The organism is Metasolibacillus meyeri (assembly GCF_003049505.1).
GTDB classification, from domain to species: Bacteria; Bacillota; Bacilli; order Bacillales_A; family Planococcaceae; genus Metasolibacillus; species Metasolibacillus meyeri.
This window is the reverse complement of record NZ_PYWN01000006.1, coordinates 1-57671: the sequence shown is the minus strand read 5'-3', so window position 1 is coordinate 57671 and position 57671 is coordinate 1. Positions and strand designations below refer to the sequence as shown.

Sequence of the window (57671 nt, the reverse complement as noted above, 5' to 3'; positions counted from 1 at the left end):
GCTTGTTTTGTAAATCCTGTAAATGCACTGCTTGAATGATGCCATCTTTTATCGCTTGTTCAATAAAGGCTTCAGCAGCAGTTTGCATCGCGGGACTGCCTGGGTTCCATAGCTGAGACATGGGGATTTCCTCCTTCTTATCAAATTGAATTTGTGATGTGCTGCTTGTCGGAATCGTGACTGTCCCTTCTAACTTGTAGCCAGAAGGTATTTTCCATGTAGATTCGATTTGGAAATGGACGCGGTCTACACTTCCTACCCAATCGCCACCCCATGTAATATTTAGCTTACGCGCAATAACACCAACTTTATTTAATATGGATGCATCATACAAAACATTCGGCGGACCAACAGCAATATCCCATGCTAAGCGCGATTGATGATGGCTACTCAATGTCCAGGTCACAATCGGGCCAGGTCTTGTACGCCCTTGCGCATAAAGATAATTTTGTCGTGCCTGTGAGCGATATGTTTCGGTTACAAAAATATTGCGTATTCCAGATTTATAGCATTCCTGAAATAATAATCGACAAGCAGTTTGTCCGATAGGCAATAGCTCCGTAATATTTCTATTTGCCGTTTCCACACTCATCTGTATCACCTTCTTTCATTCTATTTTTATGCACTTTGGCATGCTGTTTCTGTGTGCAAAATAAAAAAGATTCACATCAAATGGTCGACGTAAATCTTTTCAGCAACAAAGAAAGGAGCTAGCTTAAGCCAGCCCCTTCTTCGTAAAATTTTGCGCGTTCCTCTACAGAATACAAAACAAACCTATACCAAAACTAAACAATAGCTATTTTAGCAAAATTGGCAATAGCTGCTTCCATACTTTTTTTGCCTCTGGAATCGGGAAAACTGGAAAGACATGATTCATTTTTGGATATTCAAAGTAAATCAGATCCACGCCTTCCTTTTTTGCTTTTTCGAGCAATAGATGTGCATCTACGAGCAACATCTCACCTGTTCCAACAAACAATGTAATACGTCCGATATTTTGCAATGGACCATGCAGTGGGCTGACTAAATGATGCGAAATGTCGCGCGTATTTGCCCATAGTTTACCAAGCATTTGCGCACCAGCTAGACCAAGCATCGGATCGATTTTTTCAATTTCTGTGTAGCGCGGATCTTCACCAGAAACGTCGAGCCACGGGGAAAACAGCATGACTTGTTCGGCACAGCGCTTTTGTTGGAGCATCACGTCCTGTGCGAAAGCAAGTGCAATGCTCCCACCTGCTGAGTCACCCATAAAAATAAAAGGCTGCTCATACTTTTCACATAGCATGTCGTAGAAAGTATGTAATTGCTCATACAATGTTTCATGCGTAAAATGTGGTAGCTTTGGATAAATCGGTACAATAATGCGAAACTGCGTGCGCTCTGCTAATTTGACTAAATAACGCCAATGAAAAATAAGTGGATCATTAATATAGGCACCGCCATGAAAATAGACAATCGTCTTGCGAGCATCTATGTTTTCATTTAATACATAATACAACATGCCGTCCCATTCATTTTTAGTGATTTGATGCTTGACACGAAATTTTTCATCAAGCTCATACGTGGGCTCATTTCGTCGCTCCTCAATAAAAAGCGCCATCTCTTGCACATCTATAAATTTCTGCTTCGTCTTACGCCAAATCAAATATCGCTCAAACAAAATACTTTGCCAACTTCTCATACGCTTCCCTCCTTACAATCTATATTCGTGAAGGAGAAAAGCAAATCCTGTTTTTTAATGAATATAAGGGATTAATTGATTTTCAACGACTTCTTGCCCTACTGTACGCCATTTGCTTTTTTGACATATTTCTGCATCCTTTTCAATTGGTGACTGGAATTGGCTTGCCCCTGTGGCATCTAGCCAAGAGCTTTCGTCATAGTCCAATCCTATATTGACGATATGCTTAATAATAAAGGGCTTTTGAAAGCGAATAATGCAGTCATAGCAATCCATTTCCCCCTCCACTACAACGAAAGGGGCTCGCAAATAAATGGTTGTTCCCCCTTCACGCCATAGCGCGATATCAAAGCTGCCATGATCATAATCCCAATTGCCACCAATTGAAAAGCCATATTTGCAAATTTGGCTGCGCAATAAACCGTACTTTGCCTCACGCCCTACAAGCGCTGTTTCTAATAATAACAAAACATCTACCTCCTTATCGTGGAGTGTAGCCGAAAACATCCTCCTTTAAACGACTGCTTAAGGAGGATTATATATTAACCTCTTTCAACATAATAAAATGAACCTTCAATCAGCGGAAGTTTTCTGACGCTCCGCTTTCGGTACAAAAAAGATTTGCTAATGTCGATATTGTCACATGGATGTGACGCTTTTAACCAACCTCATCCTCCACTTAATTATTTCGTTTTCACTAGCTATTTTAAAGTGAGGCCTTACAGCAAAAATGAGAAATATATGACATTTTACGTTTTATATAATCAATAGCTAGGTCATATTGGTTATATAAAAATATCGGAAAAGGAATTGCTAATACAGCATTAAAGTTATTATTAGAGAGGGCAATCAAACAAATTACAGTAAAAACAACAACCAATAAATTAGCTTAATCTTCAACAGAAACGCTCTTCAATAGTCTTTTTAACTTATTTTCGGTATCTGTTTCCTCTATTGGTGTATAGACACTACATCTTAAATCCATATCTCCTTGAACTTGGAAAGACGTTAAATTAAATAACATCTTTCCTACTTTAGCATGTCTGAATTCGATGACCATTTCTGGTGCCTTACTTACTTGACTTGCTTGCCATAAATCTTGAAATTCCGAATGGGATTGGCTCATTTCTTCTATAAATTGACTATACCATTTATCACCTAAATAATAACCATAATAGGTACGAAAAATAGCAAGAAAGCCCTTTGCAAAATGTTCCCAATTAACAGCTAATGCTTTAAATTCTTTTCTAGTAAAAACTAAACGGATTAGGTTTCTTTGTTCATTTGGTATTTTTTCGAAATCCAAAAAAACATGAGCAGCTGCAGCATTCCAGCCTACAATATGGCAATATCGGTCTGTAATGATTGTCGGGCAGTACTTTAATTCAGTTAGTATTTTTTTTAAAGAATGGCTAATTTCAGATTGCCCTTCTTTTGGTGAGGTAATTTCTGATTTTGCCTCTAAGGCTAAGTTATAAAAATAGTCCCTTTCATCCTTATTTAAGTTTAGCGCTGTAGAAATACAATAGAGAACGTCTGAAGAAACCTTTATATCTCTTCCTTGCTCAAGCCATGTATACCAAGTTGTACTTACCCCTGCTAATTGCGCTACTTCTTCCCGGCGTAAACCTGGTGTTCTTCTTCTCGTACCTACAGGTAAACCAACAAACTCTGGATTAATTTGAGCGCGTTTATTTTTCAAAAATGTAGACAAAGCTTCTAGCCTAGTTTTATCATCCAATTTTAAAAGCTCCCTTCTTCGTTGTTATCATATTAGTAATTATACTATGATAAATGGTCACTTGTAATAGGATAAATAGAGGGTAAGATATAAGTATAATATTAATCTGGAGGGATGGAAAATGGAAAGAGTTGTGATTACGGGGGTAGGAGTAGTTTCTCCTATTGGAAATAACATTCAAACATTTTGGCACAATCTAATTAACGGAAAATCTGGCATATCTACTATTAATACATTTGATGTTACTCACTTTAAAACAAAAATTGCAGGTGTTGTCCATGATTTTAATGCTGATGAAGTACTAGGGAGAAAGGAAGCAAGACGGTTAGATCGTTTTTCTCAATTTGCTTTAGCGGCTGCTGAACAAGCCTGGATAGATTCCGATTTAGATGCTAATGGTGTAAATGCAGAAAGGTTGGGTGTTTATGTAGGTTCAGGTATAGGTGGAATTGAAACCTTAATAGCGAATATTGATATGCTTAGGCAACAGGGACCAAGAAGAGTTAGTCCAACTTTAGTTCCTGCTATGATGTCTAATGCTGCTGCTGCACATATTAGCATCAAATGGAATGCAATGGGTCCCTCATTGTCACCTGTTTCTGCTTGTGCAATTGGAAATACAGCGATTGGTGAAGCATTTAGACTGATTCGTTCTGGAGATGTCGATGTAATGTTTGCTGGTGGCACAGAGGCAGCAATAACTGATTTATCATTAGCAAGTTTTAGTAATGCCACAGCACTATCCACAAGAAACGAGGAACCTACTAAAGCTAGTCGCCCATTTGATGAAAGTCGAGATGGATTTGTTATGTCAGAAGGCGCCGGTATTCTAATCCTAGAATCTTTATCTCACGCCTTACACAGAAACGCAAAAATTTATGCAGAAGTCATTGGATATGGTACAAGTTCAGACGCACATCATATCGTAGCTACACATCCTGAAGGCAAGGGCGCTTATCTTGCGATGAAATCAGCTCTAAAAAATGCCAATATATCACCTGAAGAAATTGATGTTATTAGTGCACATGCAACTAGTACAAAAGTCGGGGATATTTCTGAAACGCTAGCTATTAAACAGTTGTTCGGTGAACAGGTTTATCAGATTCCTGTAACAGCCAATAAATCTATGCTTGGTCATATGTTAGGCGCATCTGGTGGCGTGGAAGCCATTGCTTTAGCTATCAGTTTAAAGGAAGGCATAATCCCTCCAACAATTAATTTGGAAAATCCTGATTCATTATGTGATTTGGATTATGTAGCATCAGTTGCACGTCAAGCTAACATAAACATAGGACTAACTAACTCATTTGGCTTCGGAGGCCATAATGCAGCACTTGTTTTAAAAAAATTTAAATGAGTTAATTTCATCATTTTCATCCCTTAAGTATCAAGGGTTTCAAACAAATAAAAATGAGGCACCTCCCCAAATTTGGCATAATGGTAGCGACTAAACAACCTAACCTGATTGGAGTGAATGCCTCATGACTATTATAAAACAAATGAGCCTTTCAACATCCAATATATTGCAATTTAGGAAACGAAGGGTTGCACTTAAATTAACAGAGTAGTATAGTTGAGTAGCGTTTTAAAAAAGATAGGGAGGGCTTGGATATGGAGGAGTACTATTGGGATACCCAACTTGAATACCTGAAAAGAACGAGAGATTTATATTATAACGATGACTATTTAGATTTTTTAGTAAAGTCTGTTTGGAAAATTTCTAAACCTGTACATATGATTGATTTTGGTTGCGGATTTGGGTATTTAGGGCTTAAATTATTACCTCTTTTACCGAAAGGCTCTAAATATACTGGGATAGATAAAGGACAACAACTTATTCATAAGGCAAAAGAGTATTTCTCTAAGCTTCCATATGAAACGGAGTTCTTTGTCGAAGATACTCATGAGATTGAATTAAAGAGTAAGTATGACATTGCTGTTTGTCATGCATTTTTATTACATATTTCTGAACCTAAAAAAATGCTTCAACGAATGGTAAATGCGATTGCTAACGCTGGAAAAATAATTTGTTTTGAGCCGCACTGGATTTCAGGTATGTCGTCCTACGAACTCGAAGGGTATAAACAATCACAAATTGTTCCACTTGGTATTCTTCAGAAGTTATTCGAAGAGAGTACAGGAATTGATGGCAATGTTGGAGCCAAAATACCAAACTATCTAGCTGAATTGGGTGTGAAGAACATTGAGTGCAGAGTCAGTGATAAAGTGAATTTCCTCCATCCAGATCAGCAAAAGCAAGAGAAGCAAAAATTGTTTGATTCGCTTAAAGCAGAAGGCATAGGTGGAGAACCTGTAAAAAAAGATCAGTTTATCGAAAAATTGCTAAAACGTGGGGTTACATTGAAGGAAGCACAGGAACAATTTGAGGCTGAACTTCTGTTTTCACAAGTATTTAACCTGGATTCCTCTTTAATATACGCCCCTAACATGAAAATCACTTTTGGAGAGATTAATAATTAATATTTGAATTAATAGAGGGCTGCCCATTTTTGGACAGCCCTCTTGTCAATTATTCTACGATTTCTTCAATCGGTTGCACATTTTCTATTTTCTTCACTTCAATATAGCGCAAATAAATATCTTCTTTTTCATAAATCGAAAAGGAATAATTTTCATATTCAATGACAACATCATCCAGTAAATCTGTATTTTGCGAGAAGTACCAGCCGCCAATTGTATCGATATCGGGATTTTCTAGCTCAATATGTAGTAGCTTTGACACATCATCTAGTAGCATTTTTGCATATAAAATATAATGTCCCTCGCCTACTTTGCGGATATCTGGAACTTCATCTTCATCAAATTCATCGCGAATTTCACCGACAAGCTCCTCTAAAATATCTTCAACTGTCACTAAGCCCGATGTTCCACCATATTCATCTAATAAAACGGCCATATGCACACGTTCTTTTTGCATTTTCGTCAGTAAATCGTGAATTGGAATTGTTTCAATTGTTTTTAAAATAGGATTAATAAAATCTTCAAATTTAAATGTTTCCTCTGTAATTCGATTATTAATACCTAATGTTAAAATTTCCTTAATATTCAAGAAACCGATGATGTTATCGCGGTCTCCATCATAAACTGGGTAGCGTGTATAGCGCTCCTCTGAAATACGTGTAATGATTTCACGGAAATTAGCACTGATATCAAAGCCCACAATTTCTGTACGTGGCACCATAATTTCACGTGCAATTTTATCATCAAATTCAAAAACATTATTTACGTATTTCAATTCATTTTTATTAATCTCACCGCTTTTAAAGCTTTCTGCAAGCAGTAAGCGTAGCTCTTCCTCCGTATGTGATAACTCATGCTCGCTCGCAGGCTTCATACCAAATAAGCCAACTAAAATACGTGCAGAGCCATTCAAGAACCAAATGAAAGGATATAAAATTTTATAGAACAGCATAATTGGCTTTGCAAACAGCAATGTTACTTTTTCTGCTTTTTGAATCGCCACTGTTTTTGGTGCTAGTTCCCCAACAACAACATGTAAAAATGTTGCAATAACGAAAGCCCCACCAATAGTGAAAATTTTAATATAATCTGTTCCAATACCGAGCATTTCAAAAAATGGATGCAGAATAAACTCAAATGTTTTCTCCCCTACCATCCCGATACCAAGTGCAGTTACGGTAATACCTAATTGGCAGGCAGATAAATATTCATCCAAATGTGTCGTTACTTGCTTTGCTGATTGCGCACTTTTCACACCTTCTGCTAAGAGCTGGTCAATACGTGACTGGCGCACCTTTACGATAGCAAACTCTGTTGCAACGAAAAATGCAGTTAGAGCTAATAAAATAATAAAAATGGTTAAGTTGATACTGGTCGTCAATCAGTTGTCTTACGTTTGAAACGTAAGACTTCACCTCCTATGTGATTAATAGTAATAATGATTGTATTAATGTTTTACTGTCTTGCTTCATTTTTGTTACAATACTTTGTTGAGCAAGCTGGTCTTCTTTTGATAACTTTGTCACGAGCAATGCCACCTCTTTTTCTAGCTGTTGCATTTGCACACGTATATCTTGAATATCGATTTCTTCCATTTTCGGTTCAATCAAATCTTTAATTTGCTCTAATGAAAGCCCTTCTTTTTTCTTTTTTTCAATAAAGTCCAGTTTTTCTATTGCCTCTTGGTTGTAATAGCGGTAGTTGGAACTAGAACGTTGAGCTTTCAGCAAACCTAGATTCGTATAATAATCGATTGTGCGCTTCGTAATTCCTGTCATTTCAGCTAGTTCCCCAATTTTCAGCATCTCGATCCCAAATGAATCCCTCCAAACTATCACGTGATAGTTTTAGTATACTGGAGAGTACATACAATTTGCAATTATATGCACTTGCGTTTATTGTTATAAATTGTGCGAGAATTAAATATTGTTTTATAATATTTAGGGACGTGAATGAGAAATAAATCTATAAAACTTAGTGTCGTATAATATGAATTTATTTTTTCTAAATTTATCTTACTACATGTTGGCATTATCCTTAAATTGGATAACTATGCTATTAGGTTGGATAGATGCAGGCTGGTCGTGATGCTCCATTATTTGTAGCTCTTTTTTATAGCAATCAAAAATCATCATGTTATGCTGTGCTATATTTCTTTGTTTGGTTGAAAAAATCATACGCTCAGATGTTATTTTCATCATATCTGACGTCATTTTAGCCAAGCGGATGGATGGATATTCCCCTTTTGGTAAGTATGCTGGATCATATATACTTTCATTATGCTCTGGTGTAGCAAATATAAGAATATGTAGGGCTGTTAGACTGCTATTATGGTAGCCATGGACATAATTAGTCCACCCAAAAACAATATCATTTTCCACTGCTTTTAATTGTTGTTCAAAGCTAACATCGTATGTGAGCTCTCCTTGCAAAACAATAGCACTATCTTCGCCGGATGGATGAAAATGCGCTGGAATCCCTTCATCGTTTTTATTTAACTGACAATACAAAATACGATGGTTTCGACAATCGCTTTCCCAAATTTTCTTAAACTTTATATCTGAATCAATTAATTTTTGTATGTTAACTTCTGATAGAAAAGATTTAAAGGCATGGGTGCAAGCTGAAAAAGGGCTTTATTCCAATGATGCAGCGGAAGATGATTGATAATAGCCAAGCTCGGTAATTCATGGTAGAATAAAGCTTCAATACAATAAGGGACGTGAATTTTTTGATTAAAATTGAATTACCAAAACCAGATCTTGTCATTCGTCAACGTGAACAAGTAGTAAAACCAGGGGATGTAGAAATTACGCCATTCCACGGCTTTATTGATTTCCATAAAATCACACGTGAAAAAGGCGGCATTTTCTTCTTCTACAATGAAAAAAATGAACTTTTATTTGTTGGGAAAGCGCGTAAAATTCGTCAACGTATTAAAAAGCATTTCGAGGACAATGTGTCACCGATGAAAAAATATCGCGATGAAATTTTTAAAATCGAAGTGTACGAAATCGAAGACGCAATGGAACGTGAAATTTATGAAACGTATGCAATCAATACATTGCGTGCGAAGTATAACCTCGATAAAGTTTTCTTTGAATAAACGACAGCCTACACTGCGATAAAGTGTAGGCTTTTTTACAAATTATATTAATCAAAAAAACTCATGTTTAAGTATACTCATTCGTAAACGATCAACAAACTCACCATTTCTTAAGCGGTCTTGTCGTAATATACCTTCTTCAACATAGCCAATCCGCTTATAGGACTTGATTGCCTTGTCATTATCAACTTCTACTCTAAGCCAAATTTTATTAAGATTTAGCTCGTTAAAGCCCCACAAGAGCATCTCTTTCATTGCTGAAAGCCCATAACCTTTTCCCCAATAAGCTTTATCGCCTATTGCTAGCCCTAATTCGGCGTGTCTGTTAAGTTTATCGATGTTTTTTAAATCGATCCAACCAATATGCTTTCCCTTTTCTGTAACAATGGCTTTTTGTTCATAGCCATTTGTTTTGGCAATACACATTTTAATCCAATGTTCCGTTTCTTCTCGGCTAAAAGGTGGATACTGCTCAGGCATATTTAAATGCTTGATTACCTCTTTATCAAGACACCATTGATAACGGTCTTCTACATCATGAAGCGTTAATTCTCTCAAATAAATTTTAGGTAGTTTAGTCATTTGCATCCTTTCCTTCTAAATTTTTTATTACATCCATCTATACGTTTTTTAATAGATAGTCAATCACTTTTAATATTTCCCTCCCCCACCTCATATAGTAGCAAGGAAAGGTGGGACATGATTGGAACTAGCACTTCTCTATATGATTTGGCTACGGATTTTATCAGGCAGCATCGATATTGCAGCCGCGCTTTTGATGTACAAGCTCGGCAATTTAGAAAAGGCTTTTGTTGTTAATACTTCCCTTGCGCTTGTCGGTCCCATTATTTTTATTATCACAACAGGTATCGGTTTAGCTGGCATGCAAGATAAAATATCGCTATCGAAAATGCTGTGCCTATTTAGTGGGATTTTGCTTATTTTTATTAGCTTGCGGATGAAATAATGGATTATTGCTCATAAAAGGCTTTTAAAATAAACTCTTTGTCAGGAATATTCATTCGCTTAAAATCTGCGAGGAATGGAGCAGCATCGTATTCCACTTCGATAAAATTCCAATGAATTCCTGTATCAACTGTACAAATGGCATATTTCGCTTTATTTTTGCTGTTACAGCCAAGCGCTCCAGGGTTTATATATAGCGTTTCATTGCTTTGAAAGAAGTGCTTTGGATGATGATGTCCAAAGCAAATGCAATCATAAGCAGGATAATCCTGAAATATTTTTTCCATATTTTCGAGTGACGGCTCATGAATTGATGCGAACGGGTCTTCATGAAAAGGGATGCCCTTGCCTCTCAATGCATAATGCGTGAATAAAAAGCGCTGCGTATTTATTGTTTTTTCTATTTCACGGGGTAGCTGCTGTAAGAAAGGAATATATGCCTCGTCAAGCCGCTCCGCAATCCATTCATGATGTGCACGAATCGCTGCATGACTTTTCGGATACGGCTGTTCTCCGATAATCGCTAGCACTGCCTCATCATGATTGCCACTCACTACCTCACAATGTGGCAAAGTCGTTAATAGCTGCAATACTTCATTCGATTGATGACCAATACCAATTAGATCACCTGTACAATAAATTTGCTCTACACCGCGCACCGCTATATCCTGTAACACTGCCTGTAAAGCGACCGCATTGCCATGTATATCTGTTAAAAGGGCAAATTGCATACTGCTACATCTCCTTTGGGCTTGCAATGCCTAATAAACGCAAGCTTTCGCTTAACACCAGCGCCACGCAATGTGCGACAGCTAAACGTGCTTGCTGGTATTCGTCAGCGCTTAGCAACTTCGTTTGTGCATAATATTTATTAAAGCTACGTGCTAGCTGCAAGCTATATTTAGCAATTTGTGATGGATCTGCATCGTTAAATGCTTTTGCTACGCTGTCTGGAAAGTCCTGCAATTGTTTAATTAATGGCCATGCCGTTTCGTCTAGATGAGTGATTGCTTCCTGATTCGCTACATAAGCACCTTTCTTTAATAGCGTTTGAATGCGCGCATAAGCATATTGCACATAAGGGCCTGTTTCTCCTTCAAATGTCACCATTTGCTCAATATCAAAATCGATATCGTGCATGCGGTCGTTTTTCAAATCATTAAAAATAACCGCGCCAATGCCAACCTCTTGCGCCACTTCTTCCTTATGTACAAGCGTCGGGTTTTTCTCTTCGATATTATGGAAAGCCGTAGCGATTGCCTCTTTTAAGACATCTGCTAGCAGCACAATTTTTCCTTTTCTTGTCGACATCTTTTTGCCACCAATCAACATCATACCAAATGGAATATGTGCATAATTCTTTGCCCATTCGTAGCCCATTTGCTGCAATACCGCAAATAATTGCTTGAAATGTAGCGACTGCTCATTTCCCACGACATAAAAGACTTTTACTGGTGCATAAGTTTCCTGACGATAGACTGCCGCTGCTAAATCACGCGTTGCATACAATGTGGCACCATCGTTTTTCTTAATTAAACATGGTGGCATATCCGCTAACGGAACAACCATTGCACCGTCCGATTCTACCAATAGCTGCTTTGCTTCTAGCTCTGCGACAATGCGCGCCATTTTATCGTTATAAAAGGCCTCGCCATTATAGTGATCAAAGGCAACCCCAAGCAATTGGTAAATCGATTGGAATTCCTGCAAAGAGGCATCTCTAAACCATTGCCATAATGCATGTGCCTCCTCATCGCCATCTTCAAGTGCCTTAAATGCTTGGCGCGCCTGCTCGTTCAAGTCTTCATTGTGCTCTGCCTCCTCGTGGAAACGCACATAAATGTTTAAGAGCTCAGCAATCGGAGCTGCCTCAATCGCTTCCTGATTGCCCCATAATTTGTAGGCAACAATCAGCTTGCCAAACTGTGTACCCCAATCCCCTAAATGATTGATACGCTCTGTACGATAACCCATTTTTTCAGCGATATTTGCAAGTGCATTGCCGATAACAGTCGAGCGTAAATGCCCCATGGAGAACGGCTTTGCAATATTGGGTGCTGAAAAATCAAGCGCAATTGTCTCCTTTGTAGCAGGGCGTGTACCGTAGTGCTCGCGCTCAGTGAGAATTTGTGTGACCACTTGCTGTGCAATCGGTAACTGCTGTAAATAAAAATTAATATAAGCTCCCTCTACCTTCACCTCTTTAATAAAATCTGCTTGTATATGTTGTGCTACTTCGCTCGCAATCATTGCTGGTGACTTTTTATATTTTTTCGCTAATGTAAAGCAAGGAAAGGCGAGATCACCTAAATGCTCATATTTTGGCTTTTCAAGTAATGCTGTGACCTCTGTTAATGATAAATCATGTTGCAATGCTGCACTAATTAAAGCGGCTAATTGTTGTTTCATGTTTTTCTCTCCTTTTGATATCCATTTAATACAAAAAGCCCTCGCCTCTAAAAATAGAGACGAGAGCTGTGCGTTCCCGTGGTACCACTCTAGTTGTCACATCACGTGACCACTTACATCTTGTTAACGAGGTAGCTTCCCCGATTGACCCTACTTCATTATTCAGGCAACTTCTCCAAAGTGCGCTTCACTATTTTGATCGTATTAGGCTCACACCGTCCCTAACTCGCTTGCACTCACTCAAATAGCTACTGTCTTTTTCATCGAATTTACATTATTCTAACAATGAACGTTACATGCGTCAAGCGAAAAATTGGTCAATTTTATCCATATCCTGCAATACATATGAACGATTGGCCATGATGCCTTCAAACCAATTCGCCAGTATTTGCTGCAAGTTTTCCTCTACTTCTTCCTTGTTATGAAGCGTATGGACGACCGCATCAATAAATTGGGTGCGTTCCTCATAAAATTTTACACGCATCGTAAAGTCTTTGCCAACCTCTTGTTGAAATAGCTGCCCTAAACGCAAAACACCTGCATTCATTGCTTGCTCACCGTATAAGGAAGAGCCCACAATTACAAGCTTCTGTTCGAATGTTGCGGGTAGTTGTGGAAAATAGCCTTCCATTAAATGCTTCGTGCTCGCTGTTATTTCTTTTACGCGATTTAATTGTGTATTTGTTAATTCCAATGTTTGCTCAAATAAAGGCATCATCATATTGAGTTCGTCTAAATATTTTTTTGCTGTTGATAAACGAGCTGTGCCTGTTTGCTGCCCTGTGCGTTCATTAATTTTTTCCGCTATGTAAATGCGCTGTATGTATGATGCTAATAAAATAAGACCGTTATAATGCTTTTGTGCTGACATATTGCCTCCCCCTTCATCTTGTACAACGATACCATATTTTTTCACATCAGCATAGCGTTGTAGCCATTACGCTCCAGTTATTTTTCATAAAATTTTAGCGTATTTATTTTTCTTCGATTCGCTATTTTGCTATACTATTAAAGGAGTTTTTCGAACAAGTTCGAAAAAAACCTGACACACAATTGATTATAAGAATAACGGAGGAAAGAAATGAAGAAATTAGCAGCAGTATTTTTAGCATTTACACTTGTCTTTTCAAGTGTAGGAACAACAATCTTTTTCGGTGGTGACCACCAAGTAGAAGCAAAGTCTTATAAATCAGGGAAAAAGGGCTTTAATTCACAAGATAGCAATAAGTCTAATATTCAAAAAGATAACAAAGACAATAACAATGCAACAACAAACCAAAACAATACAAATAAATCAAACAATGATACAGCACAAACGAAAAAAGGCGGCTTCACATCTGGTGGCTTAATGAAGGGCTTATTTATCGGTGGTTTAGCTGGTTTATTATTCGGTAGCCTATTTGGCGATTTAGGTATTTTAGGTTCCATTTTAGGCTTTATGGTCAATGCCGCAGCTATTATGGTCATCGTATTCCTATGTGTTAAAATTTATCAAGTGATGACACGTAAAAAGAAAGCTGAGACAACTAAAACATGGAACAACTAAAATTAATGGAGCAAGATTTAATTAATGCGATTTGCATTTTCCATGCACGCTTTAAGCATGTCCAGCCTAGCGATGTAGAAGTCGAGCTTATGTACGATGATTTAGCAGGCTATACGGCTGAAGCCTATGTCAATGGACAAGTTGAGCTGTACAATACAGTTAATTTTATTACCGCTTTACGCCTTTATATCGATGAAGAGCTACAACGCGATTCAATTAGCGCAAGAATCTCGCTTGATATCGATGATGAAGAGGGCATGGTTGCCAATGTTTCTTGGTAACGCTTAAGAGACTGTCTGAAAAGGGATTATCTTTTCAGACAGTTTCTATTTTTTTGCTTTACACTTCTACGAGCTATATAAAACTCGAATTCCCTCTACTTCGCAGCGTAACGCATGAAACTTTTCAACGAGCAGGTGCTGTGGCTTCAATATTGTGAGTTTGCGCTTGCCGAGCCTGCGATCAAGCATTGCCAAAGCTTGTATGATAGGGTGTTCATGACATAAAGCATCCTCGATTGACAGCGTATAAAAAATAGCCAATGCTTGGTAGAACCACCATGCTGGATAAAGCCCTTGCGCCACCGCCTCCTGCTCAATTTGATCACTGATATTCACAAGCGCTTGCCGTTCCTCTGATTGCATCATGATTGCCCAGTTTTCGTTATATGGGATTCTCGCTAAATTTACTGTTTTCTCTTCATATTGTCGGTTCACATACACTTGAAAGGCTAAATCATCCGCGCGTAATATTTCTTGTTGATGATACGTAATCCATAGCTTACTAGGCTGATCATGCGCCTTGCGATGCACCGTTGCATATAACTTTACTTTCCCTTTTAATTTATCAGTTAAAAAGCTTTCAAATTGCTGCTGTTGCTTACTGAATCTCATTTTTTCCTCCTATTGAAAAAATTTCAGCTTACTTATTCTTTTGCCTTGATTCTACTGAGACAAAGTGAACCTTCCATCAGTAAGAACTTTTATAAACCCTACCGATATTCTACATTATATTTGAATAACAACCAAAAAGCAGTACAAACCTTGGTATTGGTTTGTACTGCTTAGGCTTGCCCACTTTATCAATCTGGCTAAATTTTGAATTTTGCAATCGCTTTCGCAAGCTCTTCTGCTTTAATTTCAAGCTCAGCCGATACAGCGTTAATCTCTTGGATTGAGGCTACTTGATCGCCGATTTGTAACGCGATTTGCTCCGTATTCCCCGCAACACCGTTAACATTCGATGCAAGCTCTGATACAGATGCAGAAACTTCCTCTGTCGCAGCAGAAATTTGCTCCGTCACAGCAGACGCATCCGCAATAAGCATTGTCATATTTTCGACAGCGCCTGTAATTTGATTGAATGAATCACCAGCCACTTCAATGACTTTCACACCTGTTTCAACACGTTGCAAGCTTTCGGCAACAGCACCTTCTACATTTCTCGTTTCATGTAAAATTTCAGCTGTTAAATTGACGATTAAATTGGCTGATGACTTTGACTGCTCAGCTAACTTTCTCACTTCGTCCGCTACAACAGCAAAGCCTTTACCATGTTCACCAGCTCTTGCCGCTTCAATAGCCGCATTCAAAGCTAATAAGTTGGTTTGGTCTGTAATATCTGTAATAACATTGGAAATGCTCTGAATTTGCTCTGAATGTGTAATGAGCTTTGAAATAAGCTCTGTCGTTAACTTTGTCGAGCTATAAATATCTTGCATTTGTTCTTTCGCATCTGCAATTGTCACAAGCCCCTTACTCGCAACTACTTGCGTATTTTGCGCTTCATTGTGTACAGTTTGAGTAGATTCGGCAATATTTTGAATACCGAATGCTGTTTCATCCATCGCTACAGATGTGTCTGTTGCAATTTGCGATGATCCATGTGTGCTTGCTGAAATTTGTTCTATGCTACTCGCAACCGTTGTAGATGTCGATGATACTTGTGCTGTACTTGTCGTAAGTTCTCTCGATATGTTGGAAAGCTGCTCAGCATTCTCGTTTGCAACAGAAATCAATTCACGCAATGAAGATTTCATCAAATTAAAGGATGTGGCAATCGTTGCTACTTCATCCTTTGATTTTACTGTAACATCATCAACCGTTAAGTCTCCTGTTGCAATTTGGTCAACCGCACCCGCTAATTGCTTTAGCGGCATAATTACCACTCGACTAATTGCGATAACGCTTAGGATTCCTACGATGATACTAACAATTGAAATAACCGTTAAAATGACTGTTACTTGTTGTACTTGCTCACCCGTTTGCTTTTGCGTATCTGCAAAGCGGTCTTTGTTATAAAGGAGCATCGCATTTGCTGCTTCGCTCAAGTTATTATGAACTTTGCGCACTTCAATATTCAGTATCGGAATTGCACTATCTACTTTGCCTTCGTCAACTAAGCCTATTACACGTGCAGCTGCATCACTATAGTTATTATTTGCTTCAACTAATTGGGCTAATAACTCCTGCATCTCGCCACCTGAAACAACCTCATCTAATCGCTCTAACGAAGTAGCGATTGCAGCTTGCTCTTTTTCTAAGCTTGACAATGCATCTGAGCCTTTCGCCAATACATATTGTCGTAAAAAAGCCCCTTGTCCCCCTATACGTGACTGTACATCTGCAGCTAAATAAACCTGCTCTAAACGACTATCTATTAGTTCATTATACTTATTATTTACATTCGTTATTTGCAAATAGCTAAAAAGCGAAATACCGAATATAATTACGACTAATGTACCTAAAGATATGTATAATTTCTTCCCAATACTCAAACAAAAAGCCCCCTTTTGCACACAATACCATTATATTCATTTCTTTTATACTATGTCAATATTGCTAATCGAATGTTGTAAATTTTCTAGCAATATGGACTTGTTGCATTTTTAAACATTCTATGACTTTGTACTCTTTATAATTATACAAAAAATAGAATTTTGATAATTTAATGGGATGTTTGGCGCAATAACGAGATTATAGCGTAAAAGAAAAGCCCGAACAAGCTCACAAAGTGCTAAATTCCTACACTTCATCACTGTTCGGACCTACCTTATTTAAATTGTTTGATGATCAGTTTAGACCGCTATCATCTATTATTCTTCAGTTGGTAACGCACTATCAACAATGCGTCCTTCTGTAGTTGTTGGTACTTTTTCTAATGAAAGCAGTTGCTCTTGGAAGTTTTCCCAATCTGATAAACCTAAATCTGTTACGCGACCTTCTGCATAGGCTTTCGCAAACATATCAAATCCGTCGCCACCTTTAGCTGTGAACGCATTTGTTGCCACTGTATACGTTTTGCCGTCTTCCAGTGCTACGTATTGACCAGAAGCTTTATCGAAGTACTCGATTGTTACAACACGAGAACCTACTTCTTTCGATGAATCATATGTTAATTTTGCACCCGCAATGTGTAAGAAACCACCATTTTCTTTTGGTGCATTTTTCAACGATGCTTCAAATGCTGCTTTTAATTCTACACCAGTTACATCCATAAGTGCTAAAGTATTACCAAACGGTAGTACGTTAATTACTTGTCCAACCGTAATGTTACCAGCTGGAATTGCTGCGCGAATTCCGCCACCATTTTGTAATGCCATAACTACTGTTTTATCTGTATATTGTTGCGCTTTTGCTAACATACCATCTGTAATGATATTACCAAGTGCCGTTTCGTTGCTACGAACACTTTCTAAGCTGTTATCACTTGCACGTGGATTTGTTAACGCTTCTGTTAATGTTACACCGATTTCTTTGTTATTTACGCCATCAACATGCTCTTTATATGGCGCTAATAATTTTACTAGTGCTGCATCTTCAGCTACTTCACCAAGGTCAATTAGCTTACCATCGTATTCTGTTACAATACCATTCTCATCAAATGTTACATCAAGGGTACCTAAGTAGTTGACATATTCATTTGCTTGAACGATTAATGTGACATCCTTCGCTTCACCAACTGTGTTTGTATCAACAACAAATGGCTCCTCTAGTTTCGTATGATCGTGTCCACCAACGATGATGTCGATGCCTGGTACATTTTTCGCTAGTAAAATATCATTATCAACATTTGGATTATCGTTATAGCCGATATGTGTTAATGCGATAATTTTATTGACACCCATACCTTCAAATGCTGCTACTGCTTTTTTTGCTTCATCAATATAATTTGAGAATGTAATTTTATCAGGTGATGCGATGTCTTTTGTTTCTTCTGTTGTTAAACCGAAGATTCCTACTTTTTCACCATCAATTTCTTTCACAATCCCTGAATAGATTTTACCGTTTTCAGGTTCGCTTGAAACTAAGTCTGTAAATAGACCTGTGAATTTATCATCCGCAGAGAAATCTACATTTGCCGCAACAAATGAGAATTTAGCTGCAGCTACAAAATCAGCTAATGCTTGATGCCCTTCAGACGATGAACCTAAATCGAATTCATGGTTACCAAATACCATTGCATCAAAGCCTACTCCATTTAATAGCTCTAAATCAGCTTTCCCATGGAATTCATTGAAATATAATGTACCGCTGAAAGCATCGCCTGCATGTAATGTTAAAACATTGTCTTTCGCTGCGCGTTGTTCTTTTACAGCTGTCGCTAATTTAGGCATTTTATCTACACGTGCGTGTGTATCATTAACATGTAAAACAGTTAATTTAAATGAATCATCTGTTGTTACTTCCGGCGCTTCAGGTACTTCTACTTCTGGTACCTCTACTTCAGGCACTTCAATAAACGAGTTGGCTGCATTTAAAATAAGTGTTGCTAGCTGACCACGTTTTACATTTTGGTCAACGCCAAATTCTGTAGCCGAAATCCCTTGACCAATACCTGCTTCATATAATGCTGTTACAAAATAGGCGTAGTCATTATCTGCTGGTACGTCTGTGAATGGGCTATCGCCTTGTGCTTCTAAGCCTAATGCTTGCGCAATCATAAACGCTAATTCGCCGCGTGTAATTGCTTCATTTGGTTCTACCGTATTATCATCATAATAATCAATCGCATCCAGTGCTGCTAATGCCGAGATTGGACCATAGTATTGGTGCGATGTCGAGATATCCGCAAAGTTTGGATTTGCAACCGCTTTCGTATCAAGACCTAATACACCTGCAATAATTTTCGCTGCTTGTCCACGCGTTACGTCATTATTTGGTTTGAATGTACCGTCTGGGTAACCACTAATGATACCTGCTGCATGTAATGCTGTAATCGCTTCATAATGTGCATTATCCGCTTTTACATCGGAAAAAGAGCTTGCTGCTAATACAGGTGTTACAGCTACGACAGTAGCTGTAACAGCAACAGCAGCTGTTGCTGCGTAAAATTTGTTTCGTTTGTTTTTCATCTTGAAAATTACCCCCATCATTAATAGAATTGTATCGTCATACAACATACATCTAAATTCTACATGAAATTTGGATAGATTGCTATAATATTCGCAGTATTCGCGAAATAACTTTACATTACGTTAAAATTTGTCATATGAAAAGCCCGAACAATTTTGGAATGCGTCATTGTTCGAGCTTGTGATTTATAAAGTGAAATTTCAATTATGTGAGACAAGCATTTTTTACAAGCTATTTTAGCTGATTTTCTACTCTTCTATTATTTCTTCAGTTGGTTTCGCCAAGTCTATAATGCGCCCCTGCGTCTTTGTTGTAATTTCTTTTAATGTTAATAAGTATTCTTGCAAGTTTTCCCAGTCAGCTAAACCTAAATCTGTTACACGGCCTTCTTCGTAGGCTTTCGCAAACATATCAAAGCCGTCACCGCCTTTAGCTATATAAACATTTGTTGCAACTGTATATGTTTTACCGTCTTCCAATGCTACGTATTCACCTGTTGCTTTGTCTATGTATTCGATTGATACAATGCGAGAGCCTGCCTCTTGCCATGAATCAAATGTTATTTTGGCCCCTGCAACTTGTAAGAAACCACCGCTTTCTTGTGGTGCATCTTTCACAGATACTTCAAAGGCAGCTTTCAATTCAGCCCCTGTCACGTCCATCAGTGCTAATGTATTACCAAATGGCAGTACATGAATGACCTGTCCTACTGTAATATTTCCCGCTGGAATCTCTGCACGAATACTTCCCCCATTGTACAATGCCATAATAACGGGCTTATCAGTATATTGTTGCGTTTTCGCTAACATACCGTCCGTAATAATATTGCCAAGTGCTGTTTCATTGTTGCGTACGCTTTCTAAGCTATTTTCGCTAGTACGTGGGTTGGCTAATGTTTCCGCTAATGTAACACCGATTTCCTTGTTGCTTACCGCATCTACTTGCGCTTTATATGGTGCTAATAATTCAGCTATTACTTTATCCTCTACCACTTCAGCAAGGTTAATTAATTGCCCCTCATATGCTGTAATAATACCATTTGCATCAAATGTTACATCGAGTGTACCTAAATATTTGCCATAGTCACCAGCTTGTACAATTAATGTCGCATCTTGTGCCTCACCAACTGTATTGCTATCAACAAAAAATGGCTCTTCTAATACAACACGGTCATGTCCACCAACAATAATATCAATGCCTGGTACATTTTTCGCTAATAAAATATCATTGTCAACATTCGGATTATCGTTATAGCCGATATGTGTTAAGGCGATAATTTTATTGATACCCATGCCTTCGAATGCAGCTACTGCCTTTTTTGCTGCCTCAATATAATTGGAAAATGTAATTTTATCAGGGAAGGCAATATCTTTTGTTTCTTCCGTTGTTAAACCAAAAATCCCAACCTTTTCTCCGTCAATTTCCTTGATGATGCCAGTATAAATTTTGCCATTTTCAGGTTCGCTTGTAATGATGTCTGAGAATAAGCCTGTAAACTTAGCATCTCCTGAGAAGTCAACATTGGCATCAACGATTGGAAATTTTGCGCCTTTAATGAAATCAACTAATTTTTCATGTCCTTCTTCAAAACTGCCTAAGTCAAATTCATGATTGCCTAATACCATCGCATCAAAGCCAATTGCATTCATCATTTCTAAATCTGCTTTGCCGTAAAATTCAGTGAAGTATAATGTACCGCTAAATATATCCCCTGCATGCAATGTTAAGACATTGTCTCTCACTGCATGTTGCGCTTGAATTGCTGTCGCTAATTTCGGCATTTGCTCCACATGTCCAAACGTGTCATTGACATGTAAAAGGGACAATTTAAATGTATCCTCTGTTGTTACTTTTGGTGTTTCTGGTGTTGTAATAAACGAGTTCGCTGCATTTAAAATAAGTGTTGCGAGCTGACCACGCTTTACATTTTGGTCAACACCAAATTCTGTAGCCGAGATTCCTTGTCCAATACCCGCTTCATATAATGCCGTTACAAAATAGGCGTAGTCATTATCTGCTGGTACATCTGTGAATGGGCTATCGCCTTCCGCTTCTAGACCTAATGCTTGTGCAAGCATAAATGCTAGCTCGCCACGTGTAATCACTTCACTTGGCTCGATTGTCTTATCTTCGTAAATTTCTACAGCATCGAGCGCTGCTAATGCGGCAATCGCCCCATAGTATTGATACGTTGTCGGAATATCTGCAAAGTTGGGGTTTACTACATTTTGTGTATCAAGACCTAATATACCTGCAATCATTTTCGCTGCTTGTCCACGTGTGACATCATTATTTGGTTTAAATGTACCGTCAGGATAACCACTAATGATACCTGCTGTATGTAGCGCTGTAATCGCTTCATAATGTGCCTCACCTGCTTTGACATCAGAAAAGACATCTGCTGCTAAGGCAGGCGTTGCAGCAACAGTAGCTGTAACCGCAATAGCTGACGCTATATAAAATTTATTTCGCTTGATTGTCATTTAGAAAGTCCCCCATCGCTCATCAATTTATAATTAAATTCTACATAAAATTTTGGTAGATTGCTATAATATTCGCAGTATTCATACAATAACTTCACATTTTAAGGAAAATTTTAGGCAAAAAAATCAAATGAATCAAAAAGGCTACAAAGCTCCGCTTAAACTTCTTGGCTTTCAAGCTATGGGAGAATACAGAATAAAAAGCTATAAGAAAAAAATTTTTACTAATTTGTAAGAAAGCAATGACAAAAAAGAAGTGCAGGAAATTCCCTACACTTCTTTCACATATATTATTTTGCTTCTTCGTTCGTAGCTTCTACTTCTTCAATTGCAGATAAATCTAGTTCTTCTGCATTATCCAATACTTCTTGTGGAATTGTAATTGTTGTTACAGCGTTGAAGTCTGAATATTTGATTGTCGATTTATTTGTAACCTTGATTTTAACGCCTTCGCTATCAATACCGATACCTAAATCAATGACCATTTCTTCAATAACAAATGTTTCTTTGTTCACTTTAATTTCATAAGTGAATTGGTCAAACTTCATATTTTGCATTTCTGCTAATTCTTCTTCACCTAAACCTAGGTTCATTGCATTTAATTGCTCTTGAATTAAAGCTGTAAATCCTTTACCATCACCTGTTAATTTTAAAACATAGTAATTGCCTGCTTCTTCTAGTTTAAAATCAGATGCAAATTTTTGTAGCATCGCTAGCTGTTCAGCAGCGTTTACTTGTGCACCTGCTTGCGCTAAAACTTCGTCAAACATAGCTGAAGGATATTTAATCCAAGTGCTTGTGAAGCCTTCATACATGTACATACCATCTTTTTCAGTCATATACATTTTTAATGGCATATCGATTGCTTCACCAGAAGTTGGTTCTAATACTGACATTGTACCTTCGATGAAAAATTGCATTGGCTTATTAACAATTGACATTTTCATGTTTCCGCTAGCATTAACAGTTGTTTGCTCTGTACCTTCTTGGAAAGTCATTGATTGTGTCATTGTCATTGTTGCTTTCATGCTTTCAACAGTTGTTTGCTTTTCAATCGCTTTTGTAAAAACCGTTTCTAACAATGCTGTATCCGTAGTTGTTGGTTCAACTGTTGCTGCATCTTCTGTCGTCGTTTGCTCTTCTTCAACAACCTCATCATCACTTAATGCTTCATAAAGCAATGTTGCTACTTCACCGCGCGTAATTGTGTTATCCGCATCTTCAACTTCAATCTCTTCTTCAATACCTAAACCTTGTACTAACATAAATACAAATTCACCACGTGTAAGTACTTCATTTGGTGCAACCGTATTATCATCTACATAAAATTCAATCGCACCAAGCTCTGCTAATGCTGCAATTGCGCCGTAGTATTGATGAGTAGTTGGAAGATCTGCTAATTTTGGATTTTCAACATTTTTCGTATCAAGACCTAAAGCACCTGCAATCATTTTTGCTGCTTGCCCACGTGTTACATCGTTTGCTGGCTTGAATGTACCGTCTGGATAACCGCTAATAACACCTGCTGTATGTAATGCTGTAATTCCTTCGTAGTGTGCATTATTTTTTGTTACATCTGAAAATGCTTCTGCTGCTGCCGCTGGTGCAACCGCTACTGCTGTTGCCGCTAATGAAGCAACGGCTACTGTATAATACTTCTTTTTCACTGATAAAGCCCCCTAAAAAATCAATATAATCTTATTTTACATAAATATGGTGAGCAAATCCAGTTATTTGGTAGGATTTCTTTGAAAATATGACGATTTTCCAAACTTTAGAGTAAAAAGAGAAGTTTAGTAATGAAGGTTCATTTTAATCAATTACGCCTCGGCGTAATTGCGTCCAGATTTTTTGAGCTCGCTCATAGCAGAAGTTAACCTAAAAGTGTCACCTCCTGTGACAACGGTTAACTGACCTACATCGTGCAGACCTCCCTTCAAAATCTGTGACATCCGCCGGAGGCTTAGGCCAACACGATGTTGGTCACGCAGTCGTTGCCATAGGACATGGCGTTCTTAGACTGAGTTCCTCTTTCTCAGTCGGTGTTTGAACACTCACTGAAGCAGGTCTAATGCTGGCATTCATCTCGCCACCTATAGAGATGGGAGATTTCTGTATCTGCTGCTTCGCTTTCGATACAAAAAATATTGCTGAAAGAAGTTGAATCAAAATAAAAAGCTGTCAGGAAAGACAGATATTCACCTGCTTTCCTGACAGCTATTTTTATGATTACTCAGCTGCTTTCGCGCGTAGTACCATTTGTAGGATACCACCATGACGGTAGTAGTCTACTTCTACTTCTGAATCGAAACGAGCTAACGCATCAAATGTTTTCACAGTGCCATCTGGAGATGTCGCTGTTACTGTTAAAATATCACGTGGCTTTACAGCGTCTGTGATGTTAACAGAAATTGTTTCTTCACCAGTTAAGCCTAATGAATCAGCAGAATCACCATTTAAATATTGTAATGGTAATACGCCCATCATAACTAGGTTAGAACGGTGAATACGCTCATAGCTTTGTGCGATAACTGTTTTCACGCCAAGTAAGAATGTACCTTTGGCTGCCCAGTCACGAGAAGAACCCATACCGTAGTCATTACCAGCAAGTACTACTAAGCCAGTGCCTTGCTCTTGGTATTTCATACATGCATCGTAGATATACTCTACTTCACCTGTTGGCCAGTAAGTAGTGAAACCACCTTCTGTACCTGGAGCAACTTGGTTACGAATACGGATGTTCGCGAATGTACCGCGCATCATTACTTCGTGGTTACCACGACGAGAACCGTAAGAGTTGAAGTCGCGAATTGCCACACCGTTTTCGATTAAATATTTACCTGCTGGTGTATCTTTACCGATTGCACCTGCTGGAGAAATATGGTCAGTTGTAATTGAATCACCGAATTTCGCCATTACACGTAAGTTATCAAGCGATCCGATTGCGTCTGGCTCTTTTGATAAACCTGTGAAGAACGGTGGGTTTTGGATATACGTTGATTTGTCATCAAATGTATATAATGATTCAGTTGAAGTTTCAATTGCATTCCAAGCTTCGTTCGCTGTGAATACTGTTTCATATTCTTTTTGGAATAGTTCACGTGTTACAACTTCACCTAATACTGCATTTACTTCTTCAGTTGATGGCCAGATGTCTGCGAAGAATACATCGTTGCCATCTTTGTCTGTTGCAATGGCATCTTTTTGTAAGTCGATATCCACTGTACCAGCTAACGCATACGCCACTACTAATGGTGGTGAAGCTAAGAAGTTGGCTTTTACTAATGGGTGTACACGACCTTCGAAGTTACGGTTACCAGAAAGTACAGATGTTACGAATAAGTCATTGTCTTTAATTGCATCTTCGATTTCTGGTAATAATGGACCAGAGTTACCGATACATGTTGTACAGCCATAACCAACTGTGTTAAAGCCGATTTCATCGAAGTACTTTTGTAAGCCAGAAGCTTCTAAGTAACCTGTTACAACTTTAGAACCTGGTGCTAAAGATGTTTTTACCCATTTTGCAGGCTTGATGCCACGCTCTACCGCTTTTTTCGCTACTAAACCAGCTGCGATTAAAACGTATGGGTTTGATGTATTTGTACAAGATGTGATTGCAGCGATTGCTACAGCACCTGTTGGAATTTCTACATCACCTTCTGCAAATTTTGCTACAGAAGTTTTTGCAAATTCGTCCTCAGTTAAACCAAAGCCTTGTGTACCTTGTGGTGCTACAACAGAACCACGGTATGTTTCCTTCATTTTTGATAAAGGAATTAAGTCTTGTGGACGTTTTGGACCTGATAAGTTTGGCTCGATATCTGCTAAGTTTAACTCGATTACATCTGTGTAAACTGGCTCTAACTCAGGTTTGAACCACATATCATTCGCTTTTAAGTAGCCTTCAACAACTGCGATATGCTCTTCGTCACGACCTGTTAAACGCATATAGTTTAATGATTCGTCGTCGATTGCGAAGAAACCACATGTTGCACCGTATTCTGGCGCCATGTTTGAAATTGTTGCACGGTCAGCTAATGGTAATTTTGTAATACCAGGACCGAAGAACTCAACAAATTTGCCTACTACGCCGCGTTGACGTAATACTTGTGTTACTTTTAATGCTAAGTCAGTTGCTGTTGCACCGTTTGGTAGTTCACCAACTAATTTCACACCGATAACTTCTGGAATTGGGAAGTATGAAGGTTGACCAAGCATACCTGCTTCTGCCTCGATACCACCTACACCCCATCCAAGAACGCCAAGACCGTTGATCATTGTTGTATGTGAGTCAGTACCTACTACTGAATCTGGGTAAGTTTCAAATGTGCCATCTGCATTTTCTTTTACGTGCACAACTGGTGCTAAGTACTCTAAGTTTACTTGGTGAACAATCCCTGTTGCTGGTGGTACAGCGCGGAAGTTGTCATACGCAGTTTGTGCCCATTTTAGGAAGTTGTAACGCTCAGCGTTACGCTCGAACTCTAAATCCATGTTTGCTTGTAAAGCAGCAGCATTACCGTATTTGTCAACTTGTACTGAGTGGTCAATTACAAGGTCAACTGGAATCGCTGGATTAATTTTTGCTGGGTCGCCGCCCATTTCTTTCATCGCTGAACGTAATGAAGCTAAATCAACTACTACAGGTACACCTGTGAAGTCTTGTAATACTACACGTGATGGCTTGAATGGTACTTCTGCTTCTGTATTTGCATCTTTACCCCATTTAGCTAATTCATTTACGTGATCTTCTTTGATTACATAGTTGTCATATTGACGTAAAACTGATTCTAATAATACTTTAATTGAATAAGGAAGGCGTGAAACGTTTGCAATACCAGCTTCTTCAATTGCAGCTAAACGGTAGTAGTTATATGTCTTACCATTTACCTCAAATGAAGCGCGGCTGTTGTGTAAATTCTCTTGTGCCATTTTTGTTCCCCCTATATTTTCTTATTTTGAAAAGATTATTTATTGTAAAGCTTCTTTTCTCCAGTTCTTATGATAGCTTACTTTTATACATAAGTAAATTACATTAATATTATGTTTTGCGATAAGTTTTTTTTATGACCCTTATCAATTTACAGCTTTTAGCACAGCTTCGTATATTGCATTTCCTTATAACAGGAAAAATCCTTCTTATCATAAAAAAGCTCATAAAGCTTTTTTGCTTTCACCATTGCATCCATCAAGCAGTAGTCGAGCTCTAACGTTAGATTTGAGTTAGCTGTCATCTGTTCCATTAACATAGACGTCATCTTTACTAGCTTACACTCTTGTCCGTTTTGTATACCTTTTACATAATCCGTTAGAATTGTCGAAATAATTTGAAACTCATCCTTCTTTATATGGACGCTCTGCTTGTACCAATTTAGTACTTCCATTGAGATTGTCACTGCAGCAATAAAGGTGTACTGCTCGTTATGCATAACTTCCCACTTAGTTTGTTTCATTAGCGGCCGCTTCAACAATTCCTGAAATAGCACACTCGTTGGGTTATGAACCTTGCTCTTTGTAGGACAAATACGTAGCTCTGTATCTTCCGTAGAGAAAAATAGCCAATTGTTGAACACCATGCGCCATTCTACATTCTCTGCAGGTTGATGTTCTAATAATGGTAATAAATATTGAAAGGTATCATATACTTGAAAGAACTGATTGATTTTCCCCTCTTCAATCGAAAAAATTGTATGATATTTTTGAATAGATTTACGTTCCATTTGGCACATCCTTTCCCTTTCCAAATATGCTTTTTTTCGCATCATAATTTTGTCCACTTTCCAATAAAAATTGAAACGACTCCTTGTAACTGCGGCATTTTATGCGAAAACTTTAATGTAAAGTATAATGTACGCATAAAGCGCAAAACATTCATTCTGGCATTGAAAAACTGCATCGTATAGCCTTCATTTTCACGTTGCAAGGTTAATTTATCGAAAACTTGTTCCACCCATTCAATACATACTTCTTCTGGGAAATCCGTTTTGACTAACTGCTCAAAAATTTGTGCTAAACGTTCTTCCTCTTCCACCCCATAAACCGTTCCTTTCCAAAATGTCGACTTGATACCTTGTAAAAGAACAGGCACGACATGTGGTGGGAGATGTGGATGTGTTAGCAACATCGCAAATAAATCAGCACCATGTGCTACACTATGTGCCCAGCCTTGCCCCTCTACAAAACCACGCACATCTTGTTCCCTTTCCAAATAACGACTCGCTGCGACCATCACAAACTGTGCTTCCTCTTTCGTTAAAAAGGAAAGCTCACGATCCGAATACAATAAATAAACAAGCCAAAGTGCTGAAAATGAACGCGTAAATACGCTATCTGTATCGCTATTTGCGATATTTTTAAACAAATAATCATTCGTCGGCAATGCGAGTGTTGTGCGCACAAGTTGCTCCTTGGAAAACAGTGCCCCCGTCATCAGTTCACCAAAAAGACGATAAACAATTTTATCATGATGTTCATTATTCGCGTAGCCGATATGCTGCAATAATCCAGCTAGTACTTCCTCACTATGCACTTGCATGTATTGCTCCCTTTGCAGGTGATCCATTTGCAGCAATGGTTCATAAATTGTTGTCATAATGCGCCTCCGTGTATATCTACTTCTATTGTAATAGATGCCCTACTATTTTCATAGCTCAAATTGAATAAATTTTTGAATTTTTAGATTTTTATATACTATTTATTTTTTTATTATACCACTGAAAAATATTTACTATTTCTGGTTATACTGACAAGGAAAATAACATGAAATGAGGTTTCCTTGCTATGCTACATAAAGTTTCTGCTTCCAAATTTTCTTTTTGTCAAACATTGCCGAATGCATTAAAAAAGGCACGACATAACGATCGTCTCCTACTAATGTCTGGTTCATATCATATGCCTCTGTTTATCAGCCAATCATTAAAATTGTCAGGCAACAAAGCAACGATTACTGGCTCTATAACGATTCCAAAAGGAGTAACAGTGCATTTTGAACAAATCAAATTTCAACAAAATAAGCAAATCATCATTGAGGGTACTGCTCTATTTCATCAATGCCATTTTAAAGAAAGTGAACATGTAATTGTTCGTGGTGGACAACTTAATATGACTGAATGCATCATCACAAACACACCTATTGCCATAACAAATAATGGCGGTGCAGTTCTGAGCAATTGTCATTTTACAACATGTCACACGTCTTCTATTATTGTAACTCACGCGCAAATAGAGCTTGTCAATTGTCGCTTTGAAGATGCCTTACATGCCGTTGTGTTAAAAGAGCATGCAAAAGCGAACATCACACAATGTCATTTTATGAAGCAGCGTCATATCCAATTGTTAGCTCAAAACAACAGCGAGTTATTGATCCATGATAGTACGATTGAACATGGTTATAACAATGCAATACATGGTGAACAGAACAGTGTCGTAAAGCTACAAAACACCATTATTCAGCATCATCTAATGACACAAATTGTCATGCACAGTTGCACGCTTCAAATGGAAAATTGTAAAGTCCAATATAGCAGAAAATATGGCTTACAGCTTGTCCAATGTGCAGAGGCAACAATTGAGCATTGTCATTTTTGGCAAAATAGCGACGCGCATATTTCTAGCACTGCACAGTCTGCATTATTCATGACAAACAGCACACTACATGGCCCTTCCAAAATCGGGGTTCAGTTACAGGAAAAGTCTGTCGCCCATTTTTCTCGCACGGTATTTAAGCATCAGTTATCCATTCAATTATTGCTATCCGAACATGCCAATGCCTCTATTGAGCAATGTACATTTTGCACAGGGCTACAAGGAATTGTCGCACAACAACATTCACATTGTACATTGCTTGACAGCGTCATTAGCAATCATCAACAATCCGCCATAGCGGTTCATGATAGTGAACTCATTGCACTTAGTAGTCAAATTATAAGAAATAATGGATATGGCTTAACTGCGCAGCATGAGGCGGCGGTTATGTTAGAAAACAACCGCTTTTCAGATAACAAGCTATCACATATTATCGCAACAAAAAAATCAAATATTACGATAAACAAAAGTAAATTCATTCGTGGCAAAGGTATGTATATTGCGGACTCCTCATTATTATATATGACAAAAAGTACAATTTATGACGGAAATGATGCACAAATTACAGGAAATAATTCGACAAAAATTTATATTGTTGAATCAAAACTGTGTAATGGGCGTGCTGAAGCGATTCAAACTACGAATAATTGTCTCCTTCATATTACACGCAGCACCATATCCGCACATCCTTTGCAGCAGATCGTGATGAATCATGGCTCACTTGTGCTGTTGGATAGCCTTATTGAAAAGGGGCTTCAACATGCGATTGCCCTTAGTAATTATTGCGATGCACGCATTGAGAATTGCCAAATAATGCAGCATCAAGATACGCAGTTAATCGCTACTTTGCATTCGACGATTAAGCTACTCAAAACCCAGCTAACAGGAGGAAATATGATGAATATCGATATTTCTCACCATTCAAAAGCAAATCTTGAACATTGCACACTTACAAACAAGAAACAAGCACCAAATGCACAAGCAACGCACTTTTCTGAAATGTCTCTTAAACATTCTACGATGAACAATTATCTTTGTAGCGATGAAAAGAAAGAGCTATAGAGAAGAGGATAATTATAATTGATTGATACTAGCGCAGAAGTCTATTGTGAAAAGCATAGCTGTCTAGAAGTGTAACATTTTCTGGACAGCTGTGCTTATTCCACATGCTTCAATCGATTAATATCGCGCTCATGCTCATTTGTTTTTGGAAGGATTAAATCAAAATCAGCTTCTAGCATACGGAGACCGCAATCTACTTGACCGAAACGCTTTAGCGTAGCTGCTTCCAATTTAGTAAGATTCTCATTTGTTACCACAACGAGCTGAATCAACTGCTGAATATGTTCACCGTGGCGTTGTTGCTTTGTGTCAATATTTGTTACACGTTGGCCAATCGTTGCTATACGTTCATTCACTTTCTGTAACTCACTTAAAATCAAATCTAATTTTTGTTCGCTCAATTGAAAGTTCTCCTTACAGAATTAGTTGATGTTGTCATTATAGCATGTTTTTATTTATTTGTTAACACAAAAAGAACAAATGTTCTACAAATAAAAAGGAGCCGTCCAAAAAATATCATCTTTTTAGACAAGCTCCTATTTTTGAGTTTAATTGAGTGAATGTGGTTGCCTTGCGGGCGAAAATGAGCGTTTTGTGGGCAAATTTCGCTATCTTGCGGGCGAAAACGGTTGCCTTGCGGGCAAATTTCGCTATCTTACGGGCGAAAACGGTTGCCTTGCGGGCGAATCGTTACCTTTGAACTAGAAAATTCGAAAACACACGCTTCATTGCCTTTTCTTTCAATCAATCATCTGGATTTTTCATTATTCAAAAGTGATTCCAACTTTTTGGGCAATTCCGTCCCTTTTTACACTTGCGATCTTGATTTTGTCGCAATAAAAAATGAGAAAATAAATGTACAAACGGCAAAAAGTAGTGCCGCTATGTAAATATAGCTGATGCCGCTCGCAATCGTTTCCTTTAAGAAACTTACTTCATCCGCGCTGAAGCCACCCTTTGCAAATTCGCCATTTAACTGAATTTCCCCTTTGCCTAGTGAAGCCATTTTTTCGCTCGTAATCAAATTGAAAATCATCCCGAAAAACGCAGCGCCAACAGCTTGGCTAAATGTATTCGTAAAGGAATTCAGCCCGATGGATGTGCCAAGTTGCTTCGGATCGGCTACCTTTTGAATGGAAATCATGAGCATTGGCATAATAAAGCCCATACCAAGCCCGATTAACGATGAGCCAATGTAAACGCTGAAATCGCTTGACCCATCCGATAATCTCGAAAGTAAAAACGCACCTGCCATCAACAAGATTGTTCCCATTTGAATAATGCGCTTATTCGTTAAGCGCCCGATTAAATGGCCCGCCATAATCGAATTTACTGTCCAAAAGATTGACATTGGCGTTAATAACAAGCCTGCCTGTGTCGCATTTTTACCAAGCACACTTTGTGCAAAGATTGGGATATACACCGTTACGCCAATTACGATGGACATCGCACATAATGTTAACGCATTGATGACCATTAATCGGCTATTTTTAAACAAGGTTAGCGGAATAATCGGCTCCTCTGCCTTTAGTTCCACACGAACGAAAATCGCTAAAAACACGATTGCTACCGCATATATTAGCAACGACTGGTTAGATAACCACGCCTGCGTTTTACTGTTATCAATAATGACATATAAAAGTGCCACTGTACCGATTGTAAATAGTACAGCGCCTAAATAATCAATTTTGCGCTTCACCGCCTCCAATTGCTCGCTGTAATGCTTCGCAATTAAATAAATAGAGGCTAAACCAAATGGTACGTTAATGAAGAAAATAAAATGCCATGAAACTTGATCGACGATAAAGCCTCCACATAATGGACCAATCACGCCAGATACGCCCCATACCATGCTTAAATAGCTTTGCCCTTTTGCACGTTCCTTCTCTGTTTTAAATAGCTCACCAACCATCGTTAATGTAATTGGTAAAATGGAACCTGCTCCAATCCCTTGAATGGCGCGGAAAACAATTAACTGCTCCATCGTTTGTGCTAAGCCGCATAAAATCGAACCGACTAAGAAAATAATAATACCGATGATAATCATTCGTTTACGTCCGAATAAATCAGCTAGCTTACCAAAGATAATCGCTGCAATCGCCGTAGCTAATAGATAGGCAGAGTAAATCCAGCTGATTAAATCCACGCCTAATAAATCAGCGGTGATGCTTGGAATCGCTGTGCTCACAATTGTTCCTTCAATTGCAGCAAGCGCTGTTACGAGCAGCAATGCAATAAATACTTTATTCATGTTGTCACCTTTACCTTTCCTGCATGTCATACTTTACCAATTTCGAAGAGAAAATAAAAGAGGAAAGTTAAAAATGAATGAAAAAAATCGATTTTTCATGAAAAAATAGGGCTATTGGAAAATATGTCACTTTTCCAATAGCCTCTATCTGATAATCGTCTAATGTTCATTATCCGTCTTCAATAACTAGCCCCGACCGACTGTACTGCTCCGCTTTTAAAGTCTGTCGTTGGATAATACATGTTTTTCACGATAATATTAGGCCCTAAGCATTTCACTGCTGGGCAATGACAATTGATGCTAGATGAAATATTTGTGCTTAACCATTTCTCATAAATCCCCTCTAAGGAAGCGGTTTTGATATTGCCTAATGCCGCACCATCATCGGTAAAATCAGATACCGATACGTCGCCTGTGAAAATGTTGACATTCATGCGTGAGCGACCATCAACATCATTACGAATGGTAATGTTGGATGCGTTACGAATACGTGTTAGTAATGCTTGGTCGCGTGCATCTGTACTGCATGGATAAAATGGCAATGTACCGAATAAAATCCAAATATCTTCATTGCGGGAATCAATGATTTGATTCACCACATCGCGGTATTCATCCAAACCAATCACATCCAGGGCACTCGCAAAATCACTTGCATACATCGGATGAATTTCATGGCGCTTGCACAGCATTTCATTTGCGACTTCATCGTGGATTTTTTGGATAAACGGCACAGTGTTGCGATTTAACATCGTTTCTGCTGATACGAACATCCCACCTTTTGACAATGCACGTGCATTATCAAATATATTGCGATATAGCGCCGCTCTTTTATCGAAAGATGGTTTTTGCTCCATCATCGCAAAGCCTGTTTCAACAAATTCCCTTTCATCACACCAGTTATGCGAAATATGCATGACATCTAAATAAGGGGCAACGAGCTCATAGTGTGACATCGGCAATGTTAAATTTGAATTAATTTGCGTTTTAATACCGCGGCTTTTTGCGTATTTTAAAAGTGGCAGTAAATGCTCACGAATCCCACGTTTCGTTAATAATGGTTCACCGCCTGTAAAGCTCATCACACGCAGCGTGTCCACGCGATCAAGCTGCTTGATAATTTCCTCACTCGGAATTGCAGCCGCTTCCTTTGTTTGTAGCGTGTAACCAACAGCGCAATGTGCACAGCGCATATTACATAAATTTGTCGTTGTAAATTCAATATTTGATAATGTTAATTTGCCATAACGATCAATATCATGATAGCTCTCCCATTGATCGTGCGGTTTATTCATTGTACTCATAAAAAACTCCCTTTCTACCTATACGATTTTCGCACAAAGTGAAACTTCAATCAATGGTAGAGTAATTGTTAAAGTTGGCTTTTTTAAAACAGCATAGGAGCCCCCTAAAAAGTTATTTTGAGGCGGCTCCTACTTGTGACTATGACAGCACATATTTTCTGTTGTGAAAGCTTAATTTTTAGCAAATATTTAATCTAAAGGTTGGAGCTGTCCACAAGAGATTCCCTTTTTAAACGCTCTCCTGCTTTTGCACTTAATTGGGCGAATTTAGTTGTCTTGTAGGCGAATCATTACTTTTAAACTAGATAATTACGCTTTCAATGAATACATCCATTGAATCTTTCGTTCTCCAAAAGTAATCTCCCCTTTATAACAACAAACTATTACAGCATAAGCTTTGCAGGCAGCTCCGGCAGCTCCGCTGATACAACATCCGCCTCTGTTAAATGAAGCGGCTGTAATTTATATTTGGAATCGAAATCACATTTAATAATCGTATGCTCACTTAACAAAGATGGCATTTGCTCATTTAACACTTGATGAGGTAATTTTAACGTAGCAATCGCATCAATTGTTGCTAAGGTTGCTTCAAGCTCCTCTTTGGATAACAATGTATCCTCTGTTTGTAAAAATGGGCGAATCGCATCTCGCACAAAGCTTTGCGCCTCAATAATACAAGTAAACTCATTTAATTTATCTGAATAGGATTGCATATATGTGCGCTCTCTTAGCTGCTGTCTGCTTAAATCATTTACTTGCTGTAAAATGGCCTTTAAACGCTCTGCTGCAAGCGCTGTGATATGATTTTGCACCGCATAAAGCTGCCCGAAAATATCTTTTTCCTTTTCTTTAATCGTCGTAAATAGCTCAGTGCAGTGCTGCTGCAATCCATCAAGCCGCTCAATTTGCTCCTTGAAATAATCAGATAGCTCCACACCGTTATTTAAACCTTCCACGAGATGAATCTCATATGTTTTTTCAAATTGCTTGTCAACCTGTGTAAACAATTGCGTGTATTCAGCATGTTGCTTACGATAATCGCGCACCGTTTCCTGATAGGCAATCGCCTGTGCTTCAAATTGCTCAATGGTTTCATCGCGTAAGTATAGCTCCGTTGCTAAAACTTGCAATAACTGATACAACGTTTGAACGGATTTTAACACTTGACTCGCTTGTTTATATTCCTCTTCAAATGCACCTAAAATCGCCATATCTCGCTGCTGGAGCGAAAACTCCACACTTGCTTCCTCCACGTATTTTTTGACGCTTGCAAATGCAGATAAATACGGATCACGCTGTGGAATCATTTGCAATTCTCTTTGGAATCGCCTTAGCCATCTGCTAAAACGCTGCGCTGTATGTTGCAGCTTTTTTGAAGGGTCGTTGCCTGCTTCCTTCACAATTTGTGTAAGCTGTGTTACGTTGGCATCAATTAATAGCTGTGTATTATTCGTCTTTTTCGCCTCGATTGCTTGCACTGCGGAGACAGTCATCATCCCTCTACAAAGCTCGCCGTACTTCGCTAGCTCCTCCTTCACAAAATCCTGTGTAGTCGCATCTCGTTGCTCGACCGCATTCACAATAAAGTATGGCTTGATATTTCGTTCATTCATTTTAACTAATAAATTGTATTCTTCCATCGTGGCAGCAGAGCCATTACGCAATACCCAAAACACCTCTTGTACACGCTCTAGCACAATGCTTGAAAAATAAGCTGTATTATCCGCGCCTACTTGGAGCGCAACCGTATCGACGATTGTTGCATGACGCAATAATTCGTGCTGAACATACACTTCAATATAATCTAAATGCTCGCGAATAATTTGCGCACTAAACGTGTCACCTGTTGTTAAAAGCTGAATTTTATCAATATCAAATGTCGCAATCATGCCATCTAAAAAGTATGCCTTCACACATTCACGTTCCCCATACTTAATAAAGGTATTGACACTTGTTGGATTTTTTGTGCTGACAGATAGCAACTCGCGTCCTAATAAAGCGTTAATTAAAGTCGTTTTGCCAACACGCTCTTTTCCTAAAAAAAGAAGCGCCTCTTTTTCTTGTGCATCTTCAATAATTAGCTTTAGACGCCTTGTCGTATTTGTTATATATGTATTTTGCTCTAACATGACATGCAGTGGCTTCATGCGCTCAATCAGTTGATGTAATGAATTTTGTTCCATCTCTTCATCCCTCTCTATCATGGTGACGCAGCCCCCATAGTGAATATTGTTTATTACTACTTTTAATGATAAATCTAATCTGCTTAAAGTTAAAAAAGCAAAAAGACCTAAATATTGACGCTAATCGCGATAATAATACGATTTTAATAGGAAAATACGCATAATTGTACAATTCTACAGCATGTATGATGAAAAGTCCATTATTTGTATATTACTATTTTAGCTATTAACGTAAGAAATAAAGGGTCTTTTCAAAAGGTAAATTAACGTCAAATAACAAATGTTATCCATCATTGACAGGCTGTTATGCTTTAGGTAACGAAAACGAAGTGACAAATTTTTTTGCGCGAAGGCACATTACAACAGCACATCCTGTACGTAAGAAACCACCACTGCTTGAAATTAGTAAGCTTTTCAGTGCTTGTATAAAAATGCTTCTTATTGCAAATAATTTTTTAAAGTTCTATTTTATTTTGATTCAGCAAACATAGCAACATTAAAGGCTTAATTTAAACGAACATCATGCTGTGCACTGAGGAGGCACAAGTTCATCTCCTCCATCAGCTAGAGGCAACATCATTGATTCGATAAGGAGTTATTTCATGAAGACTATTTTGCAGGAGCTCACATCTAAATTTTCTCATAATAGCGATTTCATTGTGGAAGAAGAACTCATTGATAACACGACTGTCTATTTAATTGGCTTTCAGACCTTGGTCGATATAACGAAATCCAAGTTATATATTCAACAAATAGCGGCTTCATCTATTTCTGTAAAAGCGTTCTTCACGAATATTAGCAACCAATTAAATGTGAACACAGAGCAACTAACAAAAGCTCTCTTAGATGGCTATTTGGTCATTCTTTCAAAAGATGAAACCAAAAATGCGATTGTTAATCCTATCCCTCAAACACTCGGAAGTGGCATTGGTGAACCTAATAATGAAAGCCCGATTCAAGCCTCTATCGATGCATTTGGAGATGATATAAATGTCAACGTTGGCATGCTTCGCAAAAGGCTAAACACGGAGCGCCTTTGCCTTTGTTCGTACGAAGCTGGCGAGCTAAGCAAACGGAAAATTTATATGCTCTATATTAAAGATAAGGCACCCAATGACCTGATTGAAAAAATGGATCAACAACTAACAGCAATTCAATGTGATATAGAAACGTTGGATGATTTAAATAGACAGTTTGGTCATCGCAAGTGGAGCCCTGTCAGTCACCTCTCTGTCACTGAGCTCCCCATTCAAGCGATGCATGCTTTAAAAAACAACAGAGTTGTGCTTTTTATGGATTACTTCCCTTTTGCGCTAATTTTTCCAAACTTAATTTTCGATATGTTCAAAATGGCGAATGATGGAAACTTCCCTTATGTGCTATTATTGATGCTTCGAACTTTACGCATAATAGGTATTGTCGCAACATTACTTCTCCCCGCCCTGTATGTTGCTTTAGTATCTGTAAATCCTGAAATATTTAAAATAGACCTAGCACTATTTGTCATTAAAAGTAGGGAAGGTATTCCTTTATCCGCCTTTCTTGAAACCATTGTCATGGTTATTTTAATTGATTTAATTTTAGAAGCAATTGTCAGGTTGCCTAAGAGCATCGGACCTGCCATTACAATGGTTGGTGGTATTATTTTAGGACAATCCATGGTGGAAGCTGAATTAGTCAGCAATTTATTAATTATTACAATCACAGGTTTTGTTATTGCAAGCTCTGCTATCGTTGGATTACAAAATTCTTTCTATTTACGTTTACTAAAATACCCTATTTTATTATTAGCATCTGTTTTTGGCATTTTAGGTATTTGTGTAGGCTTTATTATGATTATTGTCTATTTGGCTAGTTTAACATCCAATGATATTCCATATACAACATTTCATCTTGGGAAAAAAGGTGAGTCAAAATGACAAAGCAACTGCAAATTGTAATGGTCTTCATCATTGTTTATTTAAGCTTTGGTTATTTACTCTATCCCGACCTAATCTACACATTAACAGATACTACTCACTGGCTAGTTGTTTTATGCCAAAGCTTGTTACATGTAGCTTTAGTTTGTCTGTACATTCAAGGATTAAAGTATTTTCCTAATTCCACAGTGACAGATATTTACTTAAAGATGGGCAAATGGGCTGCGATTGTCGTTTTACTCCCGTTTGTTGTCAACCTGATTGGGCTTATGACGTTCAGCCTACGTATGCACACTGAAGCCATCCGAGCGATTTTTTTACCTCGAACGCCGTATTGGGCGATACTATTATTGCTGATGTCCATAGCGTTGTATGTAGCATTAAAGGGCTTTAGCGCAATTTTGCGCTCTGCTATTTTTATTTTATTTATTATTCTATTCATTAGCCTAATGAATACTTTATCATCCTTTATTAATTACGATGTATATAACATCGCACAAGATAAGGATTTCTCTCTTGCATTTTTATCCGATAAAAGATTTCTTTACTTACTTGGGTTTTCATCCTTCTTATTTTTAGGCTTTATTTCTCGTAATACCGCATTGACGAGTAAGCCATTTATTATTGCAAGTATTGCTACAACCATTATTTCTCTATCCTTTGTCTATGCACCTCTTTTTATATTTGGGCAAGAAACGGTTGTGACGATGACGAACCCGTTATTAGAAGCGAGGGATTCAGTCAATCTTGGTTGGTTTGTATTTAATCGACAAACAATGCTTTTTGGTATTGCATTAATTGGGCTCGTCATCATAGCAAATGCTGTGATGCTGTCGATGATGGGACAAATCTTGCACAACCTTCTACTGAAGCAGCGAATCAAAGCCTCTTATTGGATGACCATCATTATGACGATTTCGTTTATCATTGCGTTTTGGATACCGAATCAGGCTATGGCAAAAAAATATTTTATGTGGAGTACTGGTGCTCAAGCTACCTTTATGATCATTATTCCATTCACTATTTTTATCTATGGTTTCTTCACAAGGAAAGGCGTGGTCAAGAATGCAAAATCGTAATTACTATCTATTAGCGCTTTTACTGCTCCCCGTCCTATTACTTGGTGGCTGTTGGAATATTAAAGATATTAATAAACGCTTCTTTCCTTTAATCATAGCGGTTTCAAAGGAGGACGATGAAACATATAAAGTGACACTACAAATTCCTATTCCCCAAAACGTGAGTGAATCTTCTAGAATTGTCACAGTCGAGGATAAAAGCGTGGCAAGTGCTCTTGGCCATATTCAAACAAATTCAGAAGATGTTATGGATTATTCACAAACACAATTAATCTTTGTTCACAGCAGTTTAGCGAATGATCAAGCAGCAATGCAAGATTTGATACACTTCATCATGCGTGCTAACGAAATTCCCTCAAGGGCATTAGTAGCGATTACAGATGATACAATAGAGGACTTATTAACAAATATCAATGAAAAATTAGGTACGCAAACATCCTCTGTCTACGATTATTTCAATAAAGGATATGATTGGGCGCCAGAAATTTTTAGCGTACCTATTTGGAAAGCCTATCAAAGCCTTTTTATCTATACAAAGGATCTTGCAATTCCAGTTGTTCGCGCTGGAAAGGATACGGTATTTGAATTTGATGGAGTAGATATTTTTAAGAAGGGGGAAAAGGTGGCAAGAATTAGTCCCTTAGAAGGCCTCTTAATCAACATGCTACAGGATAGAGGGGAAAGCGGTGAAATTGAAGGCTTAGAATCTTCCAGTGTCATTATCACAGGAAGCACTTTAAAAAATAAAGTAACAATCAAAAATAAACAGCCTTCAATAGCAGTTGACTTACATTTAAAAATACGGATTTTAGAAAAACAACAACACCTCACAAATAAACAAATTCAAAGGCAGCTTGAAAAACGTGTTGAACAAAGGTTTTATAAAGTATTCAATCAACTACAGGAGAAGCAAACAGATGCCTTCGGATTTGGTCAACACTTCCGCGGCTCGATTCCTTATGCCGAATTAAAAAACTGGCGCGAAGCGTACTACTCACATCTCAAGGTGCATTTTAATGTGCATACGACAGTGGAATGAGCGAGCTGTCTCTTTTAAATAATTTGGGGAATCTGATTTATTGTGGTTCCCCATTTTGGGTATAGTAAGAAAAATACGGATTTACAACAATAAGGAATATACACGATTTTATGCAAGATAGAGAACACTTCCAACAAGCACAAATACAGTCGCATTAACCATTTGAGCCATCTGTATAAATTAGGGTATAAAAAATGTTCACAAGAAAAGGCATGAAACGCTGTTAAATCAACGTTTGTGCCTTTTCAAACTGTCCCCACACTTTGATTTGGGAACGTTATTTAATTTTTTTATTCATCAATATTCACATAGTCTCTACATAATAAGAATTCCAGCTTTTTTTCTTTTCTAATTGTAATAACGCTGCGAATTGCCATGACATATGGTTAGTTGTGTCGATTTCAAATTCGACTGTTTTGACACCTTGGCGTTGTAATTGGATAAGCTGTTGCTTCAAAACAGGCAAAAGGTTTGTAGGATTATTCATGCCAACCCAACCTATTTCGTAATGGTCTGGTGATATTGGATGAAGAAAAATGTAAGCCATTACTTTATTTTCTTCAACTGCTACAAAGCTTAAATTAAAGTCTGGTGTATCGTCTAATAAAATTTCCTTCCACGTTTGCCAAGGAACGTCTTTTGCAGGGTTATCTAAATGGGTTTGCTCATAGTTGTATTTTAGTAGTTTAAAAAGATTCTGCTCTAAAGTAGGTTCATTTAATATTTCGAGTAATGGTGTGAGTTTTTGTGCTGATTGTTCTTGTTCTAATCGTTTTAATAATGAACTTATTTCGTAAGTTTCAGTGTATGTTTTGCGGAACAGTTTGAATTGAAATTGTTTCAACAACTGTATTTTCTGTAATTCATGGTCACAGCAGGATAAAATGATTTTATCGTGCGTACCAGTGGCAGCAAGTAAGTAGTTCATCAGTTCAAAAGATGAGTCGTTAGCTATGACATCAATATATTTTGCATAAGGGTGAAAAGGGCTTGACCAACTAATGCCAATGCCTTTTATCGTATCCTCTGAAATTTGAGCAAATAGTTCTGAAAACTCCTTCGTTTGAATACGCCATTCTATGTCGATTAATTTTTGCTCGAGCGCATCGTCTAATTTAAAGCCATTTAGGTTATCAATATTTTTGATTGTTAGATTTTTATTCATAATTTCCCCTTAATTTAGTCAGTCTTCGTTACTATATACGAAAAATCACAATAATAGTTTCAAAATTGTGGTATTAGAAATAACATTCCTAAAGCGATGTTTCGTAACTTTATTTCGTCTAACGCTGTAAGTCCTCGCATTTCATCAATTAAGCGACCATCAACAGTTGAGGAAGGTTCAACATAGCGTTTTACCCATTGAAACACTCGCTCTTTATCTGTATGGGATTATTTATTGATATGTTTTAATAAATTACTAAACGCTTTACTCATCTTTGAACCCTCCAAATAAGAATATTCGTTCTTATTTATAACCACTTTTTTTGAAGGTAATCAAATTTCAACATCAAACTTTAATATAGCCATTACTTAAAGCGAGTAGTTCCTCACTTTTGCCAAATTAATTGTACATCCTCTGACGAATTTCCTTGTAGATACACGCTGTTGATATCATCTAATTCATTTTTTAAGTAAACTTCAAAATTTTTAGCTGGCTCCTCGCTCACTACACCATATCTCAGCCTTAAATAAAAATCTCCGTTTTCTTTTCTATAGTCTATGCCACTAAAGCCTTGCTTGAAAATAAAGGCTTTCCCACTGGCATCTAATGTCCCCCTTACAACCCACTCTCCTGCCTCATGTGTAATCTCATCAATATCAATAGCGTACGTGCTTATATATTCTTCCCGCCCCACAATATCATATAGATAATAAGCAGAGGCAATCATCGCGCTACATAGTATGCTAATGATAAGCAGAACTTTTTTCACTTTCATCCCACTCCATTTCCAATTTATCTTTGCAACATTAGTAACGTTTCTTCAAAATGGAAAGTTTCTCTTAATTTCAATTACTATTCAATAAAAGGGCGATCTAGAAAATCAAAAACACTTCTAAATACTGAAAAATCTAATTTTACTTAGCTATTTTAAATGACAAATTAACTATTCACAATAACATCTGGTGCAATCACATACAAAAATCAAAAGACTCGCCAATTTCACAATGACGAGTCTTTCGATACAATATGTTAGACAGTGTTATTCTGCCCAAAAGTCTCTCGAGTCAAGTTCAAAAAAGCTTCAATTGCAGGCGAAATCCACTTCTCCTCATGCCAAAACATTTGAGTCGCAAACGATGTCGTGTTCAAATTCCATGGCAACGAAACCAATTCTCCCCGACTCACTTCTGCCATCACAACCATTTCAGGCAATATAGCGATGCCCATTCCTATTTTCGCACATTGTTTAATCGCCTCAGCACTGTTAAATTCCAATTCGGAAATGCCACCCATACACTTTTGCGAAAGACTTCGCTCAAAAAATGTCCGATAAGAACATCCCTTCTCCGTCAACAAAAAGGTCTCATCATTGAAATCCTCAATGGTCAACGCAGTACGTGCAGCCAACGGATGATCGGGCGATACCAATAGATAAAAGGGCTCATCCCGTATTTTTTCTCCACAAAATCCTGCCTCACACTTGTCCTCATCCAGCATAAAAATAATGTCCGCGTCCCCTTCCCTCAAGCTCTGTTTGAGATTCAGATGAGCCAGCGGTCGAAACATCAACCGAATACCTGGATAACGCAAACGAAATTCGCGCAGTACAGTTGGCAGCCGATACGTAAACAACGTTTCATCAGCACTTATGACCACTGTACCCGTCAGCTCACCAGATTGCTTGACTGCATGCTGTGCTTCTTCAAGCACACTCAATATGTTTTCTACATAGCGTAGAAAATTGCTTCCCGCATCGGTCAGCGTCACTTTTTTACCCAACCTGTCCACCAATTTGACACCCAACTCTTCCTCTAAAGCCTTCATCTGCATCGTCACCGTTGAAGGAACATAGTTTTGCACTTCGGCCGCTCGGCTAAAATTAAGCGTGGAAGCAAGCGTATAAAAAGTCTTTAGTTGGCGCAGTTCCATAATATATTCCACCTTTTAATTCAAAAAAAATGAACATTCTATTCAAAAACGTTTCTTTGACTTCACAATAACATCCTCGTAAAGTAATGACAAGAAAGACAATCCATTTTTAACTATGAAAAGGAGATTTGCACATGAAAGATTATGAACTTTATGAATTAGGAGATATTGTGTTGCAATCTGGTAATACTCTGCCAAATGCCGTTCTCGCTTACAAAACCTATGGCACGTTAAATGCAGAAAAAACGAATGTGATTATTTATCCCACTTGGTTTGCAGGTCTGCATAGCGATAATGAATGGTTAATCGGCCCTGGCAAGGCACTAGACCCAGAAAAATATTTTATTATCATACCGAATATGCTAGGAAATGGCTTATCCTCTTCACCAAGCAATACGCCATCGCCCTATCATCAAGCCAATTTTCCACTAATTTCGATTGATGATAATGTGCGGCTGCAACATCAACTTGTTACGGAAAAGTTTGGTATTACAAAAATTGCCCTCGTTGTTGGCTGGTCACTAGGAGCTGTGCAGACCTTTCAGTGGGGCGCAAGCTACCCCGACATGGTCGAACGAATCGCTCCATTTGGAGGAACTGCCATGACGCGCCCCCATGCAAAGGTTGTATTTGAAGGAATGATTGCTGCTCTTCAGGCTGATTCCGCCTGGCAGAATGGCTTTTATACGCAGCAACCTAAAGCAGGATTGGCCGCCATGGGGCGAGTCTATGCAGCTTGGGGCTTCTCACAGGCTTATTATTTAGAACAGCTCTACCAGCAAGAAGGCTATCAAACACTAGAGGAATATCTCGTGGATTACTGGGATCAAGTATTTTTGAGCTTTGACGCTAATGACCTGATTGCCATGTTACGTACTGGCATCACCGGCAATATTAGTGCAAATTCGACATTTGATGGCAATTTTGAACTGGCATTAAGCAAGATTACAGCACGGGCACTGGTCATGCCCGGAAGTACGGATCTTTTCTTTCCTCCCGAGGACAATAAATATGAAGCACAACATATGCCAAATGCGTTCTTCCTCCCGATTGAATCGAAGTGGGGACATTGCGCAGGAATTGGACAACATGAACCAGATTCCGCATTTATAGATAAAAATCTAAAAATGTTCCTACTTGAATAAAAACTTCGCACAAGAAACTATATATTCCTATTGTGTGATAGATTCATTTAAAATCAGTGAGTGTCCCAAGCTAAAAAACATTGCGCCTACTTATCTTCACAATAGAGGAAACCAAAAAGAAGTGCCGCATTTGCTGCACTTCTCTAAACAATCATTATTCTTTTACATGAAGTAAATTCAAGGACATATTATTATTGGACGTTTTATCCGTTTTAAATTGGGCGTCCTCTCTTTTAATTTGCAAGGAATCATATAATTTTTCATCTTCACTCGATGAAACACTACCCAACCAATAAATATAGTTTTGAATGCTTTCTCCTTTACAAAATATAATAAGCACTGAATCTTCTCGATAGGCTATGGAAAAATCGCTGATTCGATTTACAGCAATTCCATAGCTATTCTTTATTTTCGTTTTGTCTGTATAGGGAGTGACTAGAATCATATTATCCCAATCGCCCTCTACTATTTTACTAAAATCAACATAGTCTTTCTGTTGAACTTCTTGCTTAATATTTGAAAGAATGATATCATTTTCATTTATTTTGTAAATATTATACAATATTACTACTAATATCGCTAAACACAGGAAAAATATTACATATTTCAAGAGTTTGTGAGATTTTACAATCATTTTTTAGCTCCTATACTATTTATTTTTACTGATGCAATGACTGCTACAGCTAAACCCGTCGATAATGGGGTTTTTATAATCAACTATTATCGTAATTTTATTACATTAAATGTTAAACATTCTGCAAAAATAGACAATATCCTTCTTTTAACAAAAAATATTTCAATCAATTATTCCTCAACTTTTCAAATAAAAAGAGCCACTTATTTTGCAATTAGTATGAAGGAAAAAGTTACTTTTAAAACAAACCGTACCCTATAATTTACGCTACTTTCAAGGAGGTGTTTGGTTTGTCAACAAAGGAATTGATACTTCTGTTACAAATAATAGATACCCTCTTTATTTTGTTAGCCAATCCATTTCTTCACCATGCTAAAGAACCTGAAACACCCCTGTACCCGTACAATGAATTATTACCCTACATTGAAGCTTCATTATAGACAAAACATTATCGATTGCAAGATTTGTATCCTATGGCTCTCATTATAATGCAACTATTTTCATTTCAAAATATTGCTAAAATGTATTTCAATAATGTATTCTGATATACTGAAACAGTTACTACTATTGAAGAAAAAAGCATTAATAAAATTTATATAAGAAAAGAGTGAATAGAATGAGAAAACTTCCACAAGAATATTTAGATGATATTCTAGTTCGGTTAGCCCACCATTCATCGGCACTTGAAGGAAATACGATCACATTATCTGAAACAATCTCAATCATTCTCCACAATCAAGTGTTGAGCAATCGGGGGATTGATATGAGAGAACTTTACGAAATTAAAAACCACGAGCAAGCCTTTCAATACTTAATACAAGAACTTGAACAAGATGCACCACTTCATGTACAAACCATTAAGGAAATTCATGCTCTATTAATGGATCGCTTACAATATGATCGCGGGCAATTTAAGTCCGAAGACAATGCCATACTAGGTGCTGATTTTATGACCGCTAGCGTACAAGAAACACCTTTTCTTATGCAGCAATGGGTCGATAATTTAACTTACCGTTTAGATGCAGCTACTACGGCGCAAGCAAAACTAATGAGCATTGCAGAAGCACACATTGCATTTGAACGCATTCACCCTTTTGCAGATGGTAATGGACGCACAGGGCGTATGATTCTTAATTATTCTTTACTACAACATGATTTTGCCCCTCTCATTATTCATAGCAAAGAGAAAGCCACTTATTTACGCTTCCTTGCTGAACAAGATGCTGTAGGCTTTAGTAGATTTATTGAAGCAGCATTGACAGAAGAGCAACAACGCTTACAACGCTTCGTTAATAAAGAACGTCAACAAATAGCTCCATCTTCACTAAATCAAGATATTGATTAAAAAGGACAAAAAATCGACAACATAAAGGGATTCGCCAAAATGGTGAGTCCCTAATTCCGCATAATTATAGCCTTCTATTAATATTACTACAGCAAATGCTTTAATCTCGGTAGGCATATTTAACGATTCATAATGCATAGCTTCTTCTAAAATAGCCTGTCCCTCCAAGTATCCAATAATGAATACCAAAAATGTTCAATAACAGTATATAGGCATGTATTAAAAAACTGAAGATGCCAATGTAAATGCCTTCACACTTGTTCTGAATGAAAGTGAGGAAAAGCAGGCTTCTCTCCCCTTCTGCATCAAGCAGTTGAGCAATCGCATAGTTTTTGCAAACGGCAACACACTATCCTTATAAATACTTTAACAGCAAGCATTTAAATCTACATTTGCTAAAATAGTTTCAACATATCTTTGATCAAATGACACCCAAATTTTTAATGCAGTGTTACTTCATCGTTTTTTAGTCATGTACCCTACTCCTCTATATTTAAATGTCTAGTTTCCCCCAATAATGGACAATCTAAAATTATCTACTAGAAGGGAGTTATATGATGACAAAGCAAAACGATTCGACACATGAAGAGGTTATGACTTTAACCAATCGGCAAGGGCATCCCGTTACGAACAATCAAAATTTACGAACTGTTGGTAATCGTGGTCCTGCAACACTTGAAAATTACGATTTTTTAGAGAAGCTTAGCCATTTTGACCGTGAAAGGATTCCAGAGCGTGTCGTGCATGCTCGTGGCGCTGGCGCACACGGTTATTTTGAAACATATGGTGCCGTTGGTGATGAACCTATTTCTACCTATACACGTGCAAAGGTCTTTCAAGATAAGGGCAAGCAAACCCCTGTATTTGTACGTTTCTCTACGGTAATTCATGGGGGGCATTCCCCTGAAACATTGCGAGACCCACGCGGTTTTGCCATAAAATTTTATACGGAGGATGGCAACTGGGATTTAGTCGGCAATAATTTGAAGATTTTCTTTATTCGTGATGCCATCAAGTTTCCCGATATGATTCATGCCTTTAAACCTGACCCTATTACAAATATTCAAAGTGTGGAACGCTTTTTTGATTTTTGTGCGAGCTCTCCAGAGACCTTCCATATGGTGACGTTAGTCTACTCACCTTGGGGCATTCCAGCAAACTATCGAATGATGCAGGGCTCTGGTGTCAACACTTATAAATGGGTAAATAGCGAAGGCAAGGCTGTGCTTGTGAAATATCATTGGGAGCCGCTACAAGGCATCAAAAATTTAACACAAAAAGAAGCCGAAGAAATTCAAAAGGACAATTTCAATCATGCGACACAGGATTTATATGATGCGATTGAGCGCGGAGAATATCCTGAATGGGAGCTCTATGTTCAAATTATGGAGGATGGTCCACATCCTGAGCTTGATTTTGATCCATTGGACGATACAAAGCTTTGGCCAAATGATCAATTCCCATGGCATCTCGTTGGCAAAATGGTGTTAAATAAAAATCCTGAAGATTATTTTGCGGAGGTGGAGCAGGCAACTTTCGGCACTGGCGTACTTGTCGATGGCTTGGACTTTTCCGATGATAAAATGCTACAAGGTCGCACATTCTCCTATTCGGATACACAGCGTCATCGCGTAGGGGCAAACTATTTGCAGCTTCCGATTAATGCACCGAAAAAGCATGTTGCCACAAATCAAAGCGGCGGGCAAATGATGTATAAACGCGATTTAGCACCTGGGCAAAATCCACATGTTAATTATGAGCCCTCTATGTTAAATGGCTTAAAGGAAGCAACGCAAAGCGGCAAAGAACATACGCCATATGTCGAAGGAAATCTTGTTCGTGAATCCATTGATCGTCAAAACAATACAAAGCAAGCCGGCGAAACCTATCGTAATTTTGAGCAATGGGAACGCGATGAGCTGCTTGCCAATTTAATACGTGATTTATCGGTCTGTCATGTGGATATTCAAAATGCCATGATAGCTTTAGCAGGGGAAGCGGATGAGGAATACGGTCGCTTACTGAAGGAAGGCTTGCGTAAAGCACAAAACGCTGCGAGTGCTTCAAAACCGCTTGGCAATACGGAGGGCAACGAAGCCCCACAAGATGCGATTGATAAAGGGCATGATGCAGCGCCTTATTAAAACGTTAAAAGCTCCATTCTATTCCCATACTCTGGTTGATGCCTTTTCAACATATGTTTCATATTAGTTTTAGTTAATTTAGCTAAATTTTCATGTAAATCGTCAAAGCTCTTAAAGTTATCGCTTTCTCCAAATCGGCATATTATGTAACCATATTTGTAAAAAAACACTTAAACAGATTGTACTGTTTAAGTGCCTTTTTATTATGTCATATAAACCATATCGCCAGCATCTTCATCATGAATATCACCAACAATTTCCGATAAAATGTCTTCCATTGTCACAAGCCCAATAATCACACCTTTACCATCTGTTACAACAGCCATATGTTTATGGGATTGTTGCATTTGTAAAAAAACCTCTTTAATGGCTGTTGAATATTTAAATCGCAGGATATCATGAATAAAAGCTGAACCATCATTTGCACGACCAGCAGCAATATCCGTTAACATTTCCTTTGTGTTAATAAAACCAACTACATCATTCTTTTTTTTCATCGTGTCTATAATCGGATAGCGTGTATATTCATATTCCTCAATAACCGCTACCATTTCTTCAAGTGTTTGTTGCTTTTCTAGCATCACCATCTCTGAGCGTGGTATCATGATCTCCTCTAAATGACGTGAATCAAATGCAAATATATTTTCTAAATAGGTAAGCTCTGTTTTATTAATTTCCCCACCTTCATAGCTTTGCGTCACAATCATTTTTAGCTCCTCTTCAGAATACACCTCATCATGTTTAGCTGGTTTAACCCCAAATACTTTTAATAAAAGTTGCGCTGAACCATTTAACACGGCAATAAAAGGCTTTGATATTTGGCCAAACCAATAAAGTGGAGGTGCTAATAACAAGGTCATTTTATCGGCATACTGAATCGCTAAAGTTTTTGGCATTAATTCACCTAATACCACATGTAAGAATGTGACAACTGATAAAGCAATTGCATAAGACAATGCTGTTGAAAGTGCTTCCCCTAAATTTAAATAATTAAGTACGGGTGCTAATATTTTTTCAACTGTGGGCTCACCAAGTGCACCTAATATAAGTGCTGTAACTGTAATACCTAGCTGACATGCTGATAAATAATAATCTAAATCCTGCGTTACCTTTTTGGCAATGATCGCTTTTTTATTTCCTTCAGCTATTAGCTGGTCAATGCGAGACATACGCACTTTTAAAATAGCAAATTCTGCCCCTACAAAAAATGCTGTAAGTACTATAAATAATGCGATTAACGCTAAGTTTAAAATAATTATACCGTCCAATAGATTCCCTTAGTTAAAGGGATTCACCTCCATTAATAAGCTGGTGTTGTTTCAGGTAATTTTGCTTGAAGACTACTTCTTTAATATGATGATTTTCAACTTTGCCAAGAATCCAAAGATGTTGACCTTGTTGAATTTCTAACCCTTCTGTTATCTCCGAGGCAACCTTAAAACCAGTTTGAAGCGCCCAGCCACCAATTGTATCAATTTCTTCACTGTCATCAAAATCGAGACCAAAACGATCTTCCAAATCCTCTAATAACACACGACTATTAATTGTATATTCATTATCACCTGTTTTACGAATTTCATCTACTTCATCTGCATCAAATTCATCACGAATCTCACCAACGATTTCTTCTAAAATATCTTCCATCGTTAAAATACCAGCAGTCCCACCAAACTCGTCAATAACCACTGCAATATGTACTCGTTCTCTCTGCATTTTTAATAGCGCATGTTGAATGGATGCTTGTTCAAATACCAATGGAATTGAACGGACAAAATCCATTAAATTTACATTACGGTTTGTTACAATTCTGCTAAGTAACTTGTTTGCATTGACGAAGCCAATTATTTTATCTTTATTGTTCTCTTCAACGACAGGGTAACGTGTGTAATTATGTTCATCTAATATCGAGATAATTTCTCTAGTATCCATGCTTATATCTATAGTCACAAGCTCTCTTCGTGAAACCATGACATCTTTTACAACGCGTTCATCAAACACAAACACATTTTCCATATATTCTAATTCTTGTTTATCAATTTCCCCACCTTGGAAGCTTTGTACCATAATTATTTTTAATTCTTCTTCCGAATAAGCTTGATCTTCACTTGCTGTTTTCACACCAACTACGCGTAATAATAAGCGAGATGTGCCATTTAACATTTTAATAAATGGATACATGATTTTACCAAAATAATACAGGGATGGTGCTAACAATAAAGTCATTTTTTCAGAGAATTGAATTGCCAGTGTTTTTGGTGCCATTTCTCCAATTACAACGTGTAAATAACTTACGACTGCAAGAGCAATACCATAAGACAAAATATTCATTAATGTCTCAGGTGTATTTAGCCATTCAAATATTGGGTACATTAATTGTTTTACATAAGGTTTCGTAAATGCTCCTAAACCAATCGCTGTAATAGTGATACCTAACTGACATGCTGATAAGTAATAATCGAGATCGCTGGCTATTTTTTTAGCAATCACTGCTTTTTTATTCCCTTCGCCAATTAGTTGATCAATTCTCGATTTACGAATTTTAACTACCGCAAATTCGGCTGCTACGAAAAATGCTGTTAGCCCTAAAAAGATGATTAATAAAATGATATTTACTATACTTGAGTCCAATATACTCCCTCCTATTGAGGGATTCACCTCCACTTTTTCATAAACGTATACTTCCCCTACTTCATCTTAAATAAAAAAGTATACTGCTTAGACGAAACTAAAACGTTATGGTTTCAGATAAATAAGATATTTATGGCTTGCTTACATATTTGCTACAAAATCAGTTATTCTCAACGTTATAATAACTCCCTCCATCGAGTGAATAAGGTTGATTGTCACCTCTTTTATGTGAGATTCAAAGCTGTTCTTGAGAGAAGATGCAATGGAAAGACCAAAAAAATGGTTTTCTCAGTAGTTATATTCCCCATACTGTAGAAAAAAATCCCCCTATTTTATTAATAGAGGGATAAAGATATTGACTATTTGAGGCTTAAATAGTTACTATCACGATACAAGCAGCTTTATACGCGAAATTAATTTTAATCAATGTCAAAAATAAAACCAATATAAAAATCATTTTATAAATGTATGAATTGTTCCTCTGCGAACAATTTATTCATAAGCTACTACATGCCCTTTCCTACTTGTCAGAAGAGCTGTCGTTAGACCAATAAAAAGTAGCGTTATAATGGAGAGGTAAAACGTCTCTGAAGATAACAATAAGCCACCCAAAATGATAACAACTGAATCAATAAGCAAGATGTAAATTCCTACATTTATACCCGTCCTAGCATATAAAAACTGGGCAATAAAATCCGTGCCTCCCGTACTTGTTTGAAAATGTAACAGCAATCCCATGCCAATTCCCACAAAGATGCCACCTAGAATAGCACTGTATATCGCTTCAATTTCAATTAGATGATTAACAGGTGATAGAAAATCAATAAAAAAGGCAGACAGAATCATACCATGTAAACTATTATAGAAATAGTTTCTATAATGAAACCATGCGAATATAAATATGGGAATACTTAATATAATAATGATTAATCCTGTATTAAAACCCCATAAGTAATTTGCTATTAATCCAATACCAACTGTTCCACCATCTAATATTTTATGTGGCACTAAAAACAGATTGATACCTAAAGATAGAAAAATACTGCCTATAATTAGTGCCAAAGCTTTTTTTACAAAGTACAGAAGACCACCTCTTAATATAAAACTTTTTTAGACCTATACTTGTACAGAACATGTTTATTGTAAATCTTGATAAATATATGTTCTTTATATAGTTTAAAGAAGTAAATCAAATACAATTTTTTAAAAGCCTATTTGTACTAAACTTGTCGCTTTTATCACAACAAACTAAAGGAGTAAAGAAATGCTTGATTCTAACCCTAATTGGCTGGCACATTGCACAGAAATAAAAGATTTAGCCAAATCATTATTTCAAAAATCATCGATACACCTTGATCGTGCGGCTCTCTTATTAATTACAGATGGCCAAGCCACTCTAGCCATTAATGGGCACAAAGAGCATATCGTATTTGGACATTTAATTGCTCTTGAAAGCGATGCGGTTATCCAACTTATCAATACAAGCCGTCTCGATTTTTCAGGCTATTTAATTAGCTTTGTGCTGTATGATACAGAAACGAAATCAACTTGTAATTGGTCTATTGATACAACGAATGGTTACTATATTCAACGAGTACCTGAAACGGTCATCACAGATATTCGCGTATCGCTCGCTAAAAACACAGACCCTCTCCATATCACTGTTAAACAATTTATTTTATACAGCTTGTTGAAAGAATTACAACCAGCGCAACCAACAGAGGAATACACACTTGAGCAAAGAATTGAACATACGATTATTTATATGCAAAAGAAATATAACCAAATGATAACAAGGGATGAACTAGCAGCTATCGCTGGCTATAGTCCGTGGTACTATTCAAGAAAATTCATTGAGTTACATGATAAGACACCGATTGCTTATTTAATTCATTATCGTATTTACCGCGCACAAGAAATGCTCTTAACAACAGGTGAGTTGTCACAAAATATCGCAAAAAAAGTTGGGTATGATGATGTGCAAAACTTTAGTCGGCAGTTTAAACGCATTGTTGGTCGCCCACCTAAGCAATTCCAAAAGACCGTTGATAAATATCGTATTTGCTTTCTCTCACCTGCACACGCAGAAATTGCGATTGCTTTAGGCGTTGTGCCTAACTGTGTTACTGTGACTAGCGCCCTAACGCCTGCGTATCAAAAGGCTCTTTTTCATAAAGTGGGTACAACCATTTTAGAAATGCCTCAATATGTCATTCAACAAGACAGTATTGTACAGCAACAACCCGATTTAATTATTGGTGTCGACTTAACGGAAGAGACAAAGCAACACTTCCAAACCATTGCTCCTGTGATCACTGGGCTACCTTATGATTTAAATTCACTCATTCGTTATTTTGGTGAATTGTTTAATAAAGAGAAGGAGGCGACACAAATCCTTCACGAAATCACGACAGATGTAGCTGCTCTAAAAAATAAAATACAACAGCATATGGCAAAGGATGCTACTGTCCTTTACTTACGCGTGGAGGAGTTGGGCTATCGCTATGTCGGTGAATCTTCTAGTGATTCAGCTCTCCTTTTATATCAGGAACTCGGCTTACAATTGCCTGACATATTGCGCGCAAATGAAAATAGTTTCAACATATGTTCTTTACAGCAATTAGTAGCAGCCAACCCTACATATTTGTTTATTGAAAAACGCATAATGGATTATTATACTGCCGACCTTAGCTTAGCTACTTTACAAGAAAGTGAACAGTGGACACATTTAGATGCTGTGAAAAATAAGCGTGTTTTTTATGTGGATACGGGTTTATGGATTAACAATTGCAGTGTGTATGGCAAAAGGGAAATTATGCAGCAGATTGAACAATCGATTTTAGGTAGTCTTCACCCTAAGACACAATAATCCAACTTTTAAGGCACTTTACGCTATAGTACGTGCATTTATTACCTGTTATTATTTGAGAGTGATAATCATTATCACTAAAAATAATAAGGAGCTATAACAATGAAAAAAACAATGCAATACATACTTTTGATGTTCGTTGCTTTAACATTAGTTGCTTGCTCAAGCACTGACAAAGAAAGTGACAATGCGGTAGAAGAAAAAAGCGAGCAGCCTACAACACGGGTTGTCAAAGATGCCTACGGTGACATTACGATTCCTACTGAGCCTAAAAATATGTTAGTCCTTCGTTCTAACTATGCTGAAAACCTAATTGTAATCGGTGTGATCCCTCAAATGGTAACAGTCGTTGAAGAAATCGAACCAGCATATCGCTTGAAATTATTTAAGGACAACAATGTGAAAATAATTCCAACTCAGCAATATGAAGATAATTTAGAAGTTATTCTTCAAGCAGCACCAGATGTCATTATTGCTGAAGGCGCAGCCATCGAGGCTAAAAAATACGAGGCTTTAAGTAAAATTGCCCCTACGGTTGCTGTTGAGGCTGGCGTTGCTATACATGAATTTGTTCCTGTGCTCGGTGAACTGTTCAGTAAAGAAAAAGAAGCCGAACTTGCGCTTGAGAAGTTTAACGAAAAAATTGCAGACACGAAAGAAAAGCTACACAATGCTATAGGTGACGAAAAAATTCTCGTATTGCGTGTAGAACAAAGTCAATATCGTGTGCTCGGTACCGAAAAAGGTAGCCCTGGCAGTGACATGCTTTATACACAGCTTGGATTAAATATTCCAACAATGTTGCAAGATAATACAGACTGGTTCACACCTATTTCCTTAGAAGTTTTACCTGAGATCGATGCAGACCATATTTTTGTTGAACAACGTCAAATGCAAAATTACAGTAGCGAACAATCAATGAAAGATTTAGAGGATAGCCCGATGTGGCATGCAATGGGTGCTGTGAAAGCAGGCAATGTTTACCCATTAAAAACAGCGGATTACGTTGTTGGTGAAGGTTTAATTGGCTCCCCTCTATTCCTTGATTACTTAGTTGAAAAGCTGGTGCCTTAAATGGAACAAGAAATTTATGATGTCATTATTATCGGTGGTGGCCCAGCTGGCATGTATGCGGCCTTTTACAGTGGCATGCGTGAAATGAAAACAAAGATTATCGAAGTAAAACAGGAGTTAGGCGGGTTCATGCGCACCTATCCTGAGAAATTAGTTTGGGATGTCGGCGGCATTGAGCCTGTTCGCTGCGAAGAGATTATTCACTCCTTAATCAAGCAAGCGCTGACATTTAATCCAACAATCGTATTTGGTCAAGAAATAGTTGGCATGGAAAAACGCAATGATGACATTTTCGTCTTAACTGCAAAAACAGGCGAGAAACATTATACAAAAACGATTATTTTAGCTACAGGACGTGGTATTACACGTATTCAGAAATTAATGGTTGAAGGCGCTGATCGTTATGAACTAAACAATCTGCACTATACAGTAACAAACATTAATAAATTTAAAGATAAACGTGTACTCATTTCTGGTGGTGGCGACTCCGCTGTCGATTGGGCTATTGAAATGGCTCCTATCGCCAAAGAAGTGTACGTCGTTCATAGACGAGATGACTTCAGTGCCTTTGAATCATCTGTAACGCACATGAAGTCTATCGCCAAAACCTTTGTGCCTTATACGATTTCTCGTTTACATGGCAATGGCAATAAAATCGAACATGTCCTATTACAGCATGTTGCTTCACATGCTACGACAAAAATTGAAGTAGACGAAGTGCTTGTTAATCATGGGTACGACCGACACTTTGGTGGCGCTATTATGGATTGGGGCTTAGCCTCTGAGGAATGGGGCATCTCCGTTACACCCAAAATGTGCACAAGCATGGCTGGCATCTTTGGCGCAGGCGACTGTATAACGAATGAAGGAAAAATCAGGCTGATTGCAGGCGCATTTAACGATGCGGTCCTCGCTGTCAATAGCGCCAAATTATATATTGATCCTACAGAATCAAAAATGGCTGGCGTTTCTTCTCACAATGACCGCTTCGCTGAAAAAAATGAAGCGTTACAACAAAAGCATAAAGCTGAAGCTACACGTAAGGGATAACCCTGTTAGTTAAAGTTAGCGTTATATTTATGCAGCTAATCGGCTGGCATGAGTTCGATCTTTTACTGAGCTCATGCTGGCCAATTTTTGTGTTGTTATAGTAATCATTATACTTCTCTAACGCTTCGTAGAAGATTCATTTTTCTAATGCCGCAGTAGATATTAAAGGGATTGTACTGCCCTCTTTACGAAAAAAGAAGTTAAAAAAATTTGACGAACGTGTACGAATGAATACCAAAAATAAAATCAAAAAATCTAATACATATACTCGCATCTTTTTACCAAAATTGTGTAAGAACCTATTGGGAGTGACATTTATAATTAATCAGTTATAAGTTTATTAGGAGGTAAACTCTGCATCAAAGAGGTTTACAATTGCTTCATAATCATTTAACAAGTGATTTCGGCTTTTGTTTTCTCTATATCCATACTCTTCCGATGAATCATAGAATAGAGCTTCAGGAAAAGATATTTCACTAAGAATATTTTCCTCATTTATATTTAGATGTTCAACAATAGGACTAAACACCAAATCCTTTTTCCTTTCGTTAACTAACGGTATTAAACATTGTTCAATAAAACTTCTTTTATAACTATCAAACTTTTCTCGACTCCGATCTTCTAGTTCACCAATTGTTTTTTTCAGTTCAGCTATTCCTTCATCTAGTCTCGTTCTACTGTTATTTATTATGTCTAATTCTATTTCCCAATTAATAAAAAAAACAAATTTATCAATAAATTCATCTACTAGATTTGCATCTTTATTTGGATTTAATGTTATTTCATAAAGATGCAGGAACTGAGTGATTTGGCTGAAATTCAAGTATTCAAATATTCGTTCAACAAGTGAATCATTATATAAAAGATTATGCAATTCAAAAAAGGTATACATATCTTTTTCAAAAAAGAAATCCATAATCAAATTTGCATTATCCTCTCTTTCTCTCGAAAAAGCTTTCTCCATGTTAAATAATTTGTACACACTCTCTTTAAGGTTAGAGAATTTACAATCATACTCAAAAATAAATCTTAGAAAATGATAGTGTTCTCTCAAATCTGTATATTTTTTTAAACTTAAAAAACTTTTATCTTGAATTTTTTCCACTACAACATCCTTTATAGCATTTATACTTAGTTTACTTAAAATAAGCAATTGCTCTAAATAAATAGCTGATGATGCAATTTCTCGTATTTCAGAATCTAGATTGCGTAAACATTCATAAACATAATCCTCAACCGATGGATTAATGAATCCAATTGATGCCTTATCCGTTGATATATTTAATTGAATCAGACCACCAGCGAATTTGTCTGTTATGCATTCAAAATGATTAATCGTTGAGTCAATATTGTGTTCTTTTCTTAAACGGTATTCAAAACATTCCTGTAAAATTTCAGAATTAACAAATTCGCTGCCGGAACGTTTAAATGAAATTAATGTATACAATATAAATATGTAAATTTTATCTATTCTACATAAATTCAGAAACTCATCTT

At 37.5% G+C, this 57671-nt stretch carries 47 protein-coding genes, 1 pseudogene and 1 other annotated feature (1 of these 49 running past the window's edge); of the genes and pseudogenes, 16 read left to right on the top strand and 32 right to left on the bottom strand.

Annotated elements, in window-relative coordinates; translation table 11 throughout:
• The 4 genes from C9J34_RS01020 to C9J34_RS01005 form a co-directional block, all read right to left on the bottom strand.
• Positions 1 to 592, bottom strand: partial view of a M15 family metallopeptidase gene (locus tag C9J34_RS01020; RefSeq protein WP_107837991.1) — the 5' portion only. The gene continues 68 nt to the left of window position 1, outside the view; only the first 592 of its 660 coding nucleotides appear in the window; the start codon lies at positions 590 to 592; its stop codon lies beyond the left edge, outside the window.
• A gap of 204 nt (positions 593 to 796) precedes the next feature.
• Positions 797 to 1684 (bottom strand): alpha/beta hydrolase fold domain-containing protein, encoded by an 888-nt coding sequence (locus C9J34_RS01015; RefSeq protein ID WP_107837990.1) that lies wholly within the window; start codon positions 1682 to 1684, stop codon positions 797 to 799.
• Positions 1685 to 1738: 54 nt separating this feature from the next.
• The gene (locus C9J34_RS01010) at positions 1739 to 2152 is read right to left on the bottom strand and encodes a YugN family protein (RefSeq protein ID WP_107837989.1); all 414 of its coding nucleotides are present in this window, start codon (positions 2150 to 2152) and stop codon (positions 1739 to 1741) included.
• Between the two features lie 421 nt (positions 2153 to 2573).
• Positions 2574 to 3425 carry a helix-turn-helix transcriptional regulator gene (locus C9J34_RS01005; protein ID WP_107837988.1) on the bottom strand — a complete coding sequence of 284 codons (852 nt, stop codon included), beginning with the start codon at positions 3423 to 3425 and terminating at the stop codon, positions 2574 to 2576.
• A 121-nt stretch (positions 3426 to 3546) separates the two neighbouring features.
• Here C9J34_RS01005 and fabF point away from each other — a divergent pair, with 121 nt between their 5' ends.
• Together fabF and C9J34_RS00995 are read left to right on the top strand one after the other, a co-directional pair.
• Complete coding sequence (fabF, locus tag C9J34_RS01000; protein ID WP_107837987.1) at positions 3547 to 4782, top strand: beta-ketoacyl-ACP synthase II; 1236 nt, start codon at positions 3547 to 3549, stop codon at positions 4780 to 4782.
• A 254-nt stretch (positions 4783 to 5036) separates the two neighbouring features.
• Positions 5037 to 5906, top strand: a complete 870-nt coding sequence (locus tag C9J34_RS00995) for a methyltransferase (RefSeq protein ID WP_107837986.1) — start codon at positions 5037 to 5039, stop codon at positions 5904 to 5906.
• Between the two features lie 49 nt (positions 5907 to 5955).
• On the opposite strand, the gene C9J34_RS00990 is transcribed toward C9J34_RS00995, so the two are convergent.
• From C9J34_RS00990 to C9J34_RS00980, 3 genes are all read right to left on the bottom strand, one after another.
• On the bottom strand, positions 5956 to 7287 hold the full coding sequence (locus tag C9J34_RS00990; RefSeq protein ID WP_107837985.1) for a hemolysin family protein: 1332 nt from the start codon (positions 7285 to 7287) through the stop codon (positions 5956 to 5958).
• A gap of 37 nt (positions 7288 to 7324) precedes the next feature.
• Positions 7325 to 7711: a MerR family transcriptional regulator gene (locus tag C9J34_RS00985; protein ID WP_107837984.1), complete on the bottom strand. Its 387-nt coding sequence runs from the start codon at positions 7709 to 7711 to the stop codon at positions 7325 to 7327.
• Between the two features lie 213 nt (positions 7712 to 7924).
• Positions 7925 to 8416: a cupin domain-containing protein gene (locus C9J34_RS00980; protein WP_107837983.1), complete on the bottom strand. Its 492-nt coding sequence runs from the start codon at positions 8414 to 8416 to the stop codon at positions 7925 to 7927.
• Positions 8417 to 8637: 221 nt separating this feature from the next.
• Here C9J34_RS00980 and C9J34_RS00975 point away from each other — a divergent pair, with 221 nt between their 5' ends.
• Positions 8638 to 9012 (top strand): nucleotide excision repair endonuclease, encoded by a 375-nt coding sequence (locus tag C9J34_RS00975; RefSeq protein WP_107837982.1) that lies wholly within the window; start codon positions 8638 to 8640, stop codon positions 9010 to 9012.
• A 51-nt stretch (positions 9013 to 9063) separates the two neighbouring features.
• On the opposite strand, the gene C9J34_RS00970 is transcribed toward C9J34_RS00975, so the two are convergent.
• Positions 9064 to 9600, bottom strand: a complete 537-nt coding sequence (locus tag C9J34_RS00970) for a GNAT family N-acetyltransferase (protein ID WP_107837981.1) — start codon at positions 9598 to 9600, stop codon at positions 9064 to 9066.
• A 115-nt stretch (positions 9601 to 9715) separates the two neighbouring features.
• Here C9J34_RS00970 and C9J34_RS00965 point away from each other — a divergent pair, with 115 nt between their 5' ends.
• Entirely contained in the window at positions 9716 to 9979 is a 264-nt protein-coding gene (locus tag C9J34_RS00965; RefSeq protein ID WP_338016176.1) for a DUF2619 domain-containing protein, read from the top strand.
• 4 nt (positions 9980 to 9983) lie between these two features.
• Here the strand turns inward: C9J34_RS00965 and C9J34_RS00960 are convergent, their stop codons facing one another.
• The 3 genes from C9J34_RS00960 to C9J34_RS00950 all read right to left on the bottom strand — a co-directional run bounded on the left by C9J34_RS00960 (position 9984) and on the right by C9J34_RS00950 (position 13258).
• Positions 9984 to 10709 carry a metallophosphoesterase family protein gene (locus tag C9J34_RS00960; protein ID WP_107837980.1) on the bottom strand — a complete coding sequence of 242 codons (726 nt, stop codon included), beginning with the start codon at positions 10707 to 10709 and terminating at the stop codon, positions 9984 to 9986.
• Positions 10710 to 10713: 4 nt separating this feature from the next.
• A complete protein-coding gene (gene argS / locus C9J34_RS00955; RefSeq protein ID WP_107837979.1) occupies positions 10714 to 12387 on the bottom strand; it encodes an arginine--tRNA ligase in 1674 nt (557 codons plus the stop codon).
• Positions 12388 to 12439: 52 nt separating this feature from the next.
• Positions 12440 to 12660: a binding site (T-box leader), on the bottom strand.
• Between the two features lie 28 nt (positions 12661 to 12688).
• Positions 12689 to 13258, bottom strand: coding sequence for a hypothetical protein (locus tag C9J34_RS00950; protein ID WP_107837978.1), 570 nt, complete (start codon positions 13256 to 13258; stop codon positions 12689 to 12691).
• A 210-nt stretch (positions 13259 to 13468) separates the two neighbouring features.
• Here C9J34_RS00950 and C9J34_RS00945 point away from each other — a divergent pair, with 210 nt between their 5' ends.
• Together C9J34_RS00945 and C9J34_RS00940 are read left to right on the top strand one after the other, a co-directional pair.
• Complete coding sequence (locus C9J34_RS00945) at positions 13469 to 13933, top strand: hypothetical protein (protein WP_107837977.1); 465 nt, start codon at positions 13469 to 13471, stop codon at positions 13931 to 13933.
• Entirely contained in the window at positions 13921 to 14214 is a 294-nt protein-coding gene (locus tag C9J34_RS00940) for a YxcD family protein (protein WP_107837976.1), read from the top strand. The genes C9J34_RS00945 and C9J34_RS00940 overlap by 13 nt, the downstream gene beginning before the upstream one ends.
• 66 nt (positions 14215 to 14280) lie before the next feature.
• Here the strand turns inward: C9J34_RS00940 and C9J34_RS00935 are convergent, their stop codons facing one another.
• From C9J34_RS00935 to C9J34_RS00895, 8 genes are all read right to left on the bottom strand, one after another.
• On the bottom strand, positions 14281 to 14826 hold the full coding sequence (locus C9J34_RS00935) for an SF0329 family protein (RefSeq protein WP_107837975.1): 546 nt from the start codon (positions 14824 to 14826) through the stop codon (positions 14281 to 14283).
• Positions 14827 to 15023: 197 nt separating this feature from the next.
• A complete protein-coding gene (locus C9J34_RS00930) occupies positions 15024 to 16709 on the bottom strand; it encodes a methyl-accepting chemotaxis protein (RefSeq protein ID WP_193768845.1) in 1686 nt (561 codons plus the stop codon).
• A gap of 318 nt (positions 16710 to 17027) precedes the next feature.
• Entirely contained in the window at positions 17028 to 19286 is a 2259-nt protein-coding gene (locus C9J34_RS00925) for a 5'-nucleotidase C-terminal domain-containing protein (RefSeq protein WP_107837973.1), read from the bottom strand.
• Between the two features lie 249 nt (positions 19287 to 19535).
• On the bottom strand, positions 19536 to 21770 hold the full coding sequence (locus C9J34_RS00920) for a 5'-nucleotidase C-terminal domain-containing protein (protein WP_107837972.1): 2235 nt from the start codon (positions 21768 to 21770) through the stop codon (positions 19536 to 19538).
• 290 nt (positions 21771 to 22060) lie between these two features.
• Positions 22061 to 23437: an S-layer homology domain-containing protein gene (locus C9J34_RS00915; RefSeq protein WP_107837971.1), complete on the bottom strand. Its 1377-nt coding sequence runs from the start codon at positions 23435 to 23437 to the stop codon at positions 22061 to 22063.
• A 562-nt stretch (positions 23438 to 23999) separates the two neighbouring features.
• Complete coding sequence (gene acnA / locus C9J34_RS00905; protein WP_107837969.1) at positions 24000 to 26705, bottom strand: aconitate hydratase AcnA; 2706 nt, start codon at positions 26703 to 26705, stop codon at positions 24000 to 24002.
• 158 nt (positions 26706 to 26863) lie between these two features.
• Complete coding sequence (locus C9J34_RS00900; protein ID WP_153062595.1) at positions 26864 to 27493, bottom strand: hypothetical protein; 630 nt, start codon at positions 27491 to 27493, stop codon at positions 26864 to 26866.
• Between the two features lie 41 nt (positions 27494 to 27534).
• On the bottom strand, positions 27535 to 28365 hold the full coding sequence (locus C9J34_RS00895; RefSeq protein WP_107837967.1) for a DUF2785 domain-containing protein: 831 nt from the start codon (positions 28363 to 28365) through the stop codon (positions 27535 to 27537).
• Between the two features lie 188 nt (positions 28366 to 28553).
• Between C9J34_RS00895 and C9J34_RS00890 the strand changes: the two genes are divergently transcribed.
• Positions 28554 to 30419: a right-handed parallel beta-helix repeat-containing protein gene (locus tag C9J34_RS00890; RefSeq protein ID WP_107837966.1), complete on the top strand. Its 1866-nt coding sequence runs from the start codon at positions 28554 to 28556 to the stop codon at positions 30417 to 30419.
• Positions 30420 to 30514: 95 nt separating this feature from the next.
• Here C9J34_RS00890 and C9J34_RS00885 read toward each other — a convergent pair whose 3' ends face one another.
• From C9J34_RS00885 to C9J34_RS00870, 4 genes are all read right to left on the bottom strand, one after another.
• A complete protein-coding gene (locus tag C9J34_RS00885; protein ID WP_107837965.1) occupies positions 30515 to 30820 on the bottom strand; it encodes a hypothetical protein in 306 nt (101 codons plus the stop codon).
• A 407-nt stretch (positions 30821 to 31227) separates the two neighbouring features.
• Positions 31228 to 32670 (bottom strand): DHA2 family efflux MFS transporter permease subunit, encoded by a 1443-nt coding sequence (locus C9J34_RS00880; RefSeq protein ID WP_107837964.1) that lies wholly within the window; start codon positions 32668 to 32670, stop codon positions 31228 to 31230.
• A gap of 179 nt (positions 32671 to 32849) precedes the next feature.
• Positions 32850 to 33971 carry a radical SAM/CxCxxxxC motif protein YfkAB gene (gene yfkAB / locus C9J34_RS00875; protein WP_107837963.1) on the bottom strand — a complete coding sequence of 374 codons (1122 nt, stop codon included), beginning with the start codon at positions 33969 to 33971 and terminating at the stop codon, positions 32850 to 32852.
• Between the two features lie 383 nt (positions 33972 to 34354).
• Positions 34355 to 36154 carry a dynamin family protein gene (locus tag C9J34_RS00870; protein WP_193768844.1) on the bottom strand — a complete coding sequence of 600 codons (1800 nt, stop codon included), beginning with the start codon at positions 36152 to 36154 and terminating at the stop codon, positions 34355 to 34357.
• A 602-nt stretch (positions 36155 to 36756) separates the two neighbouring features.
• Between C9J34_RS00870 and C9J34_RS00860 the strand changes: the two genes are divergently transcribed.
• Genes C9J34_RS00860 through C9J34_RS00850 form a run of 3 tightly spaced genes read left to right on the top strand, consistent with a single transcriptional unit; the run spans position 36757 to position 40191 of the window.
• The gene (locus tag C9J34_RS00860; protein WP_107837960.1) at positions 36757 to 38073 is read left to right on the top strand and encodes a spore germination protein; all 1317 of its coding nucleotides are present in this window, start codon (positions 36757 to 36759) and stop codon (positions 38071 to 38073) included.
• On the top strand, positions 38070 to 39152 hold the full coding sequence (locus C9J34_RS00855) for a GerAB/ArcD/ProY family transporter (RefSeq protein WP_107837959.1): 1083 nt from the start codon (positions 38070 to 38072) through the stop codon (positions 39150 to 39152). Before C9J34_RS00860 ends, C9J34_RS00855 begins: the two co-directional genes overlap by 4 nt.
• A complete protein-coding gene (locus tag C9J34_RS00850; protein ID WP_193768843.1) occupies positions 39139 to 40191 on the top strand; it encodes a Ger(x)C family spore germination protein in 1053 nt (350 codons plus the stop codon). The genes C9J34_RS00855 and C9J34_RS00850 overlap by 14 nt, the downstream gene beginning before the upstream one ends.
• A gap of 304 nt (positions 40192 to 40495) precedes the next feature.
• Here the strand turns inward: C9J34_RS00850 and C9J34_RS00845 are convergent, their stop codons facing one another.
• From C9J34_RS00845 to C9J34_RS00830, 4 genes and pseudogenes are all read right to left on the bottom strand, one after another.
• A complete protein-coding gene (locus C9J34_RS00845; RefSeq protein ID WP_107837957.1) occupies positions 40496 to 41356 on the bottom strand; it encodes a hypothetical protein in 861 nt (286 codons plus the stop codon).
• Between the two features lie 134 nt (positions 41357 to 41490).
• Positions 41491 to 41628: pseudogene (locus C9J34_RS00840) on the bottom strand (IS1595 family transposase); the annotation flags it as partial.
• Between the two features lie 113 nt (positions 41629 to 41741).
• Positions 41742 to 42125 (bottom strand): hypothetical protein, encoded by a 384-nt coding sequence (locus C9J34_RS00835; RefSeq protein WP_107837956.1) that lies wholly within the window; start codon positions 42123 to 42125, stop codon positions 41742 to 41744.
• A gap of 260 nt (positions 42126 to 42385) precedes the next feature.
• Positions 42386 to 43285: a LysR family transcriptional regulator gene (locus C9J34_RS00830; protein ID WP_107837955.1), complete on the bottom strand. Its 900-nt coding sequence runs from the start codon at positions 43283 to 43285 to the stop codon at positions 42386 to 42388.
• 134 nt (positions 43286 to 43419) lie between these two features.
• On the opposite strand from C9J34_RS00830, the gene C9J34_RS00825 reads away from it, so the two are divergent.
• Complete coding sequence (locus C9J34_RS00825) at positions 43420 to 44430, top strand: alpha/beta fold hydrolase (RefSeq protein ID WP_107837954.1); 1011 nt, start codon at positions 43420 to 43422, stop codon at positions 44428 to 44430.
• A 154-nt stretch (positions 44431 to 44584) separates the two neighbouring features.
• Here C9J34_RS00825 and C9J34_RS00820 read toward each other — a convergent pair whose 3' ends face one another.
• On the bottom strand, positions 44585 to 45064 hold the full coding sequence (locus C9J34_RS00820) for a hypothetical protein (protein WP_107837953.1): 480 nt from the start codon (positions 45062 to 45064) through the stop codon (positions 44585 to 44587).
• 616 nt (positions 45065 to 45680) lie between these two features.
• Here C9J34_RS00820 and C9J34_RS00810 point away from each other — a divergent pair.
• Together C9J34_RS00810 and C9J34_RS00805 are read left to right on the top strand one after the other, a co-directional pair.
• On the top strand, positions 45681 to 46409 hold the full coding sequence (locus tag C9J34_RS00810; protein ID WP_193768842.1) for a Fic family protein: 729 nt from the start codon (positions 45681 to 45683) through the stop codon (positions 46407 to 46409).
• Between the two features lie 557 nt (positions 46410 to 46966).
• Positions 46967 to 48553 (top strand): catalase, encoded by a 1587-nt coding sequence (locus C9J34_RS00805; protein WP_107838030.1) that lies wholly within the window; start codon positions 46967 to 46969, stop codon positions 48551 to 48553.
• A 203-nt stretch (positions 48554 to 48756) separates the two neighbouring features.
• Here C9J34_RS00805 and C9J34_RS00800 read toward each other — a convergent pair whose 3' ends face one another.
• The 3 genes from C9J34_RS00800 to C9J34_RS00790 all read right to left on the bottom strand — a co-directional run bounded on the left by C9J34_RS00800 (position 48757) and on the right by C9J34_RS00790 (position 52264).
• Positions 48757 to 49821: a hemolysin family protein gene (locus C9J34_RS00800; protein ID WP_107837950.1), complete on the bottom strand. Its 1065-nt coding sequence runs from the start codon at positions 49819 to 49821 to the stop codon at positions 48757 to 48759.
• Positions 49822 to 49834: 13 nt separating this feature from the next.
• Positions 49835 to 51181 carry a hemolysin family protein gene (locus tag C9J34_RS00795; protein ID WP_107837949.1) on the bottom strand — a complete coding sequence of 449 codons (1347 nt, stop codon included), beginning with the start codon at positions 51179 to 51181 and terminating at the stop codon, positions 49835 to 49837.
• Between the two features lie 492 nt (positions 51182 to 51673).
• Entirely contained in the window at positions 51674 to 52264 is a 591-nt protein-coding gene (locus C9J34_RS00790) for a YitT family protein (RefSeq protein WP_107837948.1), read from the bottom strand.
• A 181-nt stretch (positions 52265 to 52445) separates the two neighbouring features.
• Between C9J34_RS00790 and C9J34_RS00785 the strand changes: the two genes are divergently transcribed.
• The 3 genes from C9J34_RS00785 to C9J34_RS00775 all read left to right on the top strand — a co-directional run bounded on the left by C9J34_RS00785 (position 52446) and on the right by C9J34_RS00775 (position 56174).
• Positions 52446 to 54050 carry an ABC transporter substrate-binding protein gene (locus C9J34_RS00785; RefSeq protein WP_107837947.1) on the top strand — a complete coding sequence of 535 codons (1605 nt, stop codon included), beginning with the start codon at positions 52446 to 52448 and terminating at the stop codon, positions 54048 to 54050.
• Between the two features lie 102 nt (positions 54051 to 54152).
• The gene (locus tag C9J34_RS00780) at positions 54153 to 55124 is read left to right on the top strand and encodes an ABC transporter substrate-binding protein (RefSeq protein ID WP_107837946.1); all 972 of its coding nucleotides are present in this window, start codon (positions 54153 to 54155) and stop codon (positions 55122 to 55124) included.
• Positions 55125 to 56174, top strand: a complete 1050-nt coding sequence (locus C9J34_RS00775) for an NAD(P)/FAD-dependent oxidoreductase (RefSeq protein WP_107837945.1) — start codon at positions 55125 to 55127, stop codon at positions 56172 to 56174. It begins immediately after the preceding gene.
• A gap of 340 nt (positions 56175 to 56514) precedes the next feature.
• On the opposite strand, the gene C9J34_RS21750 is transcribed toward C9J34_RS00775, so the two are convergent.
• Positions 56515 to 57671, bottom strand: a 1157-nt coding sequence (locus C9J34_RS21750) for a hypothetical protein (protein ID WP_193768841.1), incomplete at its 5' end; no start/stop codon positions are given.

What these genes read in the sequence shown, in the direction of transcription:
- C9J34_RS01015 (WP_107837990.1), bottom strand. Translation starts at nt 1,684, where the DNA reads ATGAGAAGTTGGCAAAGTATTTTGTTTGAGCGATATTTGATTTGGCGT.
- fabF (WP_107837987.1), top strand. Translation starts at nt 3,547, where the DNA reads ATGGAAAGAGTTGTGATTACGGGGGTAGGAGTAGTTTCTCCTATTGGA.
- C9J34_RS00995 (WP_107837986.1), top strand. Translation starts at nt 5,037, where the DNA reads ATGGAGGAGTACTATTGGGATACCCAACTTGAATACCTGAAAAGAACG.
- C9J34_RS00985 (WP_107837984.1), bottom strand. Translation starts at nt 7,711, where the DNA reads ATGCTGAAAATTGGGGAACTAGCTGAAATGACAGGAATTACGAAGCGC.
- C9J34_RS00970 (WP_107837981.1), bottom strand. Translation starts at nt 9,600, where the DNA reads ATGCAAATGACTAAACTACCTAAAATTTATTTGAGAGAATTAACGCTT.
- C9J34_RS00960 (WP_107837980.1), bottom strand. Translation starts at nt 10,709, where the DNA reads ATGCAATTTGCCCTTTTAACAGATATACATGGCAATGCGGTCGCTTTA.
- argS (WP_107837979.1), bottom strand. Translation starts at nt 12,387, where the DNA reads ATGAAACAACAATTAGCCGCTTTAATTAGTGCAGCATTGCAACATGAT.
- C9J34_RS00950 (WP_107837978.1), bottom strand. Translation starts at nt 13,258, where the DNA reads ATGTCAGCACAAAAGCATTATAACGGTCTTATTTTATTAGCATCATAC.
- C9J34_RS00945 (WP_107837977.1), top strand. Translation starts at nt 13,469, where the DNA reads ATGAAGAAATTAGCAGCAGTATTTTTAGCATTTACACTTGTCTTTTCA.
- C9J34_RS00940 (WP_107837976.1), top strand. Translation starts at nt 13,921, where the DNA reads ATGGAACAACTAAAATTAATGGAGCAAGATTTAATTAATGCGATTTGC.
- C9J34_RS00935 (WP_107837975.1), bottom strand. Translation starts at nt 14,826, where the DNA reads ATGAGATTCAGTAAGCAACAGCAGCAATTTGAAAGCTTTTTAACTGAT.
- C9J34_RS00925 (WP_107837973.1), bottom strand. Translation starts at nt 19,286, where the DNA reads ATGAAAAACAAACGAAACAAATTTTACGCAGCAACAGCTGCTGTTGCT.
- C9J34_RS00920 (WP_107837972.1), bottom strand. Translation starts at nt 21,770, where the DNA reads ATGACAATCAAGCGAAATAAATTTTATATAGCGTCAGCTATTGCGGTT.
- acnA (WP_107837969.1), bottom strand. Translation starts at nt 26,705, where the DNA reads ATGGCACAAGAGAATTTACACAACAGCCGCGCTTCATTTGAGGTAAAT.
- C9J34_RS00900 (WP_153062595.1), bottom strand. Translation starts at nt 27,493, where the DNA reads ATGGAACGTAAATCTATTCAAAAATATCATACAATTTTTTCGATTGAA.
- C9J34_RS00895 (WP_107837967.1), bottom strand. Translation starts at nt 28,365, where the DNA reads ATGACAACAATTTATGAACCATTGCTGCAAATGGATCACCTGCAAAGG.
- C9J34_RS00890 (WP_107837966.1), top strand. Translation starts at nt 28,554, where the DNA reads ATGCTACATAAAGTTTCTGCTTCCAAATTTTCTTTTTGTCAAACATTG.
- C9J34_RS00880 (WP_107837964.1), bottom strand. Translation starts at nt 32,670, where the DNA reads ATGAATAAAGTATTTATTGCATTGCTGCTCGTAACAGCGCTTGCTGCA.
- yfkAB (WP_107837963.1), bottom strand. Translation starts at nt 33,971, where the DNA reads ATGAGTACAATGAATAAACCGCACGATCAATGGGAGAGCTATCATGAT.
- C9J34_RS00870 (WP_193768844.1), bottom strand. Translation starts at nt 36,154, where the DNA reads ATGGAACAAAATTCATTACATCAACTGATTGAGCGCATGAAGCCACTG.
- C9J34_RS00860 (WP_107837960.1), top strand. Translation starts at nt 36,757, where the DNA reads ATGAAGACTATTTTGCAGGAGCTCACATCTAAATTTTCTCATAATAGC.
- C9J34_RS00855 (WP_107837959.1), top strand. Translation starts at nt 38,070, where the DNA reads ATGACAAAGCAACTGCAAATTGTAATGGTCTTCATCATTGTTTATTTA.
- C9J34_RS00850 (WP_193768843.1), top strand. Translation starts at nt 39,139, where the DNA reads ATGCAAAATCGTAATTACTATCTATTAGCGCTTTTACTGCTCCCCGTC.
- C9J34_RS00845 (WP_107837957.1), bottom strand. Translation starts at nt 41,356, where the DNA reads ATGAATAAAAATCTAACAATCAAAAATATTGATAACCTAAATGGCTTT.
- C9J34_RS00830 (WP_107837955.1), bottom strand. Translation starts at nt 43,285, where the DNA reads ATGGAACTGCGCCAACTAAAGACTTTTTATACGCTTGCTTCCACGCTT.
- C9J34_RS00825 (WP_107837954.1), top strand. Translation starts at nt 43,420, where the DNA reads ATGAAAGATTATGAACTTTATGAATTAGGAGATATTGTGTTGCAATCT.
- C9J34_RS00820 (WP_107837953.1), bottom strand. Translation starts at nt 45,064, where the DNA reads ATGATTGTAAAATCTCACAAACTCTTGAAATATGTAATATTTTTCCTG.
- C9J34_RS00810 (WP_193768842.1), top strand. Translation starts at nt 45,681, where the DNA reads ATGAGAAAACTTCCACAAGAATATTTAGATGATATTCTAGTTCGGTTA.
- C9J34_RS00805 (WP_107838030.1), top strand. Translation starts at nt 46,967, where the DNA reads ATGACAAAGCAAAACGATTCGACACATGAAGAGGTTATGACTTTAACC.
- C9J34_RS00785 (WP_107837947.1), top strand. Translation starts at nt 52,446, where the DNA reads ATGCTTGATTCTAACCCTAATTGGCTGGCACATTGCACAGAAATAAAA.
- C9J34_RS00780 (WP_107837946.1), top strand. Translation starts at nt 54,153, where the DNA reads ATGAAAAAAACAATGCAATACATACTTTTGATGTTCGTTGCTTTAACA.
- C9J34_RS00775 (WP_107837945.1), top strand. Translation starts at nt 55,125, where the DNA reads ATGGAACAAGAAATTTATGATGTCATTATTATCGGTGGTGGCCCAGCT.